This window comes from Mycolicibacterium rutilum, from assembly GCF_900108565.1.
GTDB lineage: Bacteria > Actinomycetota > Actinomycetes > Mycobacteriales > Mycobacteriaceae > Mycobacterium > Mycobacterium rutilum.
In genome coordinates, this window is record NZ_LT629971.1 from 5,907,699 (window position 1) to 5,961,250 (window position 53,552).

The 53,552-nt window shown below is 68.5% G+C and carries 64 protein-coding genes (2 of these 64 cut by a window edge); 24 read left to right on the top strand and 40 right to left on the bottom strand.

Annotation, left to right across the window (positions count from 1 at the left end; genetic code table 11):
• The 3 genes from BLW81_RS28680 to BLW81_RS28690 form a co-directional block, all read left to right on the top strand.
• Positions 1 to 278 carry the 3' portion of an EamA family transporter gene (locus BLW81_RS28680; protein ID WP_083410155.1) on the top strand. Its footprint begins 742 nt before the window's first position, so the window shows 278 of its 1,020 coding nt (coding positions 743–1,020); the start codon falls outside the window, past its left edge; it ends in the stop codon at positions 276 to 278.
• A gap of 39 nt (positions 279 to 317) precedes the next feature.
• Positions 318 to 1,019 carry a cutinase family protein gene (locus BLW81_RS28685; RefSeq protein ID WP_083410881.1) on the top strand — a complete coding sequence of 234 codons (702 nt, stop codon included), beginning with the start codon at positions 318 to 320 and terminating at the stop codon, positions 1,017 to 1,019.
• A gap of 135 nt (positions 1,020 to 1,154) precedes the next feature.
• Entirely contained in the window at positions 1,155 to 1,811 is a 657-nt protein-coding gene (locus BLW81_RS28690; RefSeq protein ID WP_083410156.1) for a cutinase family protein, read from the top strand.
• A gap of 53 nt (positions 1,812 to 1,864) precedes the next feature.
• Here the strand turns inward: BLW81_RS28690 and truA are convergent, their stop codons facing one another.
• From truA to infA, 8 genes are all read right to left on the bottom strand, one after another.
• A complete protein-coding gene (gene truA, locus BLW81_RS28695; RefSeq protein WP_235632125.1) occupies positions 1,865 to 2,731 on the bottom strand; it encodes a tRNA pseudouridine(38-40) synthase TruA in 867 nt (288 codons plus the stop codon).
• Positions 2,732 to 2,744: 13 nt separating this feature from the next.
• Entirely contained in the window at positions 2,745 to 3,326 is a 582-nt protein-coding gene (gene rplQ / locus BLW81_RS28700; protein ID WP_083410158.1) for a 50S ribosomal protein L17, read from the bottom strand.
• Between the two features lie 91 nt (positions 3,327 to 3,417).
• Positions 3,418 to 4,470, bottom strand: a complete 1,053-nt coding sequence (locus BLW81_RS28705; protein WP_083410159.1) for a DNA-directed RNA polymerase subunit alpha — start codon at positions 4,468 to 4,470, stop codon at positions 3,418 to 3,420.
• Positions 4,471 to 4,544: 74 nt separating this feature from the next.
• Positions 4,545 to 5,150 (bottom strand): 30S ribosomal protein S4, encoded by a 606-nt coding sequence (gene rpsD, locus BLW81_RS28710; RefSeq protein WP_069413067.1) that lies wholly within the window; start codon positions 5,148 to 5,150, stop codon positions 4,545 to 4,547.
• A gap of 14 nt (positions 5,151 to 5,164) precedes the next feature.
• The gene (gene rpsK / locus BLW81_RS28715; RefSeq protein WP_011895801.1) at positions 5,165 to 5,575 is read right to left on the bottom strand and encodes a 30S ribosomal protein S11; all 411 of its coding nucleotides are present in this window, start codon (positions 5,573 to 5,575) and stop codon (positions 5,165 to 5,167) included.
• 6 nt (positions 5,576 to 5,581) lie between these two features.
• Positions 5,582 to 5,956 (bottom strand): 30S ribosomal protein S13, encoded by a 375-nt coding sequence (gene rpsM / locus BLW81_RS28720; RefSeq protein ID WP_083410160.1) that lies wholly within the window; start codon positions 5,954 to 5,956, stop codon positions 5,582 to 5,584.
• A 150-nt stretch (positions 5,957 to 6,106) separates the two neighbouring features.
• A complete protein-coding gene (gene rpmJ / locus BLW81_RS28725) occupies positions 6,107 to 6,220 on the bottom strand; it encodes a 50S ribosomal protein L36 (RefSeq protein WP_003879483.1) in 114 nt (37 codons plus the stop codon).
• A 38-nt stretch (positions 6,221 to 6,258) separates the two neighbouring features.
• Positions 6,259 to 6,480 (bottom strand): translation initiation factor IF-1, encoded by a 222-nt coding sequence (gene infA / locus BLW81_RS28730; protein WP_003418601.1) that lies wholly within the window; start codon positions 6,478 to 6,480, stop codon positions 6,259 to 6,261.
• A gap of 211 nt (positions 6,481 to 6,691) precedes the next feature.
• Between infA and BLW81_RS28735 the strand changes: the two genes are divergently transcribed.
• The 5 genes from BLW81_RS28735 to BLW81_RS28755 are packed head-to-tail and all read left to right on the top strand — an operon-like array spanning position 6,692 to position 12,010.
• Positions 6,692 to 7,018 carry a hypothetical protein gene (locus BLW81_RS28735; RefSeq protein ID WP_083410161.1) on the top strand — a complete coding sequence of 109 codons (327 nt, stop codon included), beginning with the start codon at positions 6,692 to 6,694 and terminating at the stop codon, positions 7,016 to 7,018.
• A 39-nt stretch (positions 7,019 to 7,057) separates the two neighbouring features.
• Complete coding sequence (locus BLW81_RS28740) at positions 7,058 to 8,764, top strand: response regulator (RefSeq protein ID WP_083410162.1); 1,707 nt, start codon at positions 7,058 to 7,060, stop codon at positions 8,762 to 8,764.
• 13 nt (positions 8,765 to 8,777) lie between these two features.
• Positions 8,778 to 10,271, top strand: coding sequence for an ATP-binding protein (locus tag BLW81_RS28745; protein WP_083410163.1), 1,494 nt, complete (start codon positions 8,778 to 8,780; stop codon positions 10,269 to 10,271).
• A gap of 29 nt (positions 10,272 to 10,300) precedes the next feature.
• On the top strand, positions 10,301 to 11,146 hold the full coding sequence (locus tag BLW81_RS28750; protein WP_083410164.1) for an LLM class F420-dependent oxidoreductase: 846 nt from the start codon (positions 10,301 to 10,303) through the stop codon (positions 11,144 to 11,146).
• Positions 11,147 to 11,167: 21 nt separating this feature from the next.
• Positions 11,168 to 12,010 carry an LLM class F420-dependent oxidoreductase gene (locus BLW81_RS28755; protein ID WP_083410165.1) on the top strand — a complete coding sequence of 281 codons (843 nt, stop codon included), beginning with the start codon at positions 11,168 to 11,170 and terminating at the stop codon, positions 12,008 to 12,010.
• Between the two features lie 21 nt (positions 12,011 to 12,031).
• Here the strand turns inward: BLW81_RS28755 and BLW81_RS28760 are convergent, their stop codons facing one another.
• Positions 12,032 to 12,667: a hypothetical protein gene (locus tag BLW81_RS28760; RefSeq protein WP_083410166.1), complete on the bottom strand. Its 636-nt coding sequence runs from the start codon at positions 12,665 to 12,667 to the stop codon at positions 12,032 to 12,034.
• A 155-nt stretch (positions 12,668 to 12,822) separates the two neighbouring features.
• Here BLW81_RS28760 and rfbB point away from each other — a divergent pair, with 155 nt between their 5' ends.
• The 5 genes from rfbB (at position 12,823) to mmsB (ending at position 18,094) form a co-directional block, all read left to right on the top strand.
• Positions 12,823 to 13,827, top strand: coding sequence for a dTDP-glucose 4,6-dehydratase (gene rfbB / locus BLW81_RS28765; protein WP_083410882.1), 1,005 nt, complete (start codon positions 12,823 to 12,825; stop codon positions 13,825 to 13,827).
• Complete coding sequence (rfbC, locus tag BLW81_RS28770; RefSeq protein ID WP_083410167.1) at positions 13,824 to 14,426, top strand: dTDP-4-dehydrorhamnose 3,5-epimerase; 603 nt, start codon at positions 13,824 to 13,826, stop codon at positions 14,424 to 14,426. Before rfbB ends, rfbC begins: the two co-directional genes overlap by 4 nt.
• A gap of 87 nt (positions 14,427 to 14,513) precedes the next feature.
• Positions 14,514 to 16,034: a CoA-acylating methylmalonate-semialdehyde dehydrogenase gene (locus BLW81_RS28775; RefSeq protein ID WP_083410168.1), complete on the top strand. Its 1,521-nt coding sequence runs from the start codon at positions 14,514 to 14,516 to the stop codon at positions 16,032 to 16,034.
• Between the two features lie 5 nt (positions 16,035 to 16,039).
• Positions 16,040 to 17,206, top strand: coding sequence for an acyl-CoA dehydrogenase family protein (locus BLW81_RS28780; RefSeq protein WP_083410169.1), 1,167 nt, complete (start codon positions 16,040 to 16,042; stop codon positions 17,204 to 17,206).
• A 12-nt stretch (positions 17,207 to 17,218) separates the two neighbouring features.
• Complete coding sequence (gene mmsB, locus BLW81_RS28785; protein WP_083410170.1) at positions 17,219 to 18,094, top strand: 3-hydroxyisobutyrate dehydrogenase; 876 nt, start codon at positions 17,219 to 17,221, stop codon at positions 18,092 to 18,094.
• 21 nt (positions 18,095 to 18,115) lie between these two features.
• Here the strand turns inward: mmsB and BLW81_RS28790 are convergent, their stop codons facing one another.
• A complete protein-coding gene (locus tag BLW81_RS28790) occupies positions 18,116 to 18,916 on the bottom strand; it encodes an HAD-IA family hydrolase (protein WP_083410171.1) in 801 nt (266 codons plus the stop codon).
• 115 nt (positions 18,917 to 19,031) lie between these two features.
• Here BLW81_RS28790 and BLW81_RS28795 point away from each other — a divergent pair, with 115 nt between their 5' ends.
• Positions 19,032 to 19,688, top strand: coding sequence for a response regulator (locus BLW81_RS28795; RefSeq protein WP_083410172.1), 657 nt, complete (start codon positions 19,032 to 19,034; stop codon positions 19,686 to 19,688).
• Positions 19,685 to 20,923 carry a GAF domain-containing sensor histidine kinase gene (locus BLW81_RS28800; RefSeq protein WP_083410173.1) on the top strand — a complete coding sequence of 413 codons (1,239 nt, stop codon included), beginning with the start codon at positions 19,685 to 19,687 and terminating at the stop codon, positions 20,921 to 20,923. Before BLW81_RS28795 ends, BLW81_RS28800 begins: the two co-directional genes overlap by 4 nt.
• A 23-nt stretch (positions 20,924 to 20,946) precedes the next feature.
• Here the strand turns inward: BLW81_RS28800 and BLW81_RS28805 are convergent, their stop codons facing one another.
• Positions 20,947 to 21,423, bottom strand: a complete 477-nt coding sequence (locus tag BLW81_RS28805) for a MarR family winged helix-turn-helix transcriptional regulator (protein WP_083410174.1) — start codon at positions 21,421 to 21,423, stop codon at positions 20,947 to 20,949.
• A gap of 92 nt (positions 21,424 to 21,515) precedes the next feature.
• Here BLW81_RS28805 and BLW81_RS28810 point away from each other — a divergent pair, with 92 nt between their 5' ends.
• Positions 21,516 to 22,469, top strand: coding sequence for an NmrA/HSCARG family protein (locus BLW81_RS28810; RefSeq protein ID WP_083410883.1), 954 nt, complete (start codon positions 21,516 to 21,518; stop codon positions 22,467 to 22,469).
• Between the two features lie 52 nt (positions 22,470 to 22,521).
• Here the strand turns inward: BLW81_RS28810 and BLW81_RS28815 are convergent, their stop codons facing one another.
• Positions 22,522 to 23,430 carry a manganese catalase gene (locus tag BLW81_RS28815; RefSeq protein WP_083410175.1) on the bottom strand — a complete coding sequence of 303 codons (909 nt, stop codon included), beginning with the start codon at positions 23,428 to 23,430 and terminating at the stop codon, positions 22,522 to 22,524.
• A 166-nt stretch (positions 23,431 to 23,596) separates the two neighbouring features.
• On the opposite strand from BLW81_RS28815, the gene BLW81_RS28820 reads away from it, so the two are divergent.
• Complete coding sequence (locus BLW81_RS28820; RefSeq protein ID WP_083410176.1) at positions 23,597 to 24,316, top strand: hemerythrin domain-containing protein; 720 nt, start codon at positions 23,597 to 23,599, stop codon at positions 24,314 to 24,316.
• Between the two features lie 78 nt (positions 24,317 to 24,394).
• On the opposite strand, the gene BLW81_RS28825 is transcribed toward BLW81_RS28820, so the two are convergent.
• The 8 genes from BLW81_RS28825 to BLW81_RS28860 all read right to left on the bottom strand — a co-directional run bounded on the left by BLW81_RS28825 (position 24,395) and on the right by BLW81_RS28860 (position 31,131).
• A complete protein-coding gene (locus tag BLW81_RS28825; protein WP_083410177.1) occupies positions 24,395 to 24,916 on the bottom strand; it encodes a MarR family winged helix-turn-helix transcriptional regulator in 522 nt (173 codons plus the stop codon).
• A gap of 6 nt (positions 24,917 to 24,922) precedes the next feature.
• The gene (locus BLW81_RS28830) at positions 24,923 to 25,972 is read right to left on the bottom strand and encodes a pyridoxal phosphate-dependent aminotransferase (RefSeq protein WP_083410884.1); all 1,050 of its coding nucleotides are present in this window, start codon (positions 25,970 to 25,972) and stop codon (positions 24,923 to 24,925) included.
• Complete coding sequence (locus BLW81_RS28835; protein ID WP_083410178.1) at positions 25,972 to 26,982, bottom strand: 3-oxoacyl-ACP synthase III family protein; 1,011 nt, start codon at positions 26,980 to 26,982, stop codon at positions 25,972 to 25,974. The genes BLW81_RS28830 and BLW81_RS28835 overlap by 1 nt, the downstream gene beginning before the upstream one ends.
• A 6-nt stretch (positions 26,983 to 26,988) precedes the next feature.
• Positions 26,989 to 27,654 carry an SRPBCC family protein gene (locus BLW81_RS28840; RefSeq protein WP_083410179.1) on the bottom strand — a complete coding sequence of 222 codons (666 nt, stop codon included), beginning with the start codon at positions 27,652 to 27,654 and terminating at the stop codon, positions 26,989 to 26,991.
• Positions 27,635 to 29,320 carry a thiamine pyrophosphate-binding protein gene (locus BLW81_RS28845; protein ID WP_083410180.1) on the bottom strand — a complete coding sequence of 562 codons (1,686 nt, stop codon included), beginning with the start codon at positions 29,318 to 29,320 and terminating at the stop codon, positions 27,635 to 27,637. Before BLW81_RS28845 ends, BLW81_RS28840 begins: the two co-directional genes overlap by 20 nt.
• Positions 29,321 to 29,392: 72 nt before the next feature.
• Complete coding sequence (locus BLW81_RS28850; RefSeq protein ID WP_083410181.1) at positions 29,393 to 30,085, bottom strand: anti-sigma factor family protein; 693 nt, start codon at positions 30,083 to 30,085, stop codon at positions 29,393 to 29,395.
• On the bottom strand, positions 30,082 to 30,597 hold the full coding sequence (locus tag BLW81_RS28855; protein ID WP_083410182.1) for a sigma-70 family RNA polymerase sigma factor: 516 nt from the start codon (positions 30,595 to 30,597) through the stop codon (positions 30,082 to 30,084). Before BLW81_RS28855 ends, BLW81_RS28850 begins: the two co-directional genes overlap by 4 nt.
• Before the next feature lie 63 nt (positions 30,598 to 30,660).
• Positions 30,661 to 31,131 (bottom strand): MarR family winged helix-turn-helix transcriptional regulator, encoded by a 471-nt coding sequence (locus tag BLW81_RS28860; protein WP_083410183.1) that lies wholly within the window; start codon positions 31,129 to 31,131, stop codon positions 30,661 to 30,663.
• 140 nt (positions 31,132 to 31,271) lie between these two features.
• Here BLW81_RS28860 and BLW81_RS28865 point away from each other — a divergent pair, with 140 nt between their 5' ends.
• Positions 31,272 to 31,703 carry a Fur family transcriptional regulator gene (locus tag BLW81_RS28865; protein ID WP_083410184.1) on the top strand — a complete coding sequence of 144 codons (432 nt, stop codon included), beginning with the start codon at positions 31,272 to 31,274 and terminating at the stop codon, positions 31,701 to 31,703.
• 12 nt (positions 31,704 to 31,715) lie between these two features.
• Positions 31,716 to 33,206 (top strand): catalase, encoded by a 1,491-nt coding sequence (locus BLW81_RS28870; RefSeq protein ID WP_083410185.1) that lies wholly within the window; start codon positions 31,716 to 31,718, stop codon positions 33,204 to 33,206.
• Between the two features lie 21 nt (positions 33,207 to 33,227).
• Here BLW81_RS28870 and map read toward each other — a convergent pair whose 3' ends face one another.
• Genes map through secY form a run of 3 tightly spaced genes read right to left on the bottom strand, consistent with a single transcriptional unit; the run spans position 33,228 to position 35,914 of the window.
• Positions 33,228 to 34,025, bottom strand: coding sequence for a type I methionyl aminopeptidase (gene map / locus BLW81_RS28875; RefSeq protein WP_083410186.1), 798 nt, complete (start codon positions 34,023 to 34,025; stop codon positions 33,228 to 33,230).
• 3 nt (positions 34,026 to 34,028) lie between these two features.
• Complete coding sequence (locus BLW81_RS28880) at positions 34,029 to 34,577, bottom strand: adenylate kinase (RefSeq protein WP_083410187.1); 549 nt, start codon at positions 34,575 to 34,577, stop codon at positions 34,029 to 34,031.
• Positions 34,574 to 35,914 carry a preprotein translocase subunit SecY gene (gene secY / locus BLW81_RS28885; RefSeq protein WP_083410188.1) on the bottom strand — a complete coding sequence of 447 codons (1,341 nt, stop codon included), beginning with the start codon at positions 35,912 to 35,914 and terminating at the stop codon, positions 34,574 to 34,576. Before secY ends, BLW81_RS28880 begins: the two co-directional genes overlap by 4 nt.
• 266 nt (positions 35,915 to 36,180) lie before the next feature.
• Between secY and BLW81_RS28890 the strand changes: the two genes are divergently transcribed.
• Genes BLW81_RS28890 through BLW81_RS28900 form a run of 3 tightly spaced genes read left to right on the top strand, consistent with a single transcriptional unit; the run spans position 36,181 to position 38,922 of the window.
• On the top strand, positions 36,181 to 37,116 hold the full coding sequence (locus BLW81_RS28890; RefSeq protein ID WP_083410189.1) for a class I SAM-dependent methyltransferase: 936 nt from the start codon (positions 36,181 to 36,183) through the stop codon (positions 37,114 to 37,116).
• Entirely contained in the window at positions 37,113 to 38,036 is a 924-nt protein-coding gene (locus tag BLW81_RS28895; protein ID WP_083410190.1) for an SAM-dependent methyltransferase, read from the top strand. Before BLW81_RS28890 ends, BLW81_RS28895 begins: the two co-directional genes overlap by 4 nt.
• Positions 38,023 to 38,922 carry a class I SAM-dependent methyltransferase gene (locus BLW81_RS28900; RefSeq protein ID WP_083410191.1) on the top strand — a complete coding sequence of 300 codons (900 nt, stop codon included), beginning with the start codon at positions 38,023 to 38,025 and terminating at the stop codon, positions 38,920 to 38,922. The genes BLW81_RS28895 and BLW81_RS28900 overlap by 14 nt, the downstream gene beginning before the upstream one ends.
• Here BLW81_RS28900 and sppA read toward each other — a convergent pair.
• Positions 38,919 to 40,715 carry a signal peptide peptidase SppA gene (sppA, locus tag BLW81_RS28905; protein WP_083410192.1) on the bottom strand — a complete coding sequence of 599 codons (1,797 nt, stop codon included), beginning with the start codon at positions 40,713 to 40,715 and terminating at the stop codon, positions 38,919 to 38,921. The two genes, BLW81_RS28900 and sppA, sit on opposite strands and share 4 nt — an antisense overlap.
• A gap of 81 nt (positions 40,716 to 40,796) precedes the next feature.
• Between sppA and BLW81_RS28910 the strand changes: the two genes are divergently transcribed.
• Positions 40,797 to 41,744 carry an LLM class flavin-dependent oxidoreductase gene (locus tag BLW81_RS28910; protein WP_083410885.1) on the top strand — a complete coding sequence of 316 codons (948 nt, stop codon included), beginning with the start codon at positions 40,797 to 40,799 and terminating at the stop codon, positions 41,742 to 41,744.
• Positions 41,745 to 41,796: 52 nt separating this feature from the next.
• Here BLW81_RS28910 and BLW81_RS28915 read toward each other — a convergent pair whose 3' ends face one another.
• From BLW81_RS28915 to BLW81_RS28980, 14 genes are all read right to left on the bottom strand, one after another.
• A complete protein-coding gene (locus BLW81_RS28915; RefSeq protein WP_083410193.1) occupies positions 41,797 to 42,138 on the bottom strand; it encodes a DUF732 domain-containing protein in 342 nt (113 codons plus the stop codon).
• A 116-nt stretch (positions 42,139 to 42,254) separates the two neighbouring features.
• Positions 42,255 to 42,698 (bottom strand): 50S ribosomal protein L15, encoded by a 444-nt coding sequence (gene rplO / locus BLW81_RS28920; protein ID WP_083410194.1) that lies wholly within the window; start codon positions 42,696 to 42,698, stop codon positions 42,255 to 42,257.
• Positions 42,695 to 42,877: a 50S ribosomal protein L30 gene (rpmD, locus tag BLW81_RS28925; protein ID WP_083410195.1), complete on the bottom strand. Its 183-nt coding sequence runs from the start codon at positions 42,875 to 42,877 to the stop codon at positions 42,695 to 42,697. The genes rplO and rpmD overlap by 4 nt, the downstream gene beginning before the upstream one ends.
• A gap of 2 nt (positions 42,878 to 42,879) precedes the next feature.
• Positions 42,880 to 43,545, bottom strand: a complete 666-nt coding sequence (gene rpsE / locus BLW81_RS28930) for a 30S ribosomal protein S5 (protein WP_173839692.1) — start codon at positions 43,543 to 43,545, stop codon at positions 42,880 to 42,882.
• Between the two features lie 31 nt (positions 43,546 to 43,576).
• Complete coding sequence (rplR, locus tag BLW81_RS28935; RefSeq protein ID WP_083410197.1) at positions 43,577 to 43,981, bottom strand: 50S ribosomal protein L18; 405 nt, start codon at positions 43,979 to 43,981, stop codon at positions 43,577 to 43,579.
• Positions 43,981 to 44,520, bottom strand: a complete 540-nt coding sequence (gene rplF, locus BLW81_RS28940; protein ID WP_083410198.1) for a 50S ribosomal protein L6 — start codon at positions 44,518 to 44,520, stop codon at positions 43,981 to 43,983. The genes rplR and rplF overlap by 1 nt, the downstream gene beginning before the upstream one ends.
• 21 nt (positions 44,521 to 44,541) lie before the next feature.
• Positions 44,542 to 44,940 (bottom strand): 30S ribosomal protein S8, encoded by a 399-nt coding sequence (gene rpsH, locus BLW81_RS28945; RefSeq protein ID WP_083410199.1) that lies wholly within the window; start codon positions 44,938 to 44,940, stop codon positions 44,542 to 44,544.
• Positions 44,941 to 45,037: 97 nt separating this feature from the next.
• Positions 45,038 to 45,223: a type Z 30S ribosomal protein S14 gene (locus BLW81_RS28950; protein ID WP_059101363.1), complete on the bottom strand. Its 186-nt coding sequence runs from the start codon at positions 45,221 to 45,223 to the stop codon at positions 45,038 to 45,040.
• A gap of 3 nt (positions 45,224 to 45,226) precedes the next feature.
• Positions 45,227 to 45,790 carry a 50S ribosomal protein L5 gene (rplE, locus tag BLW81_RS28955; protein ID WP_083410200.1) on the bottom strand — a complete coding sequence of 188 codons (564 nt, stop codon included), beginning with the start codon at positions 45,788 to 45,790 and terminating at the stop codon, positions 45,227 to 45,229.
• 1 nt (position 45,791) lies between these two features.
• Positions 45,792 to 46,112 (bottom strand): 50S ribosomal protein L24, encoded by a 321-nt coding sequence (rplX, locus tag BLW81_RS28960; RefSeq protein WP_083410201.1) that lies wholly within the window; start codon positions 46,110 to 46,112, stop codon positions 45,792 to 45,794.
• Positions 46,113 to 46,481, bottom strand: coding sequence for a 50S ribosomal protein L14 (gene rplN / locus BLW81_RS28965; protein WP_068246349.1), 369 nt, complete (start codon positions 46,479 to 46,481; stop codon positions 46,113 to 46,115).
• A 334-nt stretch (positions 46,482 to 46,815) separates the two neighbouring features.
• A complete protein-coding gene (locus BLW81_RS28970; RefSeq protein WP_083410202.1) occupies positions 46,816 to 47,514 on the bottom strand; it encodes a hypothetical protein in 699 nt (232 codons plus the stop codon).
• An 18-nt stretch (positions 47,515 to 47,532) separates the two neighbouring features.
• Complete coding sequence (locus BLW81_RS28975; protein ID WP_083410203.1) at positions 47,533 to 49,884, bottom strand: arylsulfatase; 2,352 nt, start codon at positions 49,882 to 49,884, stop codon at positions 47,533 to 47,535.
• Positions 49,841 to 50,605 (bottom strand): DUF2306 domain-containing protein, encoded by a 765-nt coding sequence (locus tag BLW81_RS28980; protein ID WP_083410204.1) that lies wholly within the window; start codon positions 50,603 to 50,605, stop codon positions 49,841 to 49,843. The genes BLW81_RS28975 and BLW81_RS28980 overlap by 44 nt, the downstream gene beginning before the upstream one ends.
• A 57-nt stretch (positions 50,606 to 50,662) precedes the next feature.
• Between BLW81_RS28980 and BLW81_RS28985 the strand changes: the two genes are divergently transcribed.
• The gene (locus tag BLW81_RS28985; protein ID WP_083410205.1) at positions 50,663 to 51,355 is read left to right on the top strand and encodes a TetR/AcrR family transcriptional regulator; all 693 of its coding nucleotides are present in this window, start codon (positions 50,663 to 50,665) and stop codon (positions 51,353 to 51,355) included.
• Here the strand turns inward: BLW81_RS28985 and BLW81_RS28990 are convergent.
• Both BLW81_RS28990 and BLW81_RS28995 read right to left on the bottom strand, forming a co-directional pair.
• Entirely contained in the window at positions 51,352 to 53,028 is a 1,677-nt protein-coding gene (locus BLW81_RS28990) for an ArnT family glycosyltransferase (RefSeq protein ID WP_083410206.1), read from the bottom strand. The genes BLW81_RS28985 and BLW81_RS28990 overlap by 4 nt on opposite strands.
• Positions 53,025 to 53,552: the 3' end of a glycosyltransferase gene (locus tag BLW81_RS28995; protein ID WP_083410207.1), read on the bottom strand. 939 nt of this gene lie beyond the right edge of the window; only the last 528 of its 1,467 coding nucleotides appear in the window; the start codon falls outside the window, past its right edge; its stop codon occupies positions 53,025 to 53,027. Before BLW81_RS28995 ends, BLW81_RS28990 begins: the two co-directional genes overlap by 4 nt.

Consider the following 53,552-nt stretch of genomic DNA (forward strand, 5'->3'; position numbering starts at 1 on the left):
TCGCCACCGCGGTCGCCTACACGCTGGGCATCATGGGCATCGCCCGGCTGCGTCCGCGCTTCGCGTCCCTGGTGGGGCTGTCGGAGGTGATGTTCGCGGTGCTCGCGGCCTGGCTGCTGGTCGGCGAGGCCATCACCCCGACGCAGGCGATCGGCGGGCTGGTCGTGCTGGCCGGCCTGGCGCTGGCCCGCGCCGGCGACCGGTCGGAATCGGTCACCGAGGCGACCTGGCCGGACGGCCCGGTCGCGGACCCGACCGCGGAAAAAGCCAGCTGTTAGCCGCCAGCCGCCTCGGTATGTGAATATGTCCGCGTGACTTTGCTGCGTGGAACGCTGGCGGCCGTCGTGGCCACCGCCGCACTCCTCGGCCCAGCGCCGCTGGCCGCGGCCCAGCCCGGTCCCCCGCCGGGTCCCATCGGTCCCGGTTACGACCCCGGCCCGGTGGCCGCCCCCAGTTCGTCGTGCCCCGACATCGAGGTGATCTTCGCCCGCGGCACCGACGACACCCCGGGCCTCGGCACGCCGGGCACCGCGTTCGTCAACGCCCTGCGCGGCATGGTCGGTGGCCGCAGCCTCAACGCGTACGCGGTGAACTACCCCGCCTCCTACGACTTCCTGGCGGCCGCCGACGGCGCCGCCGACGCCACCAACCGGGTCGCGATGATGGCCCAGCAGTGCCCGTCGACGCGGCTCGTGCTCGGCGGCTACTCGCAGGGCGCCGCGGTGATGGACATGCTGGCCGGCGTCCCACCGCTCGGCAACAAGATCGGCTCGATCGGTTCCGCGCCGCCGCTGCCCGCCAACCTGTTGCCCAACATCGCGGCCGTAGCGGTGTTCGGCAACCCCGCAGCGAAGTTCAGCAACCCGATGACCAGCTCGGTGTTCGGCGGGCGCGCCATCGACCTGTGCAAGGACGGCGACCCGATCTGCTCGCGCGGTCGTAACCCGTTCGCGCACAACGATTATGTGAGCACGGGACTGGTGCAGCAGGCCGCGAGCTTCGTCGCAGGCCGGGTGTGAATCACCCCGCCTCCGGCCCCCTTGCCGCGGTGATCGCGTTCGCATCTGGCGAATTATCCTGCCGCCGCGTTGATTAGTTCCGTTAAGATCGGCGGGGTGCAAAACGATCTTGTTCGCTCTTGGGTCCGTCGGGGCATGCTGCTCGCCGGGGCGGTCGTATTGGCGGTCGCCGGGCTGATCACTCCGGCCGCCGCGGTCGGGCCGGGCGGACTGCCCGTCGCCGCCGCCCAGTCGTGCCCGCCCGCCGAGCTCATCTTCGCGCGCGGCCGTACCGAGGCGCCGGGTGCGGGGGTGATCGGCAACGCGCTCATCAGCGCGATCCGCAACAAGACGGACAAGACCGTCAACCTCTACTCGGTGGCCTACCCGGCCGACTACCAGATCGACATCGGCGCCAACGACATGAGTGCACGCATCCAGGACATGGCCGGTCGGTGCCCCGACACCCGGCTGATCCTCGGCGGCTACTCGCTCGGCGCCGCGGTCACCGACGTGGTGCTGGCCGCGCCGATCGCCGCGTTCGGCTTCAAGAACCCGCTGCCGCCCGGCATGGACACCCACATCGCCGCGATCGCGTTGTTCGGCAACGGCGCCGCGTGGGTCGGGCCGATCACGAATTTCAGCCCGCTCTACCGCGAGCGCACCATCGAGCTCTGCCACGGCGCCGACCCGATCTGCAGCCCCGCCGACCCGAATACCTGGGAAGGCAACTGGCCTGACCACGCGGCGCGGGCGTACATCAACGCGGGCATGGTCAACCAGGCCGCGGACTTCGTCGTCGGCCGCATCTAACCGGGCGATTTCGGTGTAGTTAGATGCGCTGAGCGCAACCAACTACACCCGAATCACTTGTCGGCGATCCGCAGATCCCGCGTCACCCGGGTGCGGGCCTCGAGTTGGTCGTCGGGCGGATAGTCGACGCCGACGAGTGTCAACCCCTGCGGCGGGGCCGCCGCGAACTCGCTGGACCGTCGCTGCGCGGTCAACAACCCCGCGCACCAGGCGGGGTCGCGCCGGTGCTCGCCGACGGCGAGCAGCGCGCCGACCAGCGACCGCACCATCGACCAGCAGAACGCGTCGGCGCTCACCGATGCGGTGACCCGGTCGCCGTCGCGTGACCAGTCCAACCGCTGCAGTTCGCGGATGGTCGTCGCGCCCTCGCGGTGCCGGCAGAACGCGGCGAAGTCGTGCAGTCCCAACAGTTCCCGGGACGCGGCGGCCATGGCGTCCACATCGAGCGGTCGCGGCCACGCCGTGACGTATCGCGCGTCCTGCGGTTCGACACCGTACGGCGCCGTCGACAGCCGGTAGACGTAGTGCCGTCGCAGCGCCGAGAACCGGGCGTCGAAACCCGGTGCGGCCCGCGCGATTCGGAGCACGCGGACATCGGCGGGCAGGAACCGCCCGAGCCGTCGCACCAGTGGGAGGAACTCACTGTCGCCGGCGCGGGCGGACCGCGGATAGGCGTGCGGTAACGCGTCGGCGGGGACGTCGACATGCGCCACCTGACCGGTCGCGTGCACTCCGGAATCGGTGCGGCCCGCCGCGCGCAGCTGCACCGGCGTGCGGAACACCGTCGTCAACGCCTCGTCGAGCACCCCGGCCACCGTGCGCTGCCCGGCTTGCGCGGCCCACCCGGCGAATTCGGTTCCGTCGTAGGCGATATCGAGCCGAAGACGAACATGCCCGCCACCGGAGTCGATGGCGGGCATGTTCACAGAGCTGTCAGGACTTGTCGTCATCCTTGTCGGCTTCAGCCTCGTCAGCAGGAGCCTCGGCCTGGACCTCGCTCGACTCGGCCTTGGCCTCCTCGACCGACTCGTCCTCGGTCGGACCTTCGGCGGCCTCCGGCTCGACCGACGCCTGCGGCGCGGACGCGGCCGCAACCGCCTGCTCGGTCTTCTGCGACCCGGCCGCACGCCTGGCACGGTTGGCCTCCGACGTCACGGTCTTCTCCCGCACCAGCTCGATGACCGCCATCGGGGCGTTGTCGCCCTTGCGGTTCTCGACCTTGATGATGCGGGTGTAGCCGCCCTCGCGGTCGGCGAAGAACGGGCCGATCTCGGCGAACAACGTGTGCACGATGTCCTTGTCGCGGATCTTCTTCATCACCTCACGCCGGTTGTGCAGCGTGCCCTTCTTGGCGTGCGTGATGAGCTTCTCCGCATAGGGCCGCAATGCCCTCGCCTTGGGTTCGGTCGTCTTGATCCGGCCGTGCTCGAAGAGCGACGTGGCCAGGTTGGCCAGCAGCGCCTTCTGGTGGGAGGACGACCCGCCGAGGCGAGGGCCCTTGGTGGGCTTGGGCATTGCGACTATCTCCTATGTGGGGCCGACCCCCGTATCAGGTAGGGCCGGGACGGAATCTCTCTTGGGCGGGCGTAGCTGGGTGGGAAAGCCCTTAGAGTTGTTCGGTTTCGGCGTAGTCCTGGTTGTCGTCCAGGTCGTAGCTGGCATCGCTGTTCCAGGTGCCGGTGGCGACGTCGTAACCGGCGACCTCCGACGGATCGAACGTGGCCGGGCTGTCCTTGAGCGACAGACCGAGCTGGTGCAGCTTGATCTTCACCTCGTCGATGGACTTCTGACCGAAGTTGCGGATGTCCAGCAGGTCGGACTCCGTGCGGGCCACCAGCTCGCCCACCGTGTGCACACCTTCGCGCTTGAGGCAGTTGTACGACCGCACCGTGAGGTCCAGGTCGTCGATCGGCAGCGCGAAGCTGGCGATGTGGTCGGCCTCGGCGGGCGACGGGCCGATCTCGATGCCCTCGGCCTCGACGTTGAGTTCCCGTGCCAGACCGAACAACTCGACCAGCGTCTTACCGGCCGACGCCAGCGCGTCACGCGGGGTGATCGAGTTCTTGGTCTCGACGTCGAGGATCAGCTTGTCGAAGTCGGTGCGCTGCTCGACGCGGGTCGCCTCCACCTTGTAGGTGACCTTGAGCACCGGCGAGTAGATCGAGTCGACCGGGATGCGGCCGATCTCGGCACCCGACGCCTTGTTCTGCACGGCGGGCACGTAACCGCGGCCGCGCTCGACGACGAGCTCGACCTCGAGCTTGCCCTTGTCGTTGAGGGTGGCGATGTGCATCTCGGGGTTGTGCACCGTCACGCCGGCCGGCGGAACGATGTCGCCCGCGGTGACCTCACCGGGACCCTGCTTGCGCAGGTACATGGTGACCGGCTCGTCCTCCTCGGACGACACGACCAGGCCCTTGAGGTTCAAGATGATGTCGGTGACGTCTTCCTTGACGCCCGGCACCGTCGTGAACTCGTGCAGCACACCGTCGATGCGGATGCTGGTGACCGCCGCGCCCGGAATGGACGACAGCAGCGTGCGCCGAAGCGAATTGCCAAGGGTGTAACCGAAACCCGGCTCCAGCGGTTCGATGACGAACTGGGAGCGGTTCTCGGCCTTGACCTCTTCGGACAGAGTGGGTCGCTGAGAAATCAGCATTGTTTCTTTCCTCCTCTACGGCACCCGCTATTTGATGCCGCAATCCCAAACCGCCATCTGGGCGGCGGGAAGTATTACTTCGAGTAGAGCTCGACGATCAGCTGCTCGGACAGCGGGATGTCGATCTGCGCGCGCTCCGGAAGCTGGTGCACCAGGATGCGCTGACGCTCGCCGACGACCTGCAGCCACGACGGGATCGGGCGCTCGCCCGCGGTCTGCCGGGCCACCTCGAAAGGCAGCGTGTTGAGCGACTTCTCCTTGACATCGATGATGTCGTACTGCGAGACGCGGTAGCTGGGGATGTCGACCTTCACGCCGTTGACCAGGAAGTGGCCGTGGCTGACCAACTGGCGGGCCATGCGCCGGGTGCGGGCCAGGCCCGCGCGGTACACGACGTTGTCCAACCGGCTCTCGAGGATGCGCAGCAGGTTGTCACCGGTCTTGCCGGGCAGCCGGTTGGCCTCTTCGTAGTAGCGGCGGAACTGCTTTTCCATCACGCCGTAGGAGAAACGCGCCTTCTGCTTCTCCTGCAGCTGCAGGCGGTATTCGCTCTCCTTGATCCGCGCACGGCCGTGCTGGCCGGGCGGGTAGGGGCGCTTCTCGAACGACTGATCGCCGCCGACCAGGTCGACGCCGAGGCGACGCGACTTGCGGGTTGCGGGTCCGGTATAACGAGCCATTTTTCAAATCCTCCCTAGACCCGGCGCCGCTTCGGCGGACGGCAGCCGTTGTGCGGCTGCGGCGTGACGTCGGCGATCGCGCCGACCTCGAGGCCGGCGGCCTGCAGCGAACGGATCGCGGTCTCACGGCCCGAACCCGGGCCCTTGACGAACACGTCGACCTTCTTCACGCCGTGCTCCTGCGCCTTGCGGGCAGCGTTCTCGGCGGCCAGCTGCGCGGCGAACGGCGTCGACTTGCGCGAGCCCTTGAAGCCGACGTGTCCCGACGACGCCCAGGCAATGACGTTGCCCTGCGGATCGGTGATCGACACGATCGTGTTGTTGAACGTGCTCTTGATGTGGGCGGCGCCGTGCGGGACGTTCTTCTTTTCCCTGCGACGGGTCTTCTGCCCCTTCTTGGGGGCGCCCTTCTTTGCCTGTGCCATCGGGGGTTACCTGGCCTTCTTCTTGCCGGCGATGGTGCGCTTCGGGCCCTTGCGGGTGCGCGCATTGGTCTTGGTCCGCTGGCCGCGCACCGGCAGGCCGCGACGGTGCCGCAGGCCCTGGTAGCAGCCGATCTCGATCTTGCGGCGGATGTCGGCCTGGACCTCGCGGCGCAGGTCGCCCTCCACCTTGAGGTTGGCTTCGATGTAGTCGCGCAGCTGGGTGACCTGATCATCGGTCAGGTCCTTGGTGCGCAGGTCCCGGTCGATGCCGGTGGAGTCCAGGATTTCCTGGGAACGGGTACGGCCGATGCCGTAGATGTAGGTCAGCGCGATCTCCATGCGCTTGTCGCGCGGAAGATCGACGCCCATGAGACGTGCCATCAGGCAGTGTTCCTTCTTCTATGCGGAGGTCTTGTCCCAGTCCGTTCCCGCCTCGCGGGGTTCGGCCTCCAACCGAACGTGCTCGAGCGGCTCATCCGCTCAGTGGCACTGGGATTTCGTCATTCAGTTGTCGGCGAGCAGAGGTGGGTCTCAGCCCTGCCGCTGCTTGTGGCGTGGATCTGAGCAGATCACCATGACCCGCCCATGCCGGCGGATCACCCTGCACTTGTCGCAGATGGGCTTGACGCTCGGGTTCACCTTCACGGCTGTTCGATCCTGTCCTTGTCTTGTCTTCTTGCGAGTTACTTGTACCGATACACGATGCGGCCCCGGGACAGGTCGTAGGGAGACAGCTCCACCACGACGCGGTCCTCGGGCAGGATGCGGATGTAGTGCTGCCGCATCTTGCCGCTGATGTGGGCGAGCACCTTGTGTCCGTTCTCCAGCTCAATGCGGAACATCGCATTGGGCAGGGGTTCGACCACGCGGCCCTCGACCTCGATGGCACCGTCTTTCTTGGCCATTGGTTTCGGAGATCCTCCGTGTCCGTCTAGATAGTTGGCGCCTTCTGGCGCAGAATCGCTCCGACTACAAAACGTGAGCCAGTAGCCAGAAATTCCAGACAAAGGCACGCAAGAGTCGGCGCGCTAACCGCACCGTTGGTCCATGTTACCCGGTCCGGCGTCGTCACCAAAATCGTCGAACCCGCAGGTAGCGCCCGACACCGGAGGACAGATGACCGCGCTGTTCATCGCTTTGATCATCATCGGTGTCGTCGACGTCGCCGTCATGCTGACGATCGACACCTTCATCCGCCTCAGCGGGCGAAAGGACCCCGGTGCCTGGCATCTGGTGCGGGCGGCGGGCTTCGTGGCCGCCGGTATCGGAGGGCTCGCGATGGTCTGGGGCGGCATCGGCGAGTTCGGTTTCAGCATCGTCACCGTCGTCATGCTGGGCGCCGCGGCGGCGCTCATCTACAAGGTGATCGTCCCCTACACGCGCCGGCGCTGGCCGAGCCCGCCGTCCGACCCGGCCGACCAGCAACGGGTACGTCCCGGCTGACCCCGTATTCGCTGGACAAGCGGCGCATACTTGATCACGATGACCGCGCCTGAAAACCAGCCCCGCAGACCCGCCATCTTCACCGTCGACGACGACCCGGCGGTTTCGCGTGCCGTCGCGCGCGATCTGCGCCGCCACTACGGGGAGCGCTACCGCGTCGTGCGGGCCGAGTCCGGCGCCGACGCCATCGACACCCTCAAGGAACTCAAGCTGCGCGGCGACACCGTCGCGGTGTTCGTCGCCGACTACCGGATGCCGCAGATGAGCGGTATCGAATTCCTCGAGAAGGCGATGGACTTCTTCCCGCTGGCGCGCCGCGTGCTGCTGACCGCCTACGCCGACACGCACGCGGCGATCGACGCCATCAACGTCGTCGACCTCGACCACTACCTGCTCAAGCCGTGGGACCCGCCGGAGGAGAAGCTCTACCCGGTGCTCGACGGGCTGCTCGAGGAGTGGCGCGCGGTCGGCGATCGCGCGATGCCGTACACCAAGGTGATCGGCCACCGCTACAGCGACCGCTCGTGGGAGGTGCGCCAGTTCCTGGCCCGCAACGAGTACTCGTTCCGGTCCGTCGACGCCGAGAGCCAGAAGGGCCAGCAGCTGCTGGAGGCCGCGGGCCTCGACGGCAGCAAGCTGCCCGTCGTCATCACCGAGAAGGGCGAGACGCTGGTCGAGCCGAGGGACGCCGAACTGGCGTCGCTGCTCGGCCTGTCCACCGCCCCGCAGCTGGAGATGTATGACCTCGCGGTGATCGGCGGCGGCCCGGCCGGTCTGGCGGCCGCGGTGTACGGCGCCTCCGAGGGCCTCAAGACCGTGCTGATCGAGCGGGCCACCACCGGCGGGCAGGCCGGGCGCAGCTCGAAGATCGAGAACTACCTCGGCTTCGAGAACGGTGTCTCGGGAGCCAGCCTCACCACGACGGCCCGCAGGCAGGCCGAGCGCTTCGGCGCGGAGGTGATCACCACCCAGGAGGCCGGCAGGCTGAAGGTCGGCGGTGTGGGCGCCGCCCATTCCATCCAGCTCAGCGACCACAGCACCATCGGCGCGCGCGCCGTCATCCTCGCCACCGGCGTCGAGTACCGCGAACTGCAGGTCAGTGGGTGTCGCGCGACGCCGGACGACCCGTCGGAGGCCAACTTCGTCGGGCGCGGCGTCTTCTACGGCGCCTCGGTGTCCGACAACTCCGAATGCGCCGGTGAGGACGTCTACATCGTCGGCGGCGCGAATTCGGCGGGCCAGGCCGCGATGTACATGTCGCAGACCGCCAAGTCGGTGACCATGCTGATCCGCGGGCCGTCGCTGGAAGCGGGCATGTCGCAGTACCTCGTCGACCGGATCCGGCGCACCCCCAACATCGTCGTCCGGACCTGCACCGAGGTGGTCGGCACCGTCGCCGAGGGCGACCACCTCTCAGGGCTGGTCGTGCGCGACAAGCAGACCGGTGAGACCGAACAGGTCGGCTGCGACCGGATGTGCTGCTTCATCGGCGCGACCCCGCGCACCGATTGGCTCGAGGAGGCGGGAATAGCCCGCGACGACCACGGTTTCATCCTGTCGGGACCGGATCTGCGCGAGAAGGTGGGCTGGACGTTGGACCGCCCGCCGCATCACCTGGAAACAAGCGTCCCGGGTGTCTTTGTTGCAGGAGACGTGCGATCGGAATCCGCCAAGCGGGTCGCGGCCGCCGTCGGCGAAGGATCGATGGCCGTGATGCTGGTGCACCGCTACCTGGCGGAAGCTTAGAGAGGGAAGTCCCATGGGCGAACAGTGCGTGCGCGACGAGCTTCGGACGCTGTTCCTGTTCGAGAAGCTCAGCGACGAACAACTCGACACGCTCTGCGAGGCCGGCAGCATCGAGACGTTTCCCGCCGGGCCCGTCTGCGTCGAGGGTGAGCCGGCGTCCTGCTTCTACGTGATGATCGACGGCGAGCTGATCATGTCGAAGCGCTCCGGCGGCGTCGACATCCAGACCAACCGCACCTCCCAGCGCGGCGTGTACTTCGGCGCGTGGTCGGCGTACGTCCCCGGCGAGGAGCACATCTACGAAGCGTCGGTGCGGCTGACCAAACCGTCGCGCTGCTTCGTCCTGGATTCGAGCGCGTTTGCCCGCTTCATGCAGACCGAGTTCCCGATGGCCGTGCACCTGCTCGAGGGGCACCGTGTCGGCGGGCGCCGGCAGAACCAGATCATCGGCCAGCGGGAGAAGCTGCTGGCGCTGGGCACCATCACCGCCGGGCTGACCCATCAGCTCAACAACCCGGCCGCGGCCACCGCCCGTGCGGTCGCCGATCTGCGCGAGACCGTCGGCAAGATGCGCCACAAGCTCTCGATGCTCGCCGACGGGAAGTTCAGCCCCGAGGCGCTGCGCGCGCTGGTGCGGATCCAGGACGACGTCGCCGAGCAGGTCGCCAAGAACCGCGATGTCGAACTGTCGGCGCTGGAGGCGTCCGACCGTGAGGACGCGATCGGCGACTGGCTCGAAGCGCACGACATCCCCGGCGCCTGGGACTACGCGCCGACGTTCGTCGAAGCCGGCCTCGACACCGATTGGCTCGAACGCGTGCACGCCTCCGTCGAGGAGGTCGACGCCACCGCGTCGCTGCAGGCCGCGGTCGGATGGTTGAAGTACACCATCGACAACGAGCTGCGGATGAACGAGATCGGTGAGGCCAGCAAGCGGATCTCCGCGCTGCTCGCCGGCGCCAAGCAGTACTCCCAGATGGACCGCGGGGCCTACCAGCGCGCCGACGTGCACGAACTTCTGCGCAGCACGCTGATGATGTTCGGCGACAAGATCGGCATGGAGCGCAAGGGCAAACCCGTCACCCTGGTCAAGGACATGGACAAGACGCTGCCCGAATTGCATTGCTACCCCGGCGATCTCAACCAGGTGTGGACCAACATCATCGAGAACGCGGTCCAGGCGATGGACGGGCACGGCACGCTGACGATCCGCACGGCGCGCGAGAACGACCAGATGATCCGGGTGGAGATCTGCGACGACGGGCCCGGTATCCCCGAGGACATCGTCGACCGGATCTTCACGCCGTTCTTCACCACCAAGCCGTTCGGCCAGGGCACCGGCCTCGGCCTGGATCTGGCCTGGCGGATCGTGGTGGAAAAGCACGGCGGGAACATCTCGGTACAGTCGCAGCCCGGCGACACCCGGTTCGTCGTGTGCCTGCCGCTGGTGGCCCCCGCCCCGGTGGTGCCGACACCCGGCGAATTGTCCGCCGCCGGCACGGAATAGCCGCGACGCCGCCCGCGGTTGACCCGATCATGACCAAACCCCAGCTCGGCACCTATGGCACCTTCGGCCTCTACTCGATGTGGCAGCAACTGAGTCCCGATCAGCTGCGCGCGATCGAAGACCTCGGCTACGGCGCGATCTGGGCCGGCGGCTCCCCCGCCGCCGACCTGCCGTGGGTCGAGCCGATCCTGGAGGCCACCTCGACGCTCAAGGTGGCGACGGGCATCGTCAACATCTGGACCGCCGACGCCGGCCCGGTCAGCGAGTCCTACCACCGCATCGAGAACGCCTACCCCGGGCGTTTCCTGCTCGGCATCGGCGTCGGCCACCCCGAGGCGCACACCGAATACAAGAAGCCCTACGACGCGCTCACCGAGTACCTCGACAAGCTTGACGAGTACGGCGTGCCGCAGGACCGCCGGGTGGTGGCCGCGCTGGGCCCGCGCGTGCTGAAGCTGTCTGCGAACCGGGCCGCGGGCCCGCATCCGTACCTGACCACACCCGAGCACACCGCCGAGGCCCGCGAACTGCTCGGCCCGGACGCGTTCATCGCTCCCGAGCACAAGGTGGTGCTGACCACCGACGCGGAGGCGGCCCGCGCGGCCGGCCGCAAGACGCTCGACGTCTACCTGAACCTGACGAACTACCTCAACAGCTGGAAGCGGCTGGGCTTCACCGACGAGGAGGTCGCCAAGCCGGGCAGTGACCGGCTTGTCGACGCCGTGGTGGCGTATGGCACCGTCGACTCCATCGCCGCACGGCTGAAGGAGCATCTCGACGCGGGCGCCGACCATGTGCCCGTGCAGGTGCTCACCGAACCGGACAAGCTGGTGGACGCGTTGGCAGAATTGGCGGGTCCGCTCGGCCTGAAGTGACGTCACCACCGAAGGGATCGCATGACTGAGCTCAAGCCCGACCTCGGCCGCTACGGCGTCTGGACGTTCGGCACCCCCACCCCCGAGCAGGCCGTCGAAATCGAGAAGCTCGGATACGGCGCGGTGTGGATCGGCGGGTCGCCCGCGGGTGACCTCAACTACGTCGAACCCATCCTCGAGCGCACCGAGAACCTGACCGTCGCCACCGGCATCGTCAACGTGTGGACCGCCGCGGCCCAGGAGGTCGCCGAGGCGTACCACCGCGTCGAGGATGCCTATCCCGGCCGGTTTCTGCTGGGCATCGGGATCGGCCATCCCGAGCACACCGAGGAGTACCGCAAGCCCTACGACGTCCTGGTCGAGTATCTCGACGTGCTCGACGCGGCGAAGGTGCCGACCAGCCGGCGCGTGCTCGCGGCGCTCGGGCCCAAGGTGTTGCAGCTGGCTGCCCGGCGCAGCGCGGGCGCACACCCGTACCTGACGACCCCGCAGCACACCGGCGAGGCGCGGAACCTGCTGGGGCCGACGGTGTTTCTGGCGCCCGAGCACAAGGTGGTGCTGGCACGCGACGCCGAGGCGTCCCGCGAGATCGGCCGCCAGGCGGTCGACTTCTACCTGAACCTGTCGAACTACCTGAACAACTGGAAGCGGCTGGGCTTCACCGACGACGACCTCGCCAAGCCCGGCAGCGACCGGTTCGTCGACGCGGTCGTCGCGCACGGGACACCCGAGGCGATCGCCGCCCGCCTCGAGGAGCACCTCGAGGCCGGTGCCGACCACGTGACGATCCAGGTGCTCGGCGGGTGGGATGTGCTGCTGCCGACGCTTACGGAGCTGGCCGGACCACTCGGGCTCAAGGGCTAGCTGCACTCGTTTGTGCGCGGGTCACCCCAGCTGCTGCAACCGCTCATGGATGGACATGGCCAGTCGTTCGTCGACGGTGAGGTGGAGGTACAGGGGCTCGAACGCTGCGGGAAGTTTGCCTCGCAGCGCCAGCCTCTGCAGGTGCTCCAACCGCAGCAGCGCATCGTTGACGAAACCGGCCATGTCCTGGACAAGACCGTTGAACAGCCGGACTGTGTCCGCCATGAGGTCGGCGGATTCGTCTGGCGGCAACCACATTCGGCACTCCTCGGCGTTCGAGAGCACCTGCTGGTAGCAGTCACCGAAGACGTGGGCTGCCGCGACGATGGCCGAGCCGTCCGCAACGTCCTCGTTGTTGGGCGCACCGAAGACCGCCGCGAGAGCGGGGTCGGCGAGCAGGCTCGTGAACTTGGCAACCCCGTTCTGCGCATCGCACAGACGCTCCGATACGAACCACGCGACGTCCGGGTCTGACAGCAGCACGCCCTCCGGCATCACCGGCGAGCCCAACACCTGCGCTATCTTGCGCTCCTCCAGCGCCGCCCAGCGATGGACCAGCACCGACGCGAACGCCGCCCAGGTCCAGCACACCGGCCTGTCCCTGATCATCCGTTCGACCAGGTCCGGTGTGGGAACGACATCCGCGATGCGATTCATGAGCTCACGTTAGGAGCGGGCACCGACAGAATCGGTCCTCCGACCAGCGCCCGCCCCGCGAGTGAGAAGCCAGGGCTGCCAGATCGCTCGAACCACGACCAGGAATGCTCTTTCGGCGCCAAGGCGCGGCCGCCGACCCGCTACTGTCGGTGACCATGCGGTTGCTGGTCACGGGTGGTGCGGGCTTCATCGGCGCCAACTTCGTGCACGCCTTGCTCCGGGACGATGTGCGCGACCACGCCGACGACGTCACGGTCCTCGACGCGCTGACCTACGCGGGCAGCCGCGAGTCGTTGGCCCCGGTAGAAGACGACATCCGCCTGGTCGAGGGTGATATCACCGACGCCGCCGTGGTGGACGCGCTCGTCGCCGACGCCGACGCCGTCGTGCACTTCGCCGCCGAGACCCACGTCGACAACGCGCTCGCCGAACCCGAACCGTTCCTGCGCTCCAACGTCATCGGCACGTTCACCGTCCTGGAGGCGGTCCGCCGGCACGGTGTGCGCCTGCACCATGTCTCCACCGACGAGGTGTACGGCGACCTTCCGCTGGAGGGCCCGCAGCGGTTCACCGAGGCGACGCCCTATAACCCGTCGAGCCCGTACTCGTCGACCAAGGCGGCCGCCGACATGCTGGTGCGCGCCTGGGTGCGGTCCTACGGTGTGCGCGCGACGATCTCCAACTGCTCCAACAACTATGGGCCCTACCAGCATGTGGAGAAGTTCATCCCGCGCCAGATCACGAACGTGCTGACCGGGCGGCGGCCCAAGCTGTACGGCAGCGGCGCGAACGTGCGCGACTGGATCCACGTCGACGACCACAACAGCGCGGTCCGGCGGATCCTCGCCGACGGACAGCCCGGGCGGACCTACCTGATCGGGGCGCAGGGTGAACGCGACAACCTGTCGGTGATGCGGATGATCCTGCGCCTGATGGGCCGTGACTCCGACGACTTCGACCACGTCACCGACCGCGTCGGCCACGACCTGCGCTACGCGATCGACGCGTCGGCGCTCACCGACGAATTGGGTTGGCGCCCTGAGCACACCGACTTCGAGGAGGGTCTTCGTGCGACCATCGACTGGTACCGGGCGAACGAGTCGTGGTGGGCTCCGTTGAAAGACGCGGTGGAGCGTGGCTATCAGGGGCGCGGCCAGTGAACGTCCGCGAACTCGACGTCCCCGGCGCGTGGGAGATCACGCCCACCCTGCACGCCGACACGCGCGGCGTGTTCTTCGAATGGTTCACCGACGCCGCGTTCCGTGGGTTCGCCGAGCATCCGCTCGACCTGCGCCAGGCGAACTGCTCGGTGTCCGCTGCAGGCGTGCTGCGGGGGCTGCATTTCGCGCAGGTGCCGCCGAGCCAGGCCAAGTACGTCACCTGCCTGCGCGGCGCGGTGTACGACGTGGTGGTCGACATCCGCGTGGGTTCGCCGACCTTCGGGCGGTGGGACGCCGTGCGACTCGACGACCGCGACCGGCGCACCGTGTACCTCTCGGAAGGCCTGGGCCACGCGTTCTTGTCCCTGGAGGACGAGTCGACGGTGATGTACCTGTGTTCGGCGGGCTATGACCCGCAGCGCGAGCACACCGTCGATCCGCTGGACCCCGCGATCGGCATCGAGTGGCCCGTCGCACCGGATGCGGTGATCCTGTCCGACCGCGACCGCCAGGCCCCGACCCTGGAGCAGGCCCGCGCCCAGAACCTGCTGCCGACCTGGGACGAAACCCGGGCGTTCGTGGAGTCGCTGCGGTCCTGAGCGGAGCCGTTCGCAGGTCCTTGCGCTCACCCGGGAGCAGTTACTAGGATGTCCTAGTATTCAGCCGTTCGGCAAGGGGCCACGATCATGACCACACAGATTCCGCATTTCATCAACGGGCAGCGCAGCACCGGTATCTCCACGCGCACCGCTGACGTCTTCAATCCGAGCACCGGCGAGGTGCAGGCGCAGGTCCTGCTGGGCTCGGCCGCCGATGTCGACGCCGCCGTCGCCGGCGCCGCCGAGGCGCAGAAGCAGTGGGCGGCCTGGAACCCGCAGCGCCGCGCCCGCGTGCTGATGAAGTTCATCGATCTGGTCAACCAGAACGCCGACGAGCTCGCCGAGCTGCTCTCGCTCGAGCACGGCAAGACCCACGCCGACTCGCTCGGCGACATCCAGCGCGGCCTCGAGGTCATCGAGTTCAGCGTCGGCATCCCGCACCTGCTCAAGGGTGAGTACACCGAGGGCGCCGGTCCGGGCATCGACGTGTACTCGCTGCGCCAGCCGCTCGGTGTCGTCGCAGGCATCACCCCGTTCAACTTCCCGGCGATGATCCCGCTGTGGAAGGCCGGCCCCGCGCTCGCGTGCGGAAACGCGTTCATACTCAAGCCTTCCGAGCGCGACCCGTCGGTCCCGGTCCGGCTGGCCGAGCTGTTCATCGAGGCGGGCCTGCCGCCGGGCGTGTTCCAGGTCGTGCACGGCGACAAGGAAGCCGTCGACGCCATCCTGCAGCACCCGACGATCCAGGCGGTCGGCTTCGTCGGCAGCTCAGACATCGCGCAGTACATCTACTCCAACGCGACCGCCTCCGGTAAGCGCGCCCAGTGCTTCGGCGGCGCAAAGAACCACATGATCGTCATGCCCGACGCGGACCTCGACCAGGCCGTCGACGCGCTCATCGGCGCCGGCTACGGCAGCGCCGGCGAACGCTGCATGGCGATCAGCGTCGCCGTGCCCGTCGGCGAGGAGACCGCGAACCGGCTGCGCGCCCGGCTGGCCGAGCGGGTCGCCGAACTGCGCGTCGGCCACAGCCTCGACCCCAAGGCCACCTACGGCCCGCTGGTCACCGAGGCCGCGCTCAAGCGGGTCCGCGACTACATCGACGCCGGCGTGGAGGCCGGAGCCGAGATCGTCGTCGACGGCCGCGAACGCACCAGCGACGACATGCAATTCGGGGACGCCAGCCTGGAGAAGGGCTTCTTCATCGGGCCGACGCTGTTCGATCACGTCACCACCGACATGTCGATCTACACCGACGAGATCTTCGGGCCGGTGCTGTGCATCGTGCGGGCCAACGATTACGAAGAGGCGCTCGCGCTGCCGTCGGAGCACGAGTACGGCAACGGCGTGGCGATCTTCACCCGCGACGGTGACGCCGCCCGCGACTTCGTGTCCCGGGTTCAGGTCGGCATGGTCGGCGTGAACGTGCCGATCCCGGTGCCGGTGGCCTACCACACCTTCGGCGGCTGGAAGCGGTCCGGATTCGGCGACCTCAACCAGCACGGCCCGCACTCGATCTTGTTCTACACCAAGACCAAGACCGTCACGCAGCGCTGGCCGTCGGGCATCAAGGATGGCGCGGAGTTCGTCATCCCCACGATGAAGTAAGCGGCATGGACTATTTCGGGTTCGACGACGACGAACGCGTGATCGCCGAGACGGCGGCCGCGTTCGCCGACAAACGCCTGGCGCCGTTCGCGTCGGAGTGGGACGAAACGCACCACTTCCCCACCGATGTGCTGCGCGAGGCCGCCGAACTCGGGATGGCGGCGGTGTACTGCAACGAGGACGTCGGCGGCAGCGGGCTGCGCCGGCTCGACGGCGTGCGGATCTTCGAACAGCTCGCCACCGCGGATCCGACGGTGGCGGCGTTCCTGTCGATCCACAACATGTGCACCTGGATGGTCGACACGTACGGCACCCCCGAACAGCGCAAGAGCCTGGTGCCGCGGCTGGCGTCGATGGAGCTGATCGCCAGCTACTGCCTCACCGAACCGGGCGCCGGGTCGGACGCAAGCGCGTTGCGCACCAGGGCCGTTCGGGACGGCGACCACTACGTGCTCGACGGCGTCAAGCAGTTCATCTCCGGCGCGGGCGCATCCGACGTCTACGTCGTGATGGCCCGCACCGGCGGCGAGGGACCGCGGGGCATTTCCACGTTCATCGTCGAAAAAGACACGCCGGGACTGAGTTTCGGCGCGGACGAGGCGAAGATGGGGTGGCGCGCACAGCCCACCGCGCAGGTGATCCTCGAAGGTGTGCGGGTGCCTGCCGACGCCATGCTCGGCGGCTCCGACGGTGAGGGCACCGGCTTCGGCATCGCGATGAACGGGCTCAACGGCGGCCGGATCAACATCGCCGCGTGCTCGCTCGGCGGAGCTCAGGCGGCCTACGACAAAGCCGTCGCCTACGTGCGCGACCGGGAGGCGTTCGGCGGCGCGCTGCTCGACGAGCCGACCATCCGGTTCACCCTCGCCGACATGGCCACCGCGCTGGAGACGTCGCGAAACCTGTTGTGGCGCGCGGCCCGCGCGCTCGACGAGAACCACCCGGACAAGGTCGAGCTGTGCGCGATGGCCAAGCGGTACGTCACCGACGCGTGCTACACCGTCGCCGACCAGGCGCTGCAGTTGCACGGCGGCTACGGCTACCTCAACGAGTACGGCATCGAGAAGATCGTGCGCGATCTGCGGGTGCACCGCATCCTCGAGGGAACCAACGAAATCATGCGCGTGGTCATCGGGCGGTCGCAGGCCGCCAAGGTCCGTGCGTCGGCTTAGGAGAGGTCATCAATGACGACGATCGCGTTTCTGGGGCTCGGCAACATGGGCGGGCCGATGGCGGCCAACCTGGTGAGTGCCGGGTTGACCGTCCGCGGCTTCGACCCCGTGCCCGCGTTGAAGGAGACCGCCGCCGGTAACGGCGCGACGGTGTTCGACACCGGCGCCGAAGCGGCCGCCGAGGCCGACGTCGTGATCACGTCGCTGCCCAACGGCGACATCGTCAAGTCCTGCTACGCCGAGGTGTTGCCCGCGGCCAAGCCCGGCACGCTGTTCATCGACACCTCGACGATCTCCGTCGACGACGCCCGCGCGATTCACGGCCAGGCCGCCGAGCGCGGCTTCGCCCAGCTCGACGCGCCGGTGTCCGGCGGGGTCAAGGGCGCGACGGCGGGCACGCTGGCGTTCATGGTCGGCGGCGAGGCGGACGCCGTCGAGCGAGCCCGGCCCATCCTGGAACCGATGGCGGGCAAGATCATTCACTGCGGCGCATCGGGCACCGGTCAGGCCGCCAAGCTGTGCAACAACATGGTGCTGGCCGTGCAGCAGATCGCGATCGGCGAGGCGTTCGTGCTGGCCGAGAAGCTGGGCCTGTCGGCGCAGTCGCTGTTCGACGTGATCACCGGCGCCACCGGCAACTGCTGGTCGGTGCACACGAATTGCCCGGTGCCGGGACCGGTTCCGACGTCACCGGCCAACAACGACTTCAAGCCGGGCTTCGCGACCGCGCTGATGAACAAGGACCTCGGGCTGGCGATGAACGCGGTCAAGTCGACGGGCGCGACCGCCCCGCTCGGCACCCACGCCGCCGACATCTACAAGAAGTTCGCGGCCGACCACGCCGACAAGGACTTCAGCGCAGTCATCGAACTGCTGCGCCAGAGCTGAGTTTTCGCGAGAGTCGGTGCGCTAGGCGGCCGACGTCTTGTGTGACTTCCACCAGGTGGTGTGCAGCCGCTGACAGTCCGCGATCCGCAGCGGGTTCGCGCCGTCGAAGGACGGTCGCACCGCCAGGGCGGCCGGGATGTCGGGCGTGCCCTCGCCGGTGATCACCACGGTCGGCATGCCGGCGCTGTTGGCCGCGCGCAGGCCGGACGCGGACCCCGTGATCGCGATCGCGTCGTCCGGACACACCCCGAGCTCCCACAGCGCGTGCCGGTGCGCCTCGGGGTCCGGCGTCGGCTTGACGACGTCCTCCGCGGACACGACGCTTTCGACCAGCCCCTCCCCGACCAGCTGACGCACCAGCGGCTCGGCCCAGCCGCGCTGGCCGTTCGTCACCACCGCGATCTGCATGCCTGCGCCGACGGCGTCCATCACGAAATCCACCAGCCCCGGCCGCGGCGCCAGGTCGCGCTCGAGGATCAGCTCGTCGAACAACATCGTCTTCGTCGTGTAGATCTCGTCGGCCAGCAACTTCGTCAACACGTCGACTTCGGTGGCCACCCCTCGCTTACGCAACTCGGCCGCGACGCGCTGCCGCTCATCGCTGAGCGCCAGCAACTGCCGATAGCGCACTACCGACCACTCGAAGTCCAATCCGTGCGCGGCGAACGCCGCGTTGTAGGCCACCCGGTGCCCGTCGCACTCGATGTCGGTGAGGGCGTCGAGGTCGAACACCACGGCGCGTAACGCGCACGTCGAGGTGGTCGAGGCACAGTCCCACCAGAACCGGCCCGCGCGCCATGTCGTCTCCTGCGTTGTCGGCATGAGTAGAGAGTGGTTCACGTCACAAGATCAGGCCTCCCCCAATCGGGGGATCGTCAGCGCCAAACGCCGCTCCAAGTTCCTCTATCTGCGATTTGACCGCCACTAAGGTGGTCCCATGCCCCCACCGGTGCGGCTCGTGCTGGTCGACGACCACGAGATGGTCATCGAAGGCCTCAAGGCCATGCTGGCGGCGTTCACCGACCGTGTACAGGTCGTCGGCCAGGCCGTCGGCGCGGAGCGGGCCCGGGCCGTGATCGACGACCTCAACCCCGACATCGTGCTGTGCGACGTGCGGATGCAGGGTGCCAGCGGCCTGGACCTGTGCCTCGAGCTGCGCGCGCACGACCCCGACCGCAAGGTCGTGATGCTGTCGGTCTACGACGACGAGCAGTACCTGTTCGAGGCGCTGCGGGTCGGCGCGTCGGGCTATCTGCTGAAAAGCATCAGCAGCGACGAGCTGGTCCGTCAGCTCGAGTTCGTGCACCGCGGCGAGACGGCGATCGACCCGGGCATGGCCGCGCGGGCCGTCGACACCGCCGCACGCCTGCAGCGCGACGAGTTCTGGCCCGGCGCGCGCCAGGGCCTGACCCAGCGCGAGAGCGAGATCCTGTCGTTCGTCGTCAACGGCCTGTCGAACCGGGCGATCGCCACCAAGCTGGTGATCGGCGACGAGACCGTCAAGACGCACCTCAGCTCCATCTACCGCAAGCTCGGCGTCAGCGACCGCACCGGCGCCGTCGCCACCGCACTGCGCGAAGGCATCTACAAATGAACCCGCCCGGCGGCCCGTCGAACGCGGTACGCGAACTCAGCCAGTACGCGCTGGCCGCCGACCGCGAGCTGGCCCTGCTGCGTGAGCTGATCCAGGCCGCGTCCAAGGGCCCGGGGGTGGAACCGCTGGCCGCCGCGGCCGCGCGGATGATCACCGCGGCCACCGCCAGCGACGTGTGCTTCGTGCACGTGCTCGACGACACCGACCGATCGCTGACGCTGGCCGGGGCGACGCCGCCGTTCGACGCCGAGATCGGCAAGATCAGACTTCCGCTGGGACAAGGGATTTCGGGTTGGGTCGCCAGCAACCGCGAACCGGTGGTGATCACCCAGGACAAGGAGTCGGACCCGCGCTACAAGCCGTTCCCGGCGCTGCGCGGCTCGGACTTCACGTCGATGGTGTCGGTGCCGATGGAGACCGACCCCGGCGGGCTGGTCGGCGTGCTCAACGTGCACACCGTGGAGCGCCGCGAATTCACCGCCCGCGACGTGGAGTTGCTCGTGGTGATCGGCCGGCTGATCGCCGGCGCGATGCACCAGGCCCGGCTGCACCGGCAGCTGGTGGCCCGCGAGCGCGCACACGAGAACTTCGTCGAGCAGGTGATCGAGGCCCAGGAGCTGGAGCGACGACGGCTGGCCGGCGACATTCACGACGGCATCTCGCAACGGCTGGTGACGTTGTCGTACCGGTTGGACGCGGCCGCCAGGTCCGACGACGCCGGCGTGGTCGCCGAACAGCTGGGTAAGGCCCGCGAGCTGGTCGAGCTGACACTGCAGGAGGCCCGCGCGGCGATCAGCGGGTTGCGCCCGCCGGTGCTCGACGATCTCGGGCTGGCCGGCGGACTGGCCAGCCTCGCGCGGTCGATCCCGCAGATCGGCATCGACGTCGAGCTGGCCGAGAAGCGGCTGCCCGACCACATCGAGTTGGCGCTGTACCGGATCGCCCAGGAGTGCCTGCAGAACGTCGTCAAGCACGCGCGGGCGACCTCGGCCCGTCTGACGTTCGTCGTCGACAGCGGCGACACCGGTACCGTCGCGCGGCTCGAAATCGTCGACGACGGAGTCGGTTTCGACACGTTCGAGCATCCGCTCGGCGGTGACGAGATGGGCGGATACGGGTTGCTGTCGATGGCCGAGCGCGCCGAGATCGTCGGCGGCCGGCTCAACATCCGGTCGCGCCCGGGCGCGGGTACCGCGGTGACGGCGACGATCCCGCTGCCGTCGTCCACCTCCTAGGGCGTCCACCTCCTAGGGCGTGGTCACTCCAAGGAACACTCGGTCTCCCGATGCCGCTCGATGGCGGCGAGCACGTCCTCGGACATCTGCCGCATCGCCGCCATCCGCTCCGGTCCGAGCACGTCGACGAACATCTCGCGGACACGCGCCGCGTTGGCCGGCGCCGCGGTGCGGATCGCGTCGCGGCCGGCGTCGGTCAGCACGATGTCCGGGTAGCGGGCGCCCGAGTCCTCCCGGCAGATCAACCCGCGTTTCTCCATCCGGCCCAGGTGGTGCGACAACCGGGTCTTCTCCCAGTGCGTCACCCGGCCCAGCTCGTAGGCCCGCATGCGCCCCTCCGGCGCGTCGGACAGATTGACCAGGATCTCGAAGTCGGAGTCCGACAGCCCGAAGTCGCGCTGCAGGTGCTGGACCAGGTGTCGCTCCAGCGTGTGCCGCATGTCCACGAATGCCCGCCACGCCGTCAGCTCGTCGTCGTTGAGCGCACCTTTTCTCGCCATATCCCCCACCGTACCGGTTCTGGTTGACATATCAACCCGACGGAGTATCGTAGGTCGGGTTGACATATCAACCCAAAGAGATGGAGCTGAAGATGACTACAGATGTGATCGCCGTCGTGGGAGCCACCGGCAATCAGGGCGGCGGGCTGGCTCGCGCGATCCTCACCGACCCCTCCTCGGCCTTTCGGGTGCGGGCCATCACCCGCGACGCGACGTCGGCGAAGGCCCGCCAACTTGCCGCCGATGGCGCCGAGGTCGTCTCGGCGGACCTCGACGATCTCGACAGCATGACCCGCGCCTTCGACGGCGCCCGGGGCGCGTTCGTCGTCACGAATTACTGGGCGAACCGCACACCGGAGGAGGAAGCCGCGCGCACCCGCGCCGAAGCCGAACTCCACCAGGCCGAAACCGCCGCGCGGGCCGCGAAGGCCGCCGGCGTGCAGCACGTGATCTGGTCGACGCTGGAGGACACGCGCGAGCACTTCGGCGACGACGAGCGGGTGCCGACCGTCGAGGGCCGCTACAAGGTGCCGCACTTCGACGCGAAGGCCGAAGCCGACAACTTCTTCACCGAACACGGTGTGCCGACGACGTTTCTCCGCACGACGGGCTTTTACGAAGGTTTCACCAGCGACCTGCAACCGGTGCGCGGCGAGGACGGCACGCTGGTGCTGACCCTGCCGATGGCCGACAAGACGATGGCGGCGATCGCGGTCGGCGACATCGGGCGCACGGCGCTGGGCATCTTCAAGCGCGGCGCGGAGTTCGTCGGCGAAACCGTGAGCATCGCCGGCGATCATCTGACCGGTGAGCAGTTCGCGGCAGAACTCGCGGCCTTCCACGGCGAGCCGGTCCGCTACCGTCCCCAGACCTGGGATGGGTTCCGCGCGTTGCCGTTTCCCGTCGCCGTCGAGATGGGCAACATGTTCCAGTACTACGCCGAGGACTCCGAGCGGTTCGTCGGCGTGCGTGATCTGGACGTCGTGCGGTCACTCAACCCGGAACTGCAGTCGTTCCGCGACTGGCTGGCACAGCAGAAAGTCTGACGAAGGCGCGAGTTGGGCCCAGGCCGCAGGCGTAGGCCCAACTCGCGACGGGCTACGTCTTGTCCGGGTCTACCGCGTCCTTGAGCTTGCCCATCAACCCCTTCTCCGTGCCGAACGACGGCGTGCGGGGTTCGCCCATCGCGCCGTCGTAGGTCACGTAGAGCTTCGGGTCCGGCGGCGGGCCGGACTGCCGGTCGCCCAGCGGTTGCGGGTCGGCCAGGAACTGACCGGTGTGACGGCCGTCGGGCAGCGGCCCGATCCAGCGGCCCTTGTCGGAGTCGGCGCCGTCGGACAGGTGCCACAGCGTGCTGGCGTGCTCCTCGAACTCCTCGTCGAACAGATCGTTGGGCGCCACGATGCCCTCCACTCCGTCGGCCTGCAGTTCCTCGATCGCGGCCAGCCACATGTTCTGGTGATAGGTGTCGCGGGCCAGGTTGAACTTCAGCATCGCCTTGACGCCGGGATCGTCGGTCATGTGCCACAGTCGCGCGGTCTGCACGCGCCCCTGCGCCTCGGCGGCGACGTTGGCGTGGAAGTCGGCGAGCAGATTACCCGACGCCACAACGTATTTGCCGCTCCACGGTGCGCCCTGGCTGTCCGACAGCGTCGGCGCACCACCGGAGACGATGGCCTGCTGCGGGTCCATCCCGCCCATCACGGCCGCCACCACCGGGTCGCCGAGCGCGTTCTCGGTCGCATCGGTGGCCGGTGCGCTCTCGAGCAGCCGGGCGATCATCGTGGCGATCATCTCGACGTGGCCGATCTCCTCGGTCGCGATGTCCATGATCAGGTCTTTGTACTTGCCCTTCATGCGACAGTTCCAGCCCTGCATCAGGTACTGCATCGTCACGGTCATCTCACCGAAGGCGCCACCGAGGAGTTCCTGGAGTTTGCGGGCGTAGACGGGATCGGGCTTTTCTGGCTTGACGTCGAATTGCATGTAGTCGGTATGTCGGAACATTCATCACTCCGATTCGGCCCGCTTCGGCCGGCCTTCGCGGCCGCTGATACGCCGCACGATGGCTGTACGGTCCCGTCGCCATACCCGGGCACAAGTGGGGAAAACCTGATCACACCGACCAATCGCGCAATGTTTGGCCGACGCGTCAGAGGGCATCGCGTGAACCATGAGCCCATCACTGGCAGACCAGACCGTCGCGCAACTCGGCGGTCCGCATAGCGTGCTGACCCGGCAGAAACGGGACCACATCGAACTCGACCGGTTGATCGAAAGTATCGACGCCGCAACGGGCGACGAACGCGGCGCGCTGCTGAACCGGCTGTGCCGGCTGGTGTTCCCGCACGCGTTTGCCGAGGAGTCGGTGCTGTGGCCGGCGATCCGCCGCTGGGTGCCCGAGGGCGAAGAGCTGACGCTGGAGATCGAACGCGAACACCAGGAGATCAACGAGCTGTTCACCGAGTTGGAGAAGCTGGACGTCGACAGTCCGCAGCATCACGAGCTGTGGCGCCGCATCGTCGCGCTGCTGCGCGAGGACGTCCGCGACGAGGAGGACCGGTTGTTGCCGATGCTGCAGCAGGCGGTGCCGCACCGGGCGCTGGTCGCGCTGGGTTGGGCTTGGGAGGCGACGCGCCGCACCTCGCCGACGCGTCCGCACCCGGTCGTCGCGCGTCGGCCGCCGGGCAATGTTGCGGCCGCCGCACCGCTGACCTTCGTCGATCGCGGTCGCGACCGGCTCGATCAGCTCAGCCGTCGCTCCGGCGGAACGCTCAGCAGCGCCAGCACCTCACTGAGTGGGGCGCTGGCCCGCGTCGCCGGGGTGATCGAACATCTGCCGCCGCTGACCCGCGGCGAGGACCCCAGCACGTACAGCGGGCGCACCCCTTGAGCGCGAGCAGACGCCAACTGACCCGTTTCGGCCCGTTTCAGGGTCACTTCGCGTCTGCTCGGCCATATTCGGCCGCGCCTAGAAGTCGCCGGAGTTGCGGCGCAGCGTCTGGATCGAGGCGGCCAGCGCCCGCGATTCGGCGTCGGACATCCCGATGTCGGCGAACACCTCGTTGTTGAGCGTCACCGTGGCGTCCTCGACGGTCGACCGGCCCAGCTCGGTGATCCGCACCAGCGTGGTCCGTCCGTCGGTCGGGTGTGGGATCCGCTCGACCAGCCCGGCGGCCTCCAGCCGGCGGATCGCGTGCGTGACGCTGGTGACGTGCACCTGCAGCCGGTCGGAGGCCTTGGTGATCGGCAGCGCGCCGTTGCGGGTGAAGGCCAGCAGCCGCAGCAGCTCGAACCGCGAGAAGCTCAGGTCATAGGGCCGCAGCGCGCCTTCGACCCGCGCGAGCAGGATCTGGTGGGCCCGCATCACCGAGGTCACCGCCACCATGCCGTCGGCGACGTCGCTCCATCCCGACCGCTCCCAGTTGTCGCGGGCGAGCGCGATCGGGTCCCGGTGGTCCTGCCGCGAAGGCGGTGACGGTTCTGGGGCCACGCCTCTTCATACCGCATCCTCCGGCGGCGTCCGCGGATTTGCGGTCGGCGGCGCCACCGCCGCCAGCACCGCGCGGGTGGACCCGCGGTCGCCGACGGTGATCCGCACGCCACCGCCGGCGTAGTGGCGCACCCGCAGACCGCTCGCGTCGAACACTCCGCGCCAGTCGCCGGGAAGGTAGACGAAATTCGCGTGGCTGTCGGCGCTGTACACGCCGGCCGCCCGCAACCGCCTCTGCAGGTATCGGCGCTCACCGGCGATCATCCGGATCCGTTGCTGCAGTTCGGCTTCCGCGTCGAACGACGCCGCCACGGCGACCAGGGCGGTGATCGCCACCCCGAACGGCAGCTGCATCGTCCACAGCCGACGCGCCAGCGCGGGCGCGCAGAACCCGTAACCGATGCGCAGGCCGGCCAACCCGTACGCCTTGGAGAACGTCCGGATCACAACGAGATTCGGATACCGCGCGATCAGGGACATGGTGTCGAGACGGGAATCGGGCGGCAGGAACTCGGCGTAGGCCTCGTCGAGCAGCACCACCGTCTGCGGCGGCACCTGCGACAGGAACCAGTCGATGTCGGCGGCGGGCTCGACCGTGCCGGTCGGGTTGTGCGGCCGGCACACCACCACCACCCGCGCGCCGGCCGCCGCGGCCGCCATGGCCTCGAGGTCGTGATGGCCGTGCGCGTCGAGGGCGACGGTGACCGACCGCAGCCGGGCCATCTGCGCGAAGATCGGATACCCGTCGAACGTCGGCGCCGCCATCACCATCGTCTCGCCCGGGTCGGTCACCGCGTGCAGTACCTGCATGATCACCCCGGTCGCGCCGACGCCGATGACGATCTGATCGTCGGCCACCCCGATGCGGCCGGCGATCAACGAGCGCAGCCGCTCGGGCAGGTACTCGGGATACCGGTTGGCCGCTTCGATCGACGCGCTCAACGCGGTCTGCACCGACGGCAGCGGCGGGAACGGATTCTCGTTGAGCGACAACGCCGTTGGGTCCGTCGCGGTGGGCAGCGCGCCGACCGCGCCGAGTCCGGCCGGTAGCGCCATCAGTCCCGGCCGCCCCACCGCACCGCCGCGGCGCCTGCGAAGTCGCCGGCGTGCGCGAACGCCGCCATCAACACCACATCACCCGCGCCGAGTTTGCCGTCGGTGACCGCCCGGTCGAGGTTGATCGGGATGCCCGCGCCGAACAGGTTGCCGCACTCGTCGAACGTGTCGACGTGCCGTTCGGCGGGCAGTTCGAGCGCCTCGCGCCAGTTCCGCAGGAACACCCGGTTGGGCTGGTTGGAGACGAACAGATCCAGATCGGCGGGCTTGACGCCGATCCTGTCGCACACCGCATACGACACCTCGGGGACCTGTCGATTGCCGCGCGCCAGCACCTTGGTGATCTTGCTGTCGGTGAAGCCGATGTAGCCCTCCCCCGGACCCGGCTGCCACCACTTGCGCGGCGGGTCGGCGGCGATCGTCATGTCGCCGGCGTATTCGCCGTAGGTGCGGCATTCGACGGCCAGGATCGGCGAGCGGTCCGACACCGCCACCAGGCCGACGGCCGCCCCGTCGCCGGGCACCGCCGCCTGGGCTTTGCGCCGCACCCCCGGTTGGTCGAACACCTGGCCGGCGGCGTTCTGCGCGACGGCGATGACCGCGGTGCGCCCGGCACCGGTGGCCAGCAGCTGCTGCGCCAACTGCAGGCCCAGGACGAACGCCGCGCAGCCGCCGTTGTGCAGGTCGAACACCCACGCCGGTTTCATGCCGAGCCGGTGGGCCATGGCGCCGCCGCCGCCGTAGAACGGCATGTCAGGCATCTGGGTGTGGGTGATCAGCACGTCGGCGCCGGTGATCGCGTCGTGGCCGTGGCGCTCGATCAACCCGGCCGCGGCGCGTTCGATCATGTCGACCGCGGTCTCGTCCTGCGCGACGTGATGGCGCCACTTCGGCGCCCGGAACATCACGCTGTCGCGCAGCTCGTCGGACTCGGCGAACTGCGCGTAGTAGTCGGCGCCGATCGGTTCGCCGGGCAGATAGGTGGAGACGTCGAGCAGGCTGACGGTCATCGGTGCTCACCTCATCCAATCCGGGGTGACCGAAAGACCGTTGCGGTGACGGTATTCCGCGATGGCCTTGAGGTTGCGCAGCTCCAACAGGTGTCCGGCGCCGAACATGTCCCAGAAATCGCCCACCCACACCGGACGCTGCGGCGGAGCGGTCTGCGGGTAGGGGTTGTGGTCGTAGAACGGATGGTGGCAGTTCGTCCACAGCACCACCGAACCGGGCCGGTCGAACACCACCTGCGCGTCGACGATGCGCATCAGGTAGATCATCCACAGGTGGGCGCCCTGATCCCACGCGCAGTGGTAGTCCACGGTCCTGGCCTGCCGGTTCGCCACGGTGCGGGTGAAGATCCTTGTCTCCGAACCCAACCGGTCGTACGCCGACCACAGCCCGGGCTCTTCGGTCGGAGCGAAGCCGCGCAGGCTGTAGGTCCACTCCTCCAAACATCGGGTGTCGGCGAGGTAGTCGAACAGGTCGTCGGGCGGACAGTCGATGTGGCTGTTAACCGTGCAGTACTCGCCGAACACCTCGTCGTGCGGGTAGACCGACCGCATCATCTCCATGATGAGCGGGGTTGCCCGTTCCCGCGGTGACGTCTCGATGCGGATCAACCCGTCGAGCGGTTCGGGTGAGCCGCGGTGGGCGGTGATGTCGTCAAGCGCGGGCAGTGTCATGACCGGGGTGCTCCTTTGCGGTAAATGGTGTGCCGAGAAATGCTGCGAACGGCGGGATTTCGTCGGCCGAACAGTCGACGCTGATCACCGCGGGCCCGTCCGTGTCGAGCGCCGCCGACAGCGCGGCGCGCAGCCCGTCGACGTCGTCGACGTCGGTGGCGGGCAGGCCCGGGAACATCGCGCGCAGCCCCGCCCCGAGGTGGCTCGCGCCGAACCGGTTGTAGCTGTACCGGTCGCCGTAGAACACCTGTTCCCGGGTCACGCACATCGCGTGCGCGTGATTGTCGAAGAGGCAGAACGTGATCGGCAGCCGGTATTGCCACGCAGTGTGGATCTCCATGCCGTGCATGTAGAAGCTGCCGTCGCCGGCGATGACGACGGTGCGGTTGCACCGCGCGAACGCCATGCCGATCGCGGCGCCGAAGCTGTAGCCCATGCCGCCCATGCCGAGCGCGACGACGAACCGCCCGTCGCGGCGCGCCGGGAGATGGTGGATGGCCGCGGCGCCGATGTTGCCCGCGTCGACGACGACGTCGACGCTGCCGGGCAGCAGCTCGTCCAGCGCCACCATCGCGTCGCGGTAGCGCACCCCGACGCCCGAGTGCGGCGGCGTCGGTAATTCGGTGCGCGGCAACGCCTCCGGCACCCGCAGCCGGGCGGGCCGGCCCTCCCCTGAGAGCGCGGCGATCAGCGTCGTCAGCGAGACGCGCAGATCGTCGCTGTGCACATGGGTGCATCGCGGGTACGGCGGCGCACACCCGAGGGACAGGACCGGCACCGCCGCCAACGCATCGTCGAGACCGGCGCGCGCCGTGACGCTCATCCGCGTGCCGACGAGCAGGCACACCGCGCTGTCCGCGACGGCCGCCGCGACCCCGGGATGGCCCATCACGCCGGTGACGCCCAGCGCCGACGACGACCCGCGCCCGGGCGTGCCGGCCACATCCTTGGCGTCCGGCACCGTGGCCACCCGGGCCCGCAGCAAGGCCCGCAGACATTCGAGTTCACGTCGGGCGTCGTCGCGCGCCACCTGCTCACCGGCGATGATCGTGACCGGGCCCGCGGCGCTGCGCAGCGCCCGGGCGATCGGGTGCGGGTCGGCGGACCGGGCGCCGGTACTCGCATCGCCACCGAAGCCGTTGACCGGAACTGCGCCCTGCTGAACATCTTTCGGGAGCAACAGCACCGCCGGGCCGCGCAACTCGCGGGCCGCTGCGACGGCGGCGGGCAGCGCGGAGACGATGTCGACCGGCGTCGTCACCCGTCGGCAGAACACCGACACCGACGCGAACAACGCCGTCGCGTCCAGCGCGCCGTTGCGGCCGCTGGTGTCCTGGAACGCGCCCCGCCCGTCGAGGGCCGTCGGCGGCTGCCCGATCAGCGCCAGCACCGGCACCCGGCTGGCCAGCGCCTCCCCAAGTCCCGGCACGGTGTTCAGGCACCCGCCGCCCGACGTCGCGGCGAGCACACCGAACCCGGCGCCGCCGCGGCTGTAGCCGTCGGCCATGGTGGCCGCGGAGAACTCATGCTTGGCGAGCACGGCGGTGATGTCGGCGCGGAAGACCGCGGCGTCGTAGAGGTCCTCGATGTTGGCGCCGTCCACACCGAAGATGTGCCCGACGCCGATCGCCGCCAGGTATTCGACGATGTGATCGACGACCCGCATGTGTCACCTGCTTCCGCACGCCCTAGCAGTGACACGCGCCACACCGCGATCCGGTTCACCGGATCGGTGGATTTACACCGGACGTTCCAGCAGCACCTTGCCCGAGTCGGGCGAAACCAGTTGCACGGCGGCGATTTCGTGCATCTGCAGCGGGGTGTTGGCGCTGGGCAGCGCGGTCGCCCCGGACAGCCCCAGCCAGGTGGCGACCTGATTGCGGCTGCCGTCGTGGCCGACCACCACCATGGCCAGGTTCTGCGGGTCGCCACCGCTCTGGCCCCAGTCCCCGTACGAGCACGCCATGTCGATGCGGGTGCCCCAGCCGTAGCCGGTCATCGAGACCGTGGCGTTGATCGGCGTCTCGGACACCTTGTTCATCTCCAGCTGCTGGCCGGACGCCTGCGGCGGCGCATCGCTGCCCAGCCCGAACGCGTCCGGGCGGATCACCAGAACCAGGCCGACGGCGAGCACCGCGGCCGCCGCGCCCACCGCGGCCGTCGCGAGCCAGCGGGTGCGCCGGCGCCGGGCGCGCACCTTGTCCAGCAGCGTGTCGAGGAGTTCGGCGGGCGGTTCGGCGTGCGCGGGGTCCAGGTCGGTGAACGCGTCGGGCCCGATCTTGCCCAGCAGCGCGGGAATTCCGCTCAGCTCGGCGACCGCGGCCCGGCAGCTCGCGCAGGTCTTCAGATGCGCCTCGTAGGCGCGGCGTTCCTCGCTGCTCAGCGAACCCAGCACGTAGGCGGCGTCCCAGGTGACGTAGGAGTCGGTCACCGCGTCACCCCCATTTCTTGCAGTTTGAGCTTGAGCGCCCGGACCCCGTAGTGCAGCCGCGATTTCACGGTGCCCTCGGCGATGTGCAGGTCGGCGGCGATCTGCGCCGTCGACCAGCCCTGGTAGTAGGCCCGGCTGATCACCGCGCGGTGCTCGTCGGACAGTTCTCTGATGGCTTCGCCGAGCAAGATCCGGTCCAAGGCAGACTCCACCTCATCGGGGCCGGCCCAATCCGCTTCGGCCTCCATGTCCGCGGTGCCGGACTCGCTGCGGAACCGGGCGCTGCGCCGCTCATCGATGATCAGGTTGCGGGCCACGGTGAACAGCCAGGCCCGCGCCGATCGCGAGCTGTCCGCGGTCACCTCGGGATGCCGCCATGCGCGCAGTAGCGTCTCCTGCACCACATCCTCCGCCCGGGCTCGATCACCCGTCAGCCGGACCGCATACCGCCAGATGGCAGCGGCGTGCTCCGCATAGAGCACGCGCATCACGGTTGCCTCGGGGTCGTCCAAATTCAACCTCCGCTATGGATACGAATTTGCCCGTCGTGTGGTTCAGTATCGGCCCCCCGAAGCTCAGAAGGGCATCGAGCGGCGTCCTTCGGCGTCGCCGCCGGTGAACCGTTCGTGCATCGTCAGCAGCACGGCCGCGCACGCCGCGCGCTCGGCGGGGTCGATCTCGTCGAGCACGCGGGCCAGTTCCCGCCGCCGATACGCGGTGACCTGCCGGACCAGCTTGCGGCCCGGCGCGGTCAGCTCGAGCGTGACCACGCTGCGATTCGACGGATCCGCACCCCGGACCAGGTATCCCGCGGCGTGCAGCCGGTCAGCCAGCCGTGTCACGGTCGAACCGACGACACCGAGTGCCTTCGCGCATTCGGTGGACGTCGAGCGGCCCCGCTGCGCGAGCACGGCCAGCAACCGGAACTGGGGCAACGACACGTCGACGCGGTCCACGCTGCGCAGCGCCAGCCCGACCAGGTCTCGCGCTGCCACCTCGAAGGCCGTCAGCTCCTCGACGGGAGTCTTGGTCACGTCAGTTTCCATGATCGGCGCATGGCGAAAAGTATTCCACGCGAGAGTCGATGACCGAGCCTCCGACAACTGTTGCATAAGGCAAGTCTTGCATTACGCAAGACTAAGAGGCAGACTTGAGTCTGGACTCGATCAAGTTTTATGGAGGCGGTATGCCGGCGACCCAGTGGCGCGACGCACTGCGCTCGGCCGGCCTGCGGGTGACCCAGCCGCGGATAGCGGTTCTCGCCGAGGTGCACAGCCATCCCCACGCAGGCGTCGACGAGATCGCCGCGGCCGCCCGACGACGCATCGGGAAGCTGTCGACGCAGGCGGTTTACGACGTGCTCTACGCACTGACCGGCGCGGGCCTGGTGCGCCGCGTCGAACCGGCAGGCTCCCCCGCCCGCTTCGAACTGCAGAACGGGGACAACCACCACCATGTCGTGTGCCGGCGCTGCGGGGCGATCGACGACGTCGACTGCGCAGCCGGGCGGGCACCGTGCCTGCACGCCGGCACCGACACCGGCTACCTGATCGACGAGGCCGAAGTGACGTTCTGGGGCGTCTGCCCCGGCTGTCAGCACGAACGACCAACCAACTGAACGGAGATCACCATGACCGCTTCGAAATTCGGTTCCACCACCGGTACGGGCGCACCCGCCGCCAGCGACCGCAACACGCTCAGCGTCGGGCCCAACGGCGCCCTGCTGCTGCACGACGTGCACTTCCTCGAGCAGATGGCGCACTTCAACCGCGAGCGGGTCCCTGAACGCAACCCGCACGCCAAGGGCTCCGGCGCGTTCGGCGTGTTCACCGCCACCGAGGACGTTTCCCAGTTCACCAAGGCCGCACTGTTCCAGAAGGGCGCCAAAACCGATCTGCTGGTGAGGTTTTCGACTGTGGCCGGTGAGCAGGGCAGCCCCGACACCTGGCGCGACGTGCGGGGTTATGCGATGAAGTTCTACACCTCCGAGGGCAACTACGACCTCGTCGGCAACAACACGCCGATCTTCTTCGTGCGCGACCCGATGAAGTTCCCGCACTTCATCCGCAGCCAGAAGCGCCTGCCCGACTCCGGTCTGCGCTCGGCGCAGATGCAGTGGGACTTCTGGACGCAGAACCCGGAATCGGCGCATCAGGTCACCTATCTGATGGGTGAGCGGGGGCTGCCGCGCACCTGGCGACACATGAACGGGTACGGCTCACACACCTACATGTGGGTGAACGCGGCCGGCGAGAAGTTCTGGGTGAAGTACCACTTTCACACCGACCAGGGCCTGGAGTTCCTGACCAACGACGAGGCCGCCGCGCTGGCCGGCGAGGACGCCGACTTCCACCGCAAGGACCTGTTCGACGCGATCGCCCGCGGCGAGTACCCGAGCTGGCGGCTCTCGGTACAGGTGATGCCGTACGCCGACGCCGCCGACTACCGGTTCAACCCGTTTGACCTGACCAAGGTGTGGCCGCACGCGGACTACCCGCTGATCCCGGTCGGCACCTACACGCTCAACCGCAACCCGGAGAATTTCTTCGCCCAGATCGAACAGGCCGCGTTCTCGCCGGGCAACACCGTGCCGGGCATTGGGCTGTCACCGGACAAGATGCTGCTCGGCCGGGCGTTCGCCTACAACGACGCCCAGCGCAACCGGATCGGCACCAACTTCCACCAACTCCCGGTGAACCAACCGCAGAACGGCGTGCCGGTGAACACTTACATGTTCGACGGCCAGATGGCCTATCACCATTCCGGGTCCGCGCCGGTCTACGCGCCCAACAGCGGCGGGCGGCCGTGGTCGGACACCACCGGACCGGTCGAGGACGGTTGGCAGGCCGACGGCGAGCTGCTGCGCGCTGCGTACGCCCTGCACGCCGAGGACGACGACTTCGGTCAGCCCGGCACGCTGGTGCGCACGGTGTGGAACGACGAACAACGCGGCGCGGCCGTCGACACGATCGCCGGCAGCCTCAGCGGGGTGAGCGGTGAGGTGCTCGACCGGGCTCTCGAGTACTGGCGCAACGTCGACGACGACCTCGGCGCCCGCATCGAGAAGGTGGTCCGCCAGGACACGGCACCCGAACCCGTCCAGGGCATGGGCGAGGGATGAATCGACGAGGTCGCGGGCGGCCTACCGGGTGAGGATCCGCGGCCCGTCCTCGGTGACGGCCACGGTGTGCTCCCAGTGCGCCGCCCGTGACCCGTCCGCGGTGACGACCGTCCACTCGTCCTCGAGCACCACGGTTTTCGTGGTGCCCAGCGTCAGCATCGGTTCGATGGCCAGTACCGAACCGACCTCCAGATACGGGCCGCGGCCCGGGGCGCCTTCATTGGGCAGGAACGGGTCCATGTGCATCTGCCTGCCGATGCCGTGCCCGCCGTAGCCGTCGACGATGCCGAACTTGCGGTCGAATTGCCGTTCGGCCGCGCGGGTAGCGGTCTCGATGGCGTGCGAGACGTCGGTGAGCCGGTTGCCCGGGACCATCGCGGCGGCACCGGCCTCCATCGCCTGCCTGGTCGCCGCCGACAGCGCCTCGTCGACGGGGATCAGCTGTCCCACGCCGAAGGTGATGGCCGAGTCGCCGTGCCAGCCGTCGACGATCGCGCCGCAGTCGATGGAGACCAGGTCACCGGCGGCCAGCACCTCCGTCGCCGACGGGATGCCGTGCACCACACGGTCGTTGACCGAAGAACAGATGCTGGCGGGGTACCCGTGGTAGCCGAGGAATGACGGTACCCCGCCGCCGTCGCGGATCACCGACTCGGCGATCTCGTCGAGGGCCAGGGTGGACACGCCGGGCGTCGCGGCCTGGCGCACCGCGGCCAGTGCGGACGCCACCAGCGCACCCGCGACCGCCATCGCGTCGAGCTCACCGGCGGTGCGCTGCGGCACCACCTTGCGACCACGCAGACCGGGCAGACCGATCATGAATTACTTGCCGAGCGCCTGCAGCGCGCGCGCGAACACCTCGTCCAGGGTGCCCACCGCGTCGACCTGCTGCAGGTTGTTGTGGCTGTAGTACTCGAGCAGCGGATAGGTCTCGTCGCGGTAGACCTGCATCCGGTTGCGGATCACGTCTTCGGTGTCGTCCTCACGGCCGCGGGCCTTGAGCCGCTTGAACAGCTCATCCTCGGAGACCTTGAACTCCAGCACCGCGTCGAGCTTGGTGGCGTGCTGCTTGAGCATCTCGTCGAGGGCCTTGGCCTGCTCTACCGAGCGGGGGTAGCCGTCGAGGATGAAGCCGTCGGCGGCGTCGGCCTGGGCGATACGGTCTTCGACGAGCTTGTTGGTCAGCTCGGAGGGCACCAGGTCGCCGGCGTCGAGGTAGCGCTTGGCCTCCACCCCGAGCGGGGTGCCGTCGCCGATGTTCTGCCGGAACAGATCGCCGGTGGAGATCTGCGGGATCCCGAGCTTCTCGGAGAGCTTCTGGGCCTGTGTGCCCTTACCGGCGCCGGGGGGTCCGAGCAGAACGAGTCTCACTTCAGGAATCCTTCGTAGTTGCGTTGCATCAGCTGGCTCTCGATCTGCTTGACCGTGTCCAGGCCGACACCGACCATGATCAGCACGCCGACGCCGCCGAACGGCAGGTTCTGCACCGGCCCGCCGCTGCCGACGGTGAGGAACAGGTTGGGCAGCACCGCGATGACACCGAGGTAGATCGAGCCCGGCAGGGTGATGCGGCTCAACACGTAGCGCAGATAGTCGGCGGTCGGCTTACCCGGACGGATACCGGGGATGAAGCCACCGAACTTCTTCATCTCGTCGGCGCGTTCGTCGGGGTTGAAGGTGATCGACACATAGAAGTACGTGAAGAACACGATCAGGCCGAAGTACACCCCGATGTAGACCGGGCTGCTCGGGTCCGTCAGATACTCCGCGACGAAGCGGGTCCACCAGTTCGTCTCGCCGGGGTTCGAGCTCCCACTCTGGATCAGCTGCGTGATCAGGTGCGGGATGTAGATCAGCGACGACGCGAAGATCACCGGGATGACGCCGGCCTGGTTCACCTTCAGCGGCAGATACGTCGACGTGCCGCCGTACATCTTGCGGCCGACCATGCGTTTGGCGTACTGCACCGGGATGCGGCGCTGGCCCTGCTCGACGAACACCACGCCGACGATGATCGCCAGGGCGCCGGCGCAGACCAGCGCGAACACCAGCCCGCCGCGGCTGTCGAGGATCGCCTGCCCCTCACCGGGCATCGCCGAGGCGATGCTGGCGAAGATGATCAGCGACATGCCGTTGCCGATGCCGCGCTCGGTGACCAGCTCGCCCATCCACATCACCAGCGCCGCGCCGGCGGTCATCACGAGCACCATCACGACCAGGGTGAAGATGTTCAGCCCGGCGTCCTGGCCCTGGATGATCTCGAGCGAGCAGCCCTGCAGCAACCCACCGTTGGCGGCCAGCGCCACGATGCTGGTGCTCTGCAGGATGGCCAGCGCGATCGCCAGATAACGCGTGTACTGCGTCATCTTGGCCTGACCGGCCTGCCCCTCCTTGCGCAGCTGCTCGAAGCGCGGGATCACCACGGTCAGCAGCTGCACGATGATGCTCGCGGTGATGTAGGGCATCACGCCCACCGCGAAGATCGACAGCTGCAGCAGCGCCCCGCCGGAGAACAGGTTGATCAGCGAGTAGAGCTGTCCTGATTCACCGCCGGTGACCTCGGCGATGCACTCCTGCACGTTCGGGTAGTTGACCCCCGGTGACGGGATCGAGGCCCCGGCCCGATAAAGGATCACGATCCCCAACGTGAACAGGATCTTCTTTCTCAGGTCGACAGTCCTGAGTGAAGAGATGAAAGCCGAGAGCACTCTTCCTCCTGCGCAGCCGGGGTGTCGATCGCGGCGTGCGAATGGGGCTGGATTCGACCAGCGTCGTGGTTAAGTCGTGTGCGGACCCCCGTCAAGCGCGCAGCCTGCAGAGTTACCCGCCAAACAGTCTACGAGAGTAACAGTTGGGGCCCAGTAGCTCCGCATCCCGCCAAATGCTCCGCGCTCACAGGGCCTTCCCAGCACGGGAACATACCGTGGCACCCATCTCGTTATATGCCCTAAGTAATGATGGACAGGAGCTGGGAATGGCACGCACGGACAACGACACCTGGGACCTCGCCTCGAGCGTGGGAGCCACGGCGACCATGGTCGCGGCGGCTCGCGCGGTCGCAAGCATCGGCGAGGACGCCCTGATCTCCGATCCCTACGCCGAGCCGCTGGTGCGCGCGGTCGGGGTGGACTTCTTCACCCGGCTGGCGTCCGGGGAGCTCAAGATCGAGGACCTCGACACCGATAACGCATCGATGGGCATGGCCCGGATGACCGACAACATGGCCGTGCGGACGCGGTTCTTCGACGAGTTCTTCACCGAGGCCGGCCGCGCGGGCATCCGCCAGGCCGTGATCCTCGCGTCAGGCCTCGACGCCCGCGCGTACCGGCTGTCCTGGCCGGCCGGGACGACCGTCTACGAGATCGACCAGCCCGAGGTGATCGAGTTCAAGACGACGACGCTGGCCGGGCTGGGCGCCAAGCCGACCGCCGAACTGCGCACCGTCGCGATCGACCTGCGCTACGACTGGCCCGCGGCGTTGACGGCAGCGGGCTTCGACCCGGCTCAGCCGACGGCGTGGAGCGCCGAGGGACTGCTCGGCTACCTGCCGCCGGACGCGCAGGACAAGCTGCTCGACACCATCTCCCAGCTGAGTGCACCGGGCAGCCGGGTCGCCGTCGAGAGCGGGCCGACCGCGATCGACGAGGCCGATCGCGACAAAGCCATCGCCCGGATGCAGGAGGCCTCGCAGCGGTGGCGCGAGCACGGCTTCGATCTCGACTTCGCCGAGCTGGTTTATCTCGGCGAGCGCAACGAGGCGGGTACCTACCTCGAAGACCGCGGCTGGCAGCTCACCCGGCGCACCGTGCAGGAGTTGCTGGTCGCCAACGGCCGGCCGCCGCTGCCCGAGGACGACGAGCTCGGCAACTTCGCCGAGCTCCAGTACGTCACCGGGATACTCGGGTCATGACCCGCACGGACTCGGACAGCTGGGACCCGGCCACCAGCGTGGGCTCCACGGCGACGATGGTCGCCGCGGCCCGCGCGCTGGCCAGCCGCGAGCCGGACCCGCTGTTCGACGACCCGTTCGCCGCTCCCCTGGTGCGCGCGGTCGGCGTGGAGTTCTTCACGCGTCTGGTGGACGGCGACGTCGAGATCAAGGACATCGACGGCGCGGGGGCCGACTTCATGGCCGAGCTGATCGCGGTGCGGACCCGGTTCTTCGACGACTTCTTCATGGCGGCGGCGGCGGCCGGTGTGCGGCAGGCGGTGATCTTGGCGTCCGGGCTCGACTCCCGCTCGTACCGGCTGCCGTGGCCGGACGGCACCATCGTCTACGAGATCGACCAGCCGCAGGTCATCGAGTTCAAGACCACGACGATGTCGTCGCTGGGCGCCGCGCCGGTCGCCGAGCTGCGCACGGTCGGTGTCGACCTGCGGGACGACTGGCCGAAAGCGTTGCGCGACAGCGGTTTAGACCCGACGCAGCCGACGGCGTGGAGTGTCGAGGGGTTGTTGATCTACCTGCCGCCCGATGCGCAGGACCGGCTGTTCGACGACATCACCGCACTCAGCGCCGCGGGCAGCAGGGTCGCGACCGAATACCACCCGGACGCGGCCGCCACCATCGGCCAGCGCAGCAAGGCGATCAGCCGGCAACTCGGCGACGATGGCGCCCACGTCGACATCGCCGACCTGTTCTACCCCGGCGAGCGCCACCACGTCGCCGACTATCTGGAAGAGCGGGGGTGGCAGGTGTCGACCAGGAAGCGGCCCGAGCTGTACACCCAGTACGCGCGCGAGTTCCCCGACAGCGATCTGCTTGCCCCCATGCGTGATTCCCTCGCGATCATCGCGACCCGACAGGAGGATCAGGATGGCCCGCACTGACAACGACACCTGGGATCTGGCCTCCAGTGTCGGATCGACCGCGACCATGGTCGCCGCGCAGCGTGTGCTCAGTACGCGCGAAGGGCTGATCGACGACCCGTACGCCGAACCGTTGGTACGGGCGGTCGGACTGGATTTCTTCGTCCGCGCACTCGACGGCGAGGTGAACCTCGACGACATCGACCCGCGCTTCAACACCCGCCGCGCGGCCGAGGGCATGGCGGTGCGCACGCGCCACTTCGACGGCTTGTTCGCCGACGCCGCGCGCGACGGTGTACGGCAGGCGGTGATCCTGGCGTCCGGCCTCGACGCGCGCGCGTACCGGTTGCCGTGGCCTGCCGGGACGACGGTGTTCGAACTGGACCAGCCGGAGGTCATCGCGTTCAAGACCCAGACGCTGGCCCAGTTGGGCGCCGAGCCGACGGCGGACCGTCGCGCGCTGGCGGTCGACCTGCGCGACGACTGGCCGAAGGTGCTGCTGGACAGCGGGTTCGACCCAACCCAGCCCACCGCCTGGATCGCCGAGGGGCTGCTGATCTATCTGCCGCCGGAGGCGCAGGACCTGTTGTTCGATCGGATCGACGAGCTCAGCGCGGCGGGCAGCCGGGTGGCCTGCGAGCACATCCCCGACGTCAGCATGTTCGCCGACGAGCGGTCGCAGGAGATCGCCGCACGGCTGAAGGCCTACGGCCACGACATCGAGATGGGTGAGCTGATCTACCACGGCGAGCGCAACGACGTCGTCGACTATCTGAGCGCGCGCGGTTGGGACGTCACGACGCAGAAGATGCCGGACGCCTACGCCGCCAACGGTTTCACGTTCGACGAGAGCACCACGATCGGCTTGTTCAGCGACATGTCCTACCTGTCGGCGGTGAAGCGCTAGAAGCGGTAGTCCCCCAGCCACAGTGCGCTCACCCCGGTGAGCGACCGCTCGGCGTGGCCGACCATCTGCGCGATCGACCGGCCGAACAGCGCGCCGAGCGCATCCGGCAGCGACGCGGCCGCCGGCTGCGACGACGGCTTGGGCCGCAACCGGTCCATCAAGGACGACCCCGGATAGTTCACGATGCGGACCTCGGCGTCGGGCTCCAGACCGGACAGCACCTTGGCCCGCGTCACCGCGGTGCGCAGACCACCGAGATGGTCGACGAGCCCACGCTCGCGGGCATCGGCGCCCGTCCACACCCGGCCGCGCGCGATGGCGTCGACGTCGGCGACGCTCATGTCGCGTCCCTCGGCCACCCGCTCGATGAAGTCGGTGTAGAACAGATCGGCCTCAGCTTCGACGTGCGCGTGCTGCTCGTCGGTGAACGGCGCGTTGGCCGACCAGGCGTCGGCGTTCGGGTTGGTGCGCACCGCGTCGGAGCCGACGCCCAACCGGTCCTTGAGCTCGCGGGCGACCAGCTTGCCCGTCACCACACCGATCGACCCGGTGATGGTGCCGGGATTGGCGACGATCTCGTCGGCGCTCATCGACACGTAGTAGCCACCCGACGCGGCGACCGCGCCCATCGACGCGACCACCTTCTTGCCCTTGGCGCGGATCCGATTGACCTCGCGCCAAACGGTTTCCGATCCGGTGACCGATCCGCCGGGGCTGTCCACCCGCAACACGATCGCCGACACGTCGTCGTCGGCGGCCGCCTCACGCAGCGCCGCGGCGATGGTGTCACCGCCGGCACTCGAACTGCCCAGCGGCAGCGGCTGCGGCCCGCCCCGGCCGCTGACGATCGGACCGTGCAGCGTCACCACCGCGATCGTCGGCTTGCCCTTGCGTCCCGGCAGCGACGGCATCGGCGGCGAAGGGCGGTCGGCGGCGGCCTTGGCGTACCGCGACAGGTACAGCCGGGGCGGCGCGTCGTCGGAGTCCGCGTCGAAGGTGTCGGACGTGCCGACGGGGGCGCCCGCGAGTTCGGCGATCCGTGCGTACGCCTCGTCGCGGAAACCGATGCGGTCGATCAGGCGGCCGGCGACGGCGTCGTCGCGCAGCAGCGGCGCCTTGTCGGCGAGCGCGTCGACCTCCTCCGGCGCGATGTGCCGCGACTCGGCGACGGCCTCGAGCACCTGGGCGTGCAGGCTGGTGATCAACCGCTCGTCGGCCTCGCGGTGCGCGTCGGTGTAGCGGTCCTGGGTGAAAAGGTTTGCCGCCGACTTGTATTCGCCGCGCGCGATGAACTGCGCCTCGATGCCGGCCTTGTCCAGCGCGTCGCGCAGGAACAGCGCGTTGGTGGCGAACCCGATCAGCCCGACCGTGCCCGACGGTTGCATCCACACCTCACGGAACGCCGACGCCAGGTAGTACGACAGCGTGCCCGGGTAGGTCTCGGCCCATGCCAGCGACGGTTTGGCGTCGCTGAACGCCGCGATGGCCGACCGCAACTCCTGCACCGGACCGGCGGACGCGGCGGGGATCTGCACCTTCGCGATGAGCCCGGCGACCCTCGGGTCCTCGGCGGCCCGGTGGATCGCGGCGACGGCCTCACGCAGCAGCAGCGGACGGCCGGCGCCGGTCAGCAGCGCGAACGGGTCGAACCCACCGGTCTCGTTGGGCACCGCCTGCAGGTCGAGTTCGAGCACGCAGCCGTCGGGCACACCGTGGTGCCGGGCGGTGTCGACGCGGCGCACCAGCGCGCGCAGGTCGTCGGGACCGGGGATGCCGGGCAGGAAAGCGAACATGCAGCGAGCCTACCGACGGTTCACACCGACTCCTCGGCGTCGGCGAGGACCGGGCACAGCGAACGCGCCTACGGTGGTCCGGTGAGGTTCTCCATCTCGTTGCCCCAGCGGGTCGCCGACGGTTTCGACGCCGCGGGCACCCGCGACTATCTGATCCGCGCCGAGGAACTCGGTTTCGAGGGCGTCTGGACGCTGGAGCAGACCATCGGCCCGTCGCCGTTGGTGGCGCCGCTGGAGCTGTTGTCCTGGGCGGCCGCACACACCGAACGCCTGCGCCTCGGGGTCGCGGTGCTGGTGACGTCGCTGCACGATCCGCTGCAGCTGGCGTCGGCGGTGACGGCGGTCGATCAGCTCAGCCACGGCCGCCTCGACCTCGGCGTCGCGCCCGGCGGCGGCACCCGCAAGTTCGCCGCCTTCGGAGTCGACGCCGACACGTTCGTCGCCAACTTCACCGAAGGCCTGGCGTTGATGAAGGCCGCGTGGTCCGACGAACCGAAGGTGACGTTTCACGGCCGCTTCCGCGACGTCGAGGCGCTGCCGATCCAGCCCAAGCCGGTGCAGCGGCCGCATCCGCCGATCTGGTTCGGCGCCAACGCTCCTCGCGCCATCGCCCGGGCGGTGCGGCTGGGTGACGCGTTTCTGGGTGCCGGTTCGTCGAGCACCGCCCAGTTCACCGCCGCCGTGCAGACGGTGCGACGCGAACTCGACGAACAAGGCAAGGACGCAACGCGATTCCCGATCGGCAAGCGGGTATACCTGATGGTCGACGACGACGCTGCGCGCGCCCGCGAACGGGTGCTGGCCGGTCTGCGGCGCATCTATGGTTCGATGGCGGGCATCGAGACGGTGCCGGTGGCGGGCACGCCCGCCGACGTCGTGCGGGGACTGCGCGAGGTCATCGACGCCGGCGCGCAGACGGTGCTCCTCAACCCCGTCGGCGAGAACGTCGCCGAGGACCGCGAACAGATGGAACGCCTGGCCGCCGAGGTCATCCCGCAGCTTTCCGATTCGCCGAGCGCACGCTTGTGAGCGCGTCGTCTCGGCGTTTACGTACAGAACCGTACGCTCGGCGCAAGGAAGACTAGCGGCCCATGAAGCGGGAGTGCTGCGGGCAGTAGACCGCGACGGCCGCGCGCATCAGCCCCGCCGCCTCCCCGCGGCTCATGCCGCTGGTGGACAGCCGGTTGATCACCCCGCGGACCACGGGCACCGGGTTCACGCTGCCGGCGAGCCCGGTGGTGAGCATGTCGCAGATGCCGTGCCCGAGGGCGGGCAGGTCGACGTCGCCGACCGGGATCTGCAGCGCCGCGACCTGATCGGCGAACCGCGCGTCGTCGTCCTGGGCGTGGGCGGTCGCCGTGCCCGCGGACACCGCCAGACCGGCGGCCACGGCCACGACGGTGAGCCGGCGGAGGAAGGTCATGTGTGCTCCTGAATATTGCGCCTGCGCACTGTAGATCGGGTGGGTCGGGAACGGTGTTACTCGGCCGAACACAAGAGCCCCCACCGGGACACGGCAGGGGCTCTCGGCGCGGCGGTCTAGACCTCGGTCGCAGACCCGCCCGCAGCGGTGATCTTCTCGCGTGCGCTGCCGCTGAACTTGTGCGCGGTGACGTTCACCTTGACGGAGATCTTGCCGTCACCGAGAACCTTCACCAGCGTGTTCTTGCGCACCGCACCGGCGGCCACCAGCTCGTCGACACCCACATCGCCGCCGTTCGGGAACAGCTTGTTGATGTCGCCGACGTTGACCACCTCGTACTCGGTACGGAACCGGTTACGGAAGCCCTTGAGCTTGGGCAGCCGCATGTGGATCGGCATCTGGCCGCCCTCGAACATCACCGGGACGTTCTTGCGGGCCTTGGTGCCCTTGGTACCGCGACCGGCGGTCTTGCCCTTCGAGCCCTCGCCGCGACCGACGCGGGTCTTGGCGGTCTTCGAGCCGGGGGCCGGCTTCAGGTCGTGCAGTTTGATGACGCTCATTTGACTTCCTCCACCTCGACGAGGTGATGCACAGTGTTGATGAGCCCGCGCGTCTGCGCGTTGTCCTCACGGACGACGGACTGGCGGATCTTGCGCAGTCCCAACGACCGCAGGCTCTCCCGCTGCTTCCAGCGCGCACCGATGGTGCTGCGCACCTGGGTGATTTTCAGCTCTGCCATGGTTACGAAGACCCTTCACGTGCGGCCGACGCGGCGAGCGCCTCGGCCTCCCGCCGCGCCCGCAGCATGCCGGCAGGCGCGACATCCTCGATCGGCAGCCCACGCCGGGCCGCAACCTCTTCGGGACGCTGCAGCAGCTTCAGCGCGGCAACGGTGGCGTGCACCACGTTGATCGCGTTGTCGCTGCCCAGCGACTTGGCCAGGATGTCGTGCACGCCTGCGCACTCCAGCACCGCACGGGCGGCGCCACCGGCGATCACACCGGTACCGGGGCTGGCCGGACGCAGCATCACGACACCGGCGGCGGCTTCGCCCTGCACCGGGTGGGTGATGGTGCCGCCGATCAGCGGAACCCGGAAGAAGTTCTTGCGTGCTTCCTCGACGCCCTTGGCGATGGCGGCCGGAACTTCCTTGGCCTTGCCGTAGCCGACGCCGACCATGCCGTTGCCGTCGCCGACGATCACCAGCGCGGTGAAGCTGAACCGGCGGCCACCCTTGACCACCTTGGAGACGCGGTTGATCGAGACGACGCGCTCGAGGTAGTTGCTCTTGTCGCCGCCGTCGCGGCCGCCACGGCCGCCGCGGTCGTCGCGCCGGCCACGCCCGCCGCGGTCATCGCGCGAGCCACGGCTGTCCGGGGGGCCGCCGGCAGTTGCCTGTTCGGCCATCATGCAGTCCTTCCGTTGAAAGTCATGGTCATCAGAATTTCAGCCCGCCTTCGCGCGCCGCGTCGGCCAGCGCCGCGATCCGTCCGCCGTAGGTGTACCCACCGCGGTCGAACACGACGGAGTCGATGCCTGCGGCCTTTGCGCGCTCGGCGATCAGCTGACCGACCCGCACGCTCTGGGCTTTCTTGTCACCGTCGACCGCACGCACGTCGGCCTCGATCGAGGACGCGGCCGCCACCGTGGTGCCGTTGAGGTCGTTCACCAGCTGCACGTGGATGTGCCGCGACGAACGGTTGACCACCAGGCGCGGCACCTCGGCCGTGCCGGAGATCTTCTTGCGGAGCCGGGCGTGCCGACGCAACCGCGAGACCCGCCGGGTCTCGGAGATGTTCTGGCCCACGGCCTTCCGCGCTGGGGACTCAGTCTTTGCAGCCATTACTTACCTGTCTTTCCGACCTTGCGGCGGATCTGCTCACCCTCGTAGCGAATGCCCTTGCCCTTGTAGGGATCGCTCTTACGGAGGCGGCGGATGTTGGCCGCGACCTGGCCGACCTTTTGCTTGTCGATGCCGGAGATCGAGAACTTCGTCGGCGTCTCGACCGCGAACGTGACACCCTCGGGCGCCGTGATGACGACCGGGTGGCTGTAGCCCAGCGCGAACTCCAGGTTGGAGCCCTTGAGCTGGACGCGGTAACCGACGCCGAAGATCTCCATCTTGGTGGTGTAGCCCTCGGTGACACCGGTGATGAGGTTGGCCACCAGCGTGCGCGACAACCCGTGCAGCGAACGGCTGCGCCGCTCGTCGTTGGGACGCGTCACCACGATGGCGCCGTCGTCGTCACGCGCCACCCGGATCGGCTCTGCCACCGCGAGTTCCAGGGTGCCCTTGGGCCCCTTGACCGACACGTTCTGACCGGTGATCGAGACGTCGACCCCGCTGGGGACCGCGACCGGCTGCTTTCCAATACGCGACATATCTCTAGCTCTCCCTCTCGCCTACCACACGTACGCGAGGACTTCGCCGCCCACGCCCTCTTGGGCTGCCTGGCGGTCGGTCCGGAGGCCGGACGACGTGGAGATGATCGCCACGCCGAGGCCGCCGAGAACCCGCGGCAGGTTGGTGGATTTCGCGTACACCCGCAGACCGGGCTTGGACACGCGGCGCAGGCCGGCGATGCTCCGCTCGCGGCTGGGGCCGTACTTCAGTTGCACGACGAGCGACTTGCCGACGCGAGCATCCTCGGTGCGGTAGTCGGAGATGTAGCCCTCTTTCTTCAAGATCTCGGCGATGTTGGCCTTGATCTTGGAGTGGGGCAGCGTCACCTCATCGTGGTACGCCGAATTGGCGTTGCGCAGACGTGTCAAGAAGTCTGCGATCGGGTCCGTCATGGTCATGACAGCCGGCTCACCTTTCTCGCGGTGGTTCCCAGCTCCAAAGCCTGGAGTCGGGCCTGCCGCAACCTGTTTGGTTGGTCTGGTCGGTTGGGCTGGATTACCAGCTGCTCTTCTGCACACCGGGCAGTTCGCCCGCGTGCGCCATTTCGCGCAGGCAGATCCGGCACAGGCCGAACTTGCGGAACACAGCGTGCGGGCGTCCGCAGCGCTGGCAGCGGGTGTAGGCGCGCACCTTGAACTTCGGCTTCTTGTTGGCCTTGTTGACCAGTGCCTTCTTTGCCATTACTCAGTTCTCCTTGAACGGAAAGCCCAGCGCCCGCAGCAGCGCTCGTCCTTCGTCGTCGGTCGTCGCCGAGGTGACGACAGTGATGTCCATGCCACGGGGACGGTCGATGGAGTCCACGTCGATCTCGTGGAACACCGACTGTTCGGTGAGCCCGAAGGTGTAGTTGCCGGTCCCGTCGAACTGCTTGGGCGACAGGCCGCGGAAGTCGCGGATACGCGGCAGCGCGATGGAGATCAGCCGGTCGAGGAACTCCCACATCCGGTCGCCGCGCAGCGTGACGCGGGCGCCGATGGGCATGCCCTCGCGAAGCTTGAACTGCGCGATGGACTTACGCGCCCGGCGGATCTCCGGCTTCTGGCCGGTGATCAGCGCGAGGTCGTTGACCGCACCGTTGATCAGCTTCGCGTCGCGGGCGGCGTCGCCGACGCCCATGTTGACGACGACCTTGACCACGCCGGGGATCTGCATGACGTTGGCGTAGCCGAACTCCTTGAGCAGGGCGTCGCGGATCTCTTCGCGGTAGCGCTGCTTCAGGCGCGGCAGAGTCTTTTCAGCTGTAGTCATGTCAGTTGATGTCCTTGCCGTTGGTCTTGGCGATGCGGACCTTCTTGCCGGTCTCATCGTCAATGCGGAAGCCGACGCGGGTGGGCTTGCCGTCGGAGTCGACGACCATCACGTTGGAGACGTCGATCGGCGCCTCCTGGGTGACGATGCCGCCGGACTGTGCGCCGCGTTCGTTGCTCGACACCGCGGTGTGCTTCTTGATCCGGTTCACGCCCTCGACGAGGACCTTGTTGCGGGTCGGGTAGGCGACCAGCACCTTGCCCTTGGCGCCCTTGTCCTTACCGGAGATGACCAGAACCGTGTCGCCCTTGTGGACCTTCATCTACAACACCTCCGGAGCGAGCGAGACGATCTTCATGAAGCGCTTCTCGCGCAGTTCCCGGCCGACCGGCCCGAAGATGCGCGTGCCGCGCGGGTCGTTGTCGGCCTTGATGATGACGGCGGCGTTCTCGTCGAACTTGATGTAGCTGCCGTCGGCGCGGCGGCGCTCCTTGACGGTGCGCACGATGACGGCCTTGACCACATCGCCCCGTTTGACGTTGCCGCCCGGGATGGCGTCCTTGACGGTCGCCACGATGACATCGCCGATGCCGGCATAGCGCCGCGACGAGCCGCCGAGCACGCGGATGCACAAGATCTCCTTGGCACCCGTGTTGTCGGCGACCTTCAGCCGCGATTCCTGCTGAATCACTCGATCTCCTCAACCTAGCCCCGGGTCGCTGGCGCTCCTGCCCCACCGGGACGACCTGGTTTCTGTATGCACGCCAGATTCCGACCTGGACGTGCGCGGTCTTGCTGTCACCGAAGAGCACGCGGGGCCTGCCGCACGCGGCCGGCCGAGGTCTGCCCAAGGCAACTGCTTGAGTCTATGGGACGACCTGCAGGAAGCCAAATCACTCGGCCCGTTCCGCGAGCGTGCGGGTCTGCCCACGACACGCCGCGGATTTCCGGCATCTCATGCACGCTCGCAGGATTCTCGGCGGCCTGTCGTGCGCCAACCCGCACGATCGCGCCAAAAGTGCAGGTCAGGAGGGTATCGCGACGGAGAAGTCGTCGAGCAACGGCGAGGTCAGCGGGTCGAAGTCAGAGGTGCGCACCGGCGCCTCCACGTGCACCGCGACCAGATAGGCCGTCTCACCGGTGGGAATGTGGGCGATCCGGTCGCCGAACGTGACGGCCCGCTGCGGCGACTCCGACCAGGATCCGAGCAGTTTCTGACCGCTGTAGCCGCACAGGTCGCCGGGCAGCACGCTGACGCTGCTCACCGTGGAGGCGCCCAGCGCGTCATCGGCGTACTGCTCGAACGCCGCACCGGGATCCAGCGGCGTGCGCCGGATGGTGACCGTCGCGGTCTCCCCGTCGGGACCGGTCAGCCGCGCGCCCACGTCCCCGTCACCCGCACTGGTCGACCAGCCGGTCGGCAGCGCCACCGTGATCTTGGGCGCCGCGGGGTCGTCGATGGACGCGGTGACGCCGACCGGCGGCGGTTCGTCGGGCGCACAGGTGGCGCCGGCGGGCGCAGGGGCCGCGGTGGGGACGACGCCCGGTTGCTCGCCGGCTTCGACGACGGCCGGCGGTCCCGGGATCGGGCGTGCACTCGACGACGGCGCCGCGCTTCCCGCGATGACACCCTGCCCGGCGACCGGCGTCCCCGCCACGGTGTTCGCGCACGCCGACAGCACGGCGCACCCGATCGCCGCGCACGTCAGCGCAACCCGAATCACTCTGCCCTCCAGGTAGTTTCAGTCCCTCGCGAAAGCTCGCGCGAACTCCTTTTCGACGTCGACGTAGGGCTTGCCGGAGACGTCGACGTTCACCTTCGCGATCGTGCCGCCGGTGAACGGGAACGGCGCCTTGTACGCGCGCGAGACGGGCGATCCGGTGTTGCGCCCGACACTGAGCGCCGCCGACGCGAGCCCGAATGTGGCGGGCAGCGTGCGCATTCCGGACAGCGTCGCGACCTGCTGGTCGTCGATGTAGAGCGCGGTGTCGCCGACGGGCGTGTGGCTGCCCTCCGCCGTCCCGGTGCGCTGGAACGCGACGCCGAAGGTGTGCTTGCCCAACGGGACCGCTTCCGACGACGACAGCGTCTGCTCCTCCTCGCCGAGGAAGTTGTACACGTAGTGCAGCCGGCCGTCCTGGCAGAACAGCACGTGCCCGCCGTGGGCGCCGCCGTGTTTGATGACCACACCCTCGGCGCCGGGGCTGTCGATGGTCACCTCGGCGATGAGCGCGAACGACCGGCCCTGCAGTTCGACCGATGCGCCGGCACCGAGGTCGGCCGTGCCCGGGTAGTACGTGTACGAGTCGCGGTCCCCCGCCAGATGGGGACGCCACCGCCCGAGCGTCTCGAGCATGTTGAGGTCGCCCAGCGGCAGCCCGTTGTAGCGTTCGGCCTCGGCGAACCACAGCGCCTTGAGTTCTTCGAGTTTGTCCGGGTGCTCGGCAGCGAGGTCGTGGCACTGGCTGCGGTCGGCCTCGATGCGGAACAGTTCCCAGCGATCCTTGTCGAAGTGCGACCAGCCCGCCGGCGACGCGGCGTGCACGGCGCTGGCGAACCAGCCGTCGTGCCAGATCCCGCGGGTACCGAGCATCGTGTAGAACTGCGTGTGTTTGTCGGTCTGCGCCGACGAATCCTCCAGCGCAGCTTTGAAACTCACCCCGTCCAGCGGCTTCTGCGGGACGCCGCGCACCGTTTCGGGCGGGGTGATGCCCAGCAGCTCGTACACCGTCGGAGTGACGTCGCAGACGTTGACGTAGTTGTCGCGCACCTCACCGTGAGCGGCAATGCCGTTGGGCCAGCTGATGATCGCGGGATCGGCGATGCCGCCCTCGTGCGAGGCGTAGCGCTTGTAGAGCTTGTAGGGCGTGTTGAACGCCATCGCCCAGCCGATCGGATAGTGGTTGTAGGTTTCGGGGCCGCCGAGGTTGTCGATCAGCTTGAGGCTCTCCTCGACGGTGTCGATGTATCCGTTGAAGAACTTCACCTCGTTCACCGAGCCGTTCGGCCCGCCTTCGCCGCTGGCGCCGTTGTCGGAGATCACGACGATGATCGTGTTGTCCAGCTGGCCGGATTCCTCGAGATAGTCGATGACGCGGCCGATCTGGGCGTCGGTGTAGGACAGGAAACCGGCGAACACCTCGGCCATCCGGGCGAACAGCCGCTGCTCCTCGTCGCTCAGCGAGTCCCAGGGCCGCACGGTGTCCTGCTGCGGCCAGGGTTCTCCGTTGGGCCCCTGCACATCCCGGTAGGGGTTGACCTCTGACAGCTGAGTGTCGGGCGGGACGATGCCGAGTTTCTTCTGGTTCTCCAGCACGATCTCGCGATACCGCTCGTAGCCCATGTCGAACGTGCCCGCGTAGCGGTCGGCCCAGTCCTTGAAGACGTGGTGCGGTGCGTGTCCGGCGCCGGGGCAGACGTAGGAGAACCAGGGCTTGTCCGGCGCGATCACCTTCGCGTCGCGGATGAATTCGATCGTCTTGTCCGCAAGGTCCGACGACAGGTGGTATCCGTCCTCCGGCGACGCCGGCGGAGCAACCGGGTGGTTGTCGTAGACCAGTTCCGGATACCACTGGTCGGTCTCCCCGCCCATGAACCCGTAGAACCGCTCGAAGCCCCGTGACAGCGGCCAGTGCCGTTTCGTGGAAGCGAGGTTGGATTCCTCGATCGGCGTCAGGTGCCACTTGCCGATGCAGTAAGTGTTGTAACCGTTTTCGGCCAGCACCTCCGGCAGCAGGGCGGTGTCGAACGGGATGCGGCCGTTGAAACCCGGGAAGCCGTCGGTGAATTCCTCGATGGTCGCCATGCCGACGGTGGTCGGGTTGCGGCCGGTCAGCAGCGACGCGCGCGTCGGTGAGCACAGCGCGGTGGTGTGGAACTGCGACAGCCGCACTCCGCGCTCAGCGATGCGGCTCATCGTCGGCATCTCGACCAGCCCACCGAAGCAGTCCCAGGTGGCGATGCCGATGTCGTCCCACACGAGATACAGCACGTTGGGCGCACCCTCGGGGGCGGTCGGCGCCGCGTAGGGTCCCCAGTCCGGTTCCGAGTCACGGATGTCCAGTTCGATCTTGCCGTTGAATTCGGTTGCCATACCGTCCTCGTCCTGACGCGCGTCGCCGTTGACCTGATCTTGGCCCGCAATCTACACCGGTCTCGTCGCCGCGAGCTGACGAATTGACGACGATGCAGTTAACCGGGCGCCTGTTCAGCCACCACTGCACGGCGGTCAGCGGCACGAGCCACCCCAGCCAGCCACCCAGGCCGGCCACGAACCACAGGTAATGCTCCTCGTTGCCGCCAAAGATGCTGTCGCGCAGCGGATAGCACATCATGAACAGCACCGGCGCCCAGATGCGGTTGGTGATGATCGACAGCGCGAGCGTCGCGCTGCGCACCATGTGCCGGCGGTGATCGGACACCCGACCAGAGCGGATGGCGCGGTAGCCGGCGACTGTGAACCACAGCCACAGCACCGCGAGGACGACGTTGCTCACCGCGAGCAGCGGGCCGAACGGGGTCAAGGCGCCGATGACCACCGCCGAGAGCGCGGCCGGCACAGCGGTTACGACGTAGACGCGTCCGGAGCGGCGATGCAGCACCCGGTGGCGGGCGCGCAGCCCGGGCCAGATCTGCACGACGGCGGCGACCGTCGCGATGCTGCCGAGCGCTACGTGCCCGACCAGCAGCGGGTAATGCCACGCGAACGTGGCAGGGACCCGGGTCCCGCCGGTGAGGTAGGGCGGCAGCGAGTAGGCGAGAAAGCCGCCCACCACCACGGCCAGAGCGGCGGCCCAGCGCATTGCGTATGTCATACGCACAAAGCGTACGCCATACGCACGCAACCGCCCAGTGGGCTAGGCTCGGCGGCGATGAGCGAACCACTCCCCCGCGCGCTGGAGATCCTCTGGCGCGAGCCCGCGGGCTCCGGCCGATCGGCCGGGTTGAGCAGGGACCGGATCGTGCGCACGGCCGTCGACCTGGCCGACGAGGCCGGCCTGGCCGCGCTGTCGATGGCCCGGCTCGCCGACCGCCTCGGATGCGGGACCATGTCGCTGTATCGACACGTCGCGAACAAGGACGAGCTGCTGACCTTCATGCTGTCCGAGGCGGTCGGCGCGCCCCCGTCTATCGACCCGGCCAATTGGACTGCGGCGCTGACGGATTGGGCCTTCGGTTTATGGGAGGTGTACCACCGGCATCCCTGGATCCTGCAGGCGGGCGCCGCCGGGCCGCCCGCGGACCCCGGGCAGCTGGCCTGGTTGGACGCGGGACTCGCGGCACTCGAACGGACCGGTCTCACCGAGCGCGACAAGCTCGCCGCGGTGATGGCCGTCCTGCACTTCACCCGCGGCGCGGCCGCCCTGGACCTCGAGGCCGCCAACACCGACTGGCCGGAGTATCCGGCGCTGCTGCGCCGGCTCGTCGAGGAGGACCGCTTCCCGGCGGTTGCCACCGCGCTGCGTGCCGGCGTCTTCGACCGCGCGGACGGCGATCCGCTGGCCGAGTTCCGCGCCGGCCTGGGTCAGCTGCTCGGCGGCATCGCCACCAGGGCTGCCCGCTAGCTTTCCGGCACGGGCTCGTTGACCCGGTACAGCCGCCAATTCGGTTGACTGTCACCGTCGTTGGGGATCTCGAGCTCCAGCGTCGCGATGTCGGCGCCGTTGTCGTAGAGCGTCGGATACCGCACGTTGAGCGCATCGGAGACACCGCGACCGGTCGGCGGCACGGAGAGCAGGTACTCGACGCCCTGGCCCACCGGGTCGTTGAGCAGCGCGGTGAAGTCCGGGTCCGACGGCACGACGAAGGTCTTCGGCCGTGTCGAGGCCGCCACCACCGCGAACCCGTAGACCGTGTCGGTGATCACCGAGCTGTCCGGCAAACCGAGACCGTCGAGGTAGCGGGCGATCTCGCGCTCGGTGGAAAACGTTGCCGCCACCCGCCGTTCGACGGCCCGCCGGTCGGAGACGTCGCCGGGGTCGGGCGCCAGCACCGCGGCCGACGCGTACTCCTGCGGCGCGTACTTCGGCAGGCTCATCCCCCACGCCGCGGCCGGGACGGTGACGGCGAAGACCACCGCGACCGGCGCGTAGGCGGGCCACCCGCGGCGCCGTGGCGGCTCCGCCGGCGCGGGCGGTGCGTGCCGGCCCGGCCGCTTGAAGGTCACGTAACCGCGTTCGGGCACCGCCAGCATCGCCAGGCACGCCGCGAACGGGATCGCCGCGATGTAGAACCGCAGAAACGGGAACGTCGACCCGGAAGCGTAGCTGTAGGCCTGAAACGCCAGCACGCCGCCGTAGAGCGCGAGCGGGATGATCAGCGTCGGCCAGTAGGGCCTGCGCAGCCGGAGGATCCCCGCCCAGATCGCCAGCGGGATCAACGTCGGCGCCAGCAGCATCACGCAGGTGGCCGCGAACACCACGCCGCCACCGAAATCGACGGTCGGAGTGCCGGATTGCTGCAGGATCGCGGCGTTGCCGTACTGGGACGTGAACTGCGCGAAGGGTTCGCCGGTAATCAGCCAGCTGGCCACCGCCCACCCCAGGAACGACGCCAGACCCGGTCCGCTGACCAGCAGCAGGTCCAACAGGGCGCGGCGCAGCCGCGGCGCCTTGCGGGCCCGTCGGTAGGTGGTGACGCCGACGATGACCCCGGCGGCCGCGATGCACGCCACCGCGTCGTAGCGGGTGAGGTAGGACAGTGCCATCGCGATCCCGCCCGCCGCGATCAGGTGGTGGACGTCGTCGTCGATCATCCACATGGTCAGCCGCCGCACGGCCCAGGTGATGAAGAACAGGAACGGCGCCTCGCTCATCCCGTTGGAGCCGTAGAACACGATCATCGGATTGAGCGCGAACAGCACCGTGATCGCGATGATGTAGGCGCGCGGCAGTTTCCGGTCGGTGCCCATGCTCAGCACCTGCACCACGCACCCGGCCATGAACACCGCCGACATGATCGACCCCGCGAACGCGCGCGCGGTCAGATCCGGCCACAGCGGGCTGAGCAGCACCGCGGGTATCTGCAGCATCGCGGTCAGCGGCGTGAAGATGAACCCGATCGCGGCCAGATGCGGGTCGCGGCTGAACAACACGCTCTGCGCGGCGGACACCCGCGACAGCGCGTCGCCCAGGATGAACCCGTTGTCGACCTGCAGCCAGTAACCGACGGCGACGTACACCAGAAACGACGCCGTGAACGCCACCACCTTGAGGCGATGGTCCGAGACCCCGGTCATGGCGTCGCGTCCAGATCCTCGTCCGGTTGGCTGCTCAACCCGTGAAAGGTCTTCTCCCAGTACGACGGGTTGCGAATCAGCTGGTAGGTGCCCTTGGCGGCGGCTACGCTCATCATCAACCAGAACAGCGGCACGGTGAGCGCGGGCACCAGCAGGTCGGAGCGGTCGTCCTCGCGCAGCGCGATCAAGTTCATGTACAGGGTCGCGAAGTTGCCCAGGATCAACGCGATCAACGCCGGGAAGTAGATGAACCACGGGAACACCGCGCCGATCGCGGCCGGCTGCCCGAGGAACCACAGGATCGTGATCAACCAGAACGCCAGGTTGAGCACCGCGATGATCGGGGTGCCCGCCAGCACCAGGTTGAACCGCAGGAAGCTGCGAAACCCGATGGTGCGCAGCAGCTTGACCGGGCGGCGGATGTGCACCAGCCAGGTCTGCAGGTAGCCCTTGTACCACCTGGACCGCTGCCGGATCCAGTTGATCGGGTCGCTGTTGGCCTCCTCGAGGGTCTGCGAATCCAG

Bases quoted from the DNA above. Each gene is read 5' to 3' on its own strand.
- truA (WP_235632125.1), bottom strand. From the start codon at position 2,731: ATGCCCGCCATCGACTCCGGTGGCGGGCATGTTCGTCTTCGGCTCGAT.
- rplO (WP_083410194.1), bottom strand. From the start codon at position 42,698: ATGAGCGTCATCAAACTGCACGACCTGAAGCCGGCCCCCGGCTCGAAG.
- BLW81_RS28870 (WP_083410185.1), top strand. From the start codon at position 31,716: ATGACCGCTTCGAAATTCGGTTCCACCACCGGTACGGGCGCACCCGCC.
- rfbB (WP_083410882.1), top strand. From the start codon at position 12,823: ATGCGGTTGCTGGTCACGGGTGGTGCGGGCTTCATCGGCGCCAACTTC.
- BLW81_RS28990 (WP_083410206.1), bottom strand. From the start codon at position 53,028: ATGACCGGGGTCTCGGACCATCGCCTCAAGGTGGTGGCGTTCACGGCG.
- rplX (WP_083410201.1), bottom strand. From the start codon at position 46,112: ATGAAGGTCCACAAGGGCGACACGGTTCTGGTCATCTCCGGTAAGGAC.
- BLW81_RS28745 (WP_083410163.1), top strand. From the start codon at position 8,778: ATGGGCGAACAGTGCGTGCGCGACGAGCTTCGGACGCTGTTCCTGTTC.
- rpsD (WP_069413067.1), bottom strand. From the start codon at position 5,150: ATGGCTCGTTATACCGGACCCGCAACCCGCAAGTCGCGTCGCCTCGGC.
- BLW81_RS28820 (WP_083410176.1), top strand. From the start codon at position 23,597: ATGAGCCCATCACTGGCAGACCAGACCGTCGCGCAACTCGGCGGTCCG.
- BLW81_RS28980 (WP_083410204.1), bottom strand. From the start codon at position 50,605: ATGACATACGCAATGCGCTGGGCCGCCGCTCTGGCCGTGGTGGTGGGC.
- rplQ (WP_083410158.1), bottom strand. From the start codon at position 3,326: ATGCCCAAGCCCACCAAGGGCCCTCGCCTCGGCGGGTCGTCCTCCCAC.
- BLW81_RS28860 (WP_083410183.1), bottom strand. From the start codon at position 31,131: ATGGAAACTGACGTGACCAAGACTCCCGTCGAGGAGCTGACGGCCTTC.
- BLW81_RS28845 (WP_083410180.1), bottom strand. From the start codon at position 29,320: ATGCGGGTCGTCGATCACATCGTCGAATACCTGGCGGCGATCGGCGTC.
- BLW81_RS28830 (WP_083410884.1), bottom strand. From the start codon at position 25,972: ATGGCGCTACCGGCCGGACTCGGCGCGGTCGGCGCGCTGCCCACCGCG.
- infA (WP_003418601.1), bottom strand. From the start codon at position 6,480: ATGGCCAAGAAAGACGGTGCCATCGAGGTCGAGGGCCGCGTGGTCGAA.
- BLW81_RS28805 (WP_083410174.1), bottom strand. From the start codon at position 21,423: ATGGCGAGAAAAGGTGCGCTCAACGACGACGAGCTGACGGCGTGGCGG.
- BLW81_RS28780 (WP_083410169.1), top strand. From the start codon at position 16,040: ATGGACTATTTCGGGTTCGACGACGACGAACGCGTGATCGCCGAGACG.
- rpsH (WP_083410199.1), bottom strand. From the start codon at position 44,940: ATGACCATGACGGACCCGATCGCAGACTTCTTGACACGTCTGCGCAAC.
- BLW81_RS28775 (WP_083410168.1), top strand. From the start codon at position 14,514: ATGACCACACAGATTCCGCATTTCATCAACGGGCAGCGCAGCACCGGT.
- rpsK (WP_011895801.1), bottom strand. From the start codon at position 5,575: ATGGCACAGGCAAAGAAGGGCGCCCCCAAGAAGGGGCAGAAGACCCGT.
- BLW81_RS28890 (WP_083410189.1), top strand. From the start codon at position 36,181: ATGGCACGCACGGACAACGACACCTGGGACCTCGCCTCGAGCGTGGGA.
- BLW81_RS28840 (WP_083410179.1), bottom strand. From the start codon at position 27,654: ATGACACTGCCCGCGCTTGACGACATCACCGCCCACCGCGGCTCACCC.
- BLW81_RS28690 (WP_083410156.1), top strand. From the start codon at position 1,155: ATGCTGCTCGCCGGGGCGGTCGTATTGGCGGTCGCCGGGCTGATCACT.
- map (WP_083410186.1), bottom strand. From the start codon at position 34,025: ATGATCGGTCTGCCCGGTCTGCGTGGTCGCAAGGTGGTGCCGCAGCGC.
- BLW81_RS28740 (WP_083410162.1), top strand. From the start codon at position 7,058: ATGACCGCGCCTGAAAACCAGCCCCGCAGACCCGCCATCTTCACCGTC.
- BLW81_RS28705 (WP_083410159.1), bottom strand. From the start codon at position 4,470: ATGCTGATTTCTCAGCGACCCACTCTGTCCGAAGAGGTCAAGGCCGAG.
- rpsM (WP_083410160.1), bottom strand. From the start codon at position 5,956: ATGGCACGTCTCATGGGCGTCGATCTTCCGCGCGACAAGCGCATGGAG.
- BLW81_RS28755 (WP_083410165.1), top strand. From the start codon at position 11,168: ATGACTGAGCTCAAGCCCGACCTCGGCCGCTACGGCGTCTGGACGTTC.
- BLW81_RS28815 (WP_083410175.1), bottom strand. From the start codon at position 23,430: ATGTTCCGACATACCGACTACATGCAATTCGACGTCAAGCCAGAAAAG.
- rplF (WP_083410198.1), bottom strand. From the start codon at position 44,520: ATGTCGCGTATTGGAAAGCAGCCGGTCGCGGTCCCCAGCGGGGTCGAC.
- rplE (WP_083410200.1), bottom strand. From the start codon at position 45,790: ATGACTACAGCTGAAAAGACTCTGCCGCGCCTGAAGCAGCGCTACCGC.
- sppA (WP_083410192.1), bottom strand. From the start codon at position 40,715: ATGTTCGCTTTCCTGCCCGGCATCCCCGGTCCCGACGACCTGCGCGCG.
- rpsE (WP_173839692.1), bottom strand. From the start codon at position 43,545: ATGGCCGAACAGGCAACTGCCGGCGGCCCCCCGGACAGCCGTGGCTCG.
- BLW81_RS28790 (WP_083410171.1), bottom strand. From the start codon at position 18,916: ATGCCGACAACGCAGGAGACGACATGGCGCGCGGGCCGGTTCTGGTGG.
- BLW81_RS28750 (WP_083410164.1), top strand. From the start codon at position 10,301: ATGACCAAACCCCAGCTCGGCACCTATGGCACCTTCGGCCTCTACTCG.
- BLW81_RS28985 (WP_083410205.1), top strand. From the start codon at position 50,663: ATGAGCGAACCACTCCCCCGCGCGCTGGAGATCCTCTGGCGCGAGCCC.
- BLW81_RS28735 (WP_083410161.1), top strand. From the start codon at position 6,692: ATGACCGCGCTGTTCATCGCTTTGATCATCATCGGTGTCGTCGACGTC.
- rplR (WP_083410197.1), bottom strand. From the start codon at position 43,981: ATGGCTGCAAAGACTGAGTCCCCAGCGCGGAAGGCCGTGGGCCAGAAC.
- BLW81_RS28915 (WP_083410193.1), bottom strand. From the start codon at position 42,138: ATGACCTTCCTCCGCCGGCTCACCGTCGTGGCCGTGGCCGCCGGTCTG.
- BLW81_RS28810 (WP_083410883.1), top strand. From the start codon at position 21,516: ATGACTACAGATGTGATCGCCGTCGTGGGAGCCACCGGCAATCAGGGC.
- rpmD (WP_083410195.1), bottom strand. From the start codon at position 42,877: ATGGCAGAGCTGAAAATCACCCAGGTGCGCAGCACCATCGGTGCGCGC.
- BLW81_RS28795 (WP_083410172.1), top strand. From the start codon at position 19,032: ATGCCCCCACCGGTGCGGCTCGTGCTGGTCGACGACCACGAGATGGTC.
- BLW81_RS28895 (WP_083410190.1), top strand. From the start codon at position 37,113: ATGACCCGCACGGACTCGGACAGCTGGGACCCGGCCACCAGCGTGGGC.
- BLW81_RS28800 (WP_083410173.1), top strand. From the start codon at position 19,685: ATGAACCCGCCCGGCGGCCCGTCGAACGCGGTACGCGAACTCAGCCAG.
- BLW81_RS28865 (WP_083410184.1), top strand. From the start codon at position 31,272: ATGCCGGCGACCCAGTGGCGCGACGCACTGCGCTCGGCCGGCCTGCGG.
- BLW81_RS28975 (WP_083410203.1), bottom strand. From the start codon at position 49,884: ATGGCAACCGAATTCAACGGCAAGATCGAACTGGACATCCGTGACTCG.
- mmsB (WP_083410170.1), top strand. From the start codon at position 17,219: ATGACGACGATCGCGTTTCTGGGGCTCGGCAACATGGGCGGGCCGATG.
- BLW81_RS28760 (WP_083410166.1), bottom strand. From the start codon at position 12,667: ATGAATCGCATCGCGGATGTCGTTCCCACACCGGACCTGGTCGAACGG.
- BLW81_RS28950 (WP_059101363.1), bottom strand. From the start codon at position 45,223: ATGGCAAAGAAGGCACTGGTCAACAAGGCCAACAAGAAGCCGAAGTTC.
- BLW81_RS28900 (WP_083410191.1), top strand. From the start codon at position 38,023: ATGGCCCGCACTGACAACGACACCTGGGATCTGGCCTCCAGTGTCGGA.
- BLW81_RS28835 (WP_083410178.1), bottom strand. From the start codon at position 26,982: ATGACCGTCAGCCTGCTCGACGTCTCCACCTATCTGCCCGGCGAACCG.